At 74.0% G+C, this 55,652-nt stretch carries 56 protein-coding genes and 2 tRNA genes (2 of these 58 cut by a window edge); 18 read left to right on the top strand and 40 right to left on the bottom strand.

Going from position 1 to position 55,652, the window contains the following annotated elements; genetic code table 11:
- Positions 1-635 carry the 3' end of an FAD-dependent oxidoreductase gene (locus tag F593_RS0107755; protein ID WP_022928188.1) on the top strand. Its footprint begins 781 nt before the window's first position, so only the last 635 of its 1,416 coding nucleotides appear in the window; its start codon lies off the left edge, out of view; the stop codon is at positions 633-635.
- Between the two features lie 96 nt (positions 636-731).
- Here F593_RS0107755 and F593_RS0107750 read toward each other — a convergent pair whose 3' ends face one another.
- The 3 genes from F593_RS0107750 to F593_RS23395 all read right to left on the bottom strand — a co-directional run bounded on the left by F593_RS0107750 (position 732) and on the right by F593_RS23395 (position 2,812).
- The gene (locus F593_RS0107750; RefSeq protein WP_022928187.1) at positions 732-1,355 is read right to left on the bottom strand and encodes a VOC family protein; all 624 of its coding nucleotides are present in this window, start codon (positions 1,353-1,355) and stop codon (positions 732-734) included.
- Positions 1,352-2,305, bottom strand: coding sequence for a VOC family protein (locus tag F593_RS23400; protein WP_022928186.1), 954 nt, complete (start codon positions 2,303-2,305; stop codon positions 1,352-1,354). Before F593_RS23400 ends, F593_RS0107750 begins: the two co-directional genes overlap by 4 nt.
- A 153-nt stretch (positions 2,306-2,458) precedes the next feature.
- Entirely contained in the window at positions 2,459-2,812 is a 354-nt protein-coding gene (locus F593_RS23395) for a helix-turn-helix transcriptional regulator (RefSeq protein ID WP_022928185.1), read from the bottom strand.
- Positions 2,813-2,959: 147 nt separating this feature from the next.
- On the opposite strand from F593_RS23395, the gene F593_RS0107735 reads away from it, so the two are divergent.
- On the top strand, positions 2,960-4,189 hold the full coding sequence (locus tag F593_RS0107735; RefSeq protein ID WP_084629730.1) for an ice-binding family protein: 1,230 nt from the start codon (positions 2,960-2,962) through the stop codon (positions 4,187-4,189).
- Positions 4,186-4,839, top strand: a complete 654-nt coding sequence (locus tag F593_RS27950) for a L,D-transpeptidase (RefSeq protein ID WP_051160458.1) — start codon at positions 4,186-4,188, stop codon at positions 4,837-4,839. The genes F593_RS0107735 and F593_RS27950 overlap by 4 nt, the downstream gene beginning before the upstream one ends.
- Before the next feature lie 94 nt (positions 4,840-4,933).
- On the opposite strand, the gene F593_RS0107725 is transcribed toward F593_RS27950, so the two are convergent.
- The gene (locus F593_RS0107725) at positions 4,934-7,147 is read right to left on the bottom strand and encodes an NADP-dependent isocitrate dehydrogenase (protein ID WP_022928184.1); all 2,214 of its coding nucleotides are present in this window, start codon (positions 7,145-7,147) and stop codon (positions 4,934-4,936) included.
- A 207-nt stretch (positions 7,148-7,354) separates the two neighbouring features.
- Here F593_RS0107725 and F593_RS0107720 point away from each other — a divergent pair, with 207 nt between their 5' ends.
- Both F593_RS0107720 and F593_RS27945 read left to right on the top strand, forming a co-directional pair.
- Positions 7,355-7,909: a flavodoxin domain-containing protein gene (locus F593_RS0107720; protein ID WP_022928183.1), complete on the top strand. Its 555-nt coding sequence runs from the start codon at positions 7,355-7,357 to the stop codon at positions 7,907-7,909.
- A 309-nt stretch (positions 7,910-8,218) separates the two neighbouring features.
- Positions 8,219-8,914, top strand: a complete 696-nt coding sequence (locus tag F593_RS27945) for a universal stress protein (RefSeq protein ID WP_022928182.1) — start codon at positions 8,219-8,221, stop codon at positions 8,912-8,914.
- A gap of 9 nt (positions 8,915-8,923) precedes the next feature.
- Here F593_RS27945 and F593_RS0107710 read toward each other — a convergent pair whose 3' ends face one another.
- Complete coding sequence (locus tag F593_RS0107710) at positions 8,924-9,604, bottom strand: response regulator transcription factor (RefSeq protein WP_022928181.1); 681 nt, start codon at positions 9,602-9,604, stop codon at positions 8,924-8,926.
- A gap of 200 nt (positions 9,605-9,804) precedes the next feature.
- On the opposite strand from F593_RS0107710, the gene F593_RS27940 reads away from it, so the two are divergent.
- A complete protein-coding gene (locus F593_RS27940; protein WP_211216159.1) occupies positions 9,805-10,647 on the top strand; it encodes a universal stress protein in 843 nt (280 codons plus the stop codon).
- Between the two features lie 39 nt (positions 10,648-10,686).
- Here F593_RS27940 and F593_RS0107700 read toward each other — a convergent pair whose 3' ends face one another.
- The 6 genes from F593_RS0107700 to F593_RS0107675 form a co-directional block, all read right to left on the bottom strand.
- Positions 10,687-11,619, bottom strand: a complete 933-nt coding sequence (locus F593_RS0107700; protein WP_022928179.1) for a universal stress protein — start codon at positions 11,617-11,619, stop codon at positions 10,687-10,689.
- A 33-nt stretch (positions 11,620-11,652) separates the two neighbouring features.
- Entirely contained in the window at positions 11,653-13,425 is a 1,773-nt protein-coding gene (gene cydC, locus F593_RS23375) for a thiol reductant ABC exporter subunit CydC (protein WP_051160457.1), read from the bottom strand.
- A complete protein-coding gene (cydD, locus tag F593_RS23370; RefSeq protein ID WP_051160456.1) occupies positions 13,422-15,143 on the bottom strand; it encodes a thiol reductant ABC exporter subunit CydD in 1,722 nt (573 codons plus the stop codon). The genes cydC and cydD overlap by 4 nt, the downstream gene beginning before the upstream one ends.
- A complete protein-coding gene (gene cydB, locus F593_RS0107685) occupies positions 15,143-16,198 on the bottom strand; it encodes a cytochrome d ubiquinol oxidase subunit II (RefSeq protein WP_022928178.1) in 1,056 nt (351 codons plus the stop codon). Before cydB ends, cydD begins: the two co-directional genes overlap by 1 nt.
- 24 nt (positions 16,199-16,222) lie before the next feature.
- Positions 16,223-17,713 (bottom strand): cytochrome ubiquinol oxidase subunit I, encoded by a 1,491-nt coding sequence (locus F593_RS23365; RefSeq protein ID WP_022928177.1) that lies wholly within the window; start codon positions 17,711-17,713, stop codon positions 16,223-16,225.
- A gap of 279 nt (positions 17,714-17,992) precedes the next feature.
- Positions 17,993-18,799, bottom strand: coding sequence for an SDR family oxidoreductase (locus F593_RS0107675; RefSeq protein WP_022928176.1), 807 nt, complete (start codon positions 18,797-18,799; stop codon positions 17,993-17,995).
- A 134-nt stretch (positions 18,800-18,933) separates the two neighbouring features.
- On the opposite strand from F593_RS0107675, the gene F593_RS0107670 reads away from it, so the two are divergent.
- Complete coding sequence (locus F593_RS0107670; protein ID WP_022928175.1) at positions 18,934-19,881, top strand: AraC family transcriptional regulator; 948 nt, start codon at positions 18,934-18,936, stop codon at positions 19,879-19,881.
- Between the two features lie 124 nt (positions 19,882-20,005).
- Here the strand turns inward: F593_RS0107670 and F593_RS29820 are convergent, their stop codons facing one another.
- The 12 genes from F593_RS29820 to F593_RS23340 all read right to left on the bottom strand — a co-directional run bounded on the left by F593_RS29820 (position 20,006) and on the right by F593_RS23340 (position 33,631).
- Positions 20,006-20,176 carry a hypothetical protein gene (locus tag F593_RS29820; protein WP_022928174.1) on the bottom strand — a complete coding sequence of 57 codons (171 nt, stop codon included), beginning with the start codon at positions 20,174-20,176 and terminating at the stop codon, positions 20,006-20,008.
- A 64-nt stretch (positions 20,177-20,240) separates the two neighbouring features.
- Complete coding sequence (locus tag F593_RS0107660) at positions 20,241-21,233, bottom strand: D-ribose ABC transporter substrate-binding protein (RefSeq protein ID WP_022928173.1); 993 nt, start codon at positions 21,231-21,233, stop codon at positions 20,241-20,243.
- Between the two features lie 44 nt (positions 21,234-21,277).
- Positions 21,278-22,414, bottom strand: a complete 1,137-nt coding sequence (locus tag F593_RS23360; RefSeq protein WP_022928172.1) for an ABC transporter permease — start codon at positions 22,412-22,414, stop codon at positions 21,278-21,280.
- Complete coding sequence (locus F593_RS0107650; protein ID WP_022928171.1) at positions 22,411-23,940, bottom strand: sugar ABC transporter ATP-binding protein; 1,530 nt, start codon at positions 23,938-23,940, stop codon at positions 22,411-22,413. The genes F593_RS23360 and F593_RS0107650 overlap by 4 nt, the downstream gene beginning before the upstream one ends.
- The gene (locus F593_RS0107645) at positions 23,937-24,608 is read right to left on the bottom strand and encodes a DUF2291 family protein (RefSeq protein WP_022928170.1); all 672 of its coding nucleotides are present in this window, start codon (positions 24,606-24,608) and stop codon (positions 23,937-23,939) included. Before F593_RS0107645 ends, F593_RS0107650 begins: the two co-directional genes overlap by 4 nt.
- The gene (locus tag F593_RS23355) at positions 24,605-25,573 is read right to left on the bottom strand and encodes a sugar-binding transcriptional regulator (protein ID WP_211216158.1); all 969 of its coding nucleotides are present in this window, start codon (positions 25,571-25,573) and stop codon (positions 24,605-24,607) included. The genes F593_RS0107645 and F593_RS23355 overlap by 4 nt, the downstream gene beginning before the upstream one ends.
- A 23-nt stretch (positions 25,574-25,596) precedes the next feature.
- On the bottom strand, positions 25,597-27,108 hold the full coding sequence (locus F593_RS23350) for an FGGY family carbohydrate kinase (RefSeq protein WP_022928168.1): 1,512 nt from the start codon (positions 27,106-27,108) through the stop codon (positions 25,597-25,599).
- Positions 27,105-28,052 carry a transketolase family protein gene (locus tag F593_RS0107630; RefSeq protein ID WP_022928167.1) on the bottom strand — a complete coding sequence of 316 codons (948 nt, stop codon included), beginning with the start codon at positions 28,050-28,052 and terminating at the stop codon, positions 27,105-27,107. Before F593_RS0107630 ends, F593_RS23350 begins: the two co-directional genes overlap by 4 nt.
- Positions 28,049-28,882: a transketolase gene (locus F593_RS0107625; protein WP_022928166.1), complete on the bottom strand. Its 834-nt coding sequence runs from the start codon at positions 28,880-28,882 to the stop codon at positions 28,049-28,051. The genes F593_RS0107630 and F593_RS0107625 overlap by 4 nt, the downstream gene beginning before the upstream one ends.
- The gene (locus F593_RS0107620; RefSeq protein WP_022928165.1) at positions 28,879-29,862 is read right to left on the bottom strand and encodes a sugar phosphate isomerase/epimerase family protein; all 984 of its coding nucleotides are present in this window, start codon (positions 29,860-29,862) and stop codon (positions 28,879-28,881) included. The genes F593_RS0107625 and F593_RS0107620 overlap by 4 nt, the downstream gene beginning before the upstream one ends.
- Positions 29,863-30,060: 198 nt before the next feature.
- A complete protein-coding gene (locus F593_RS23345) occupies positions 30,061-32,031 on the bottom strand; it encodes a DUF1593 domain-containing protein (protein ID WP_022928164.1) in 1,971 nt (656 codons plus the stop codon).
- Positions 32,032-32,083: 52 nt separating this feature from the next.
- Complete coding sequence (locus F593_RS23340; RefSeq protein WP_022928163.1) at positions 32,084-33,631, bottom strand: DUF1593 domain-containing protein; 1,548 nt, start codon at positions 33,629-33,631, stop codon at positions 32,084-32,086.
- A gap of 303 nt (positions 33,632-33,934) precedes the next feature.
- Between F593_RS23340 and F593_RS27935 the strand changes: the two genes are divergently transcribed.
- Positions 33,935-36,580: a DUF1593 domain-containing protein gene (locus F593_RS27935; RefSeq protein ID WP_169449171.1), complete on the top strand. Its 2,646-nt coding sequence runs from the start codon at positions 33,935-33,937 to the stop codon at positions 36,578-36,580.
- Positions 36,581-36,633: 53 nt separating this feature from the next.
- On the opposite strand, the gene F593_RS31275 is transcribed toward F593_RS27935, so the two are convergent.
- From F593_RS31275 to F593_RS0107590, 3 genes are all read right to left on the bottom strand, one after another.
- Positions 36,634-36,807: a hypothetical protein gene (locus tag F593_RS31275; RefSeq protein ID WP_022928161.1), complete on the bottom strand. Its 174-nt coding sequence runs from the start codon at positions 36,805-36,807 to the stop codon at positions 36,634-36,636.
- A 74-nt stretch (positions 36,808-36,881) separates the two neighbouring features.
- A tRNA-Thr gene (locus F593_RS0107595) sits at positions 36,882-36,953 on the bottom strand.
- Between the two features lie 83 nt (positions 36,954-37,036).
- Entirely contained in the window at positions 37,037-37,486 is a 450-nt protein-coding gene (locus F593_RS0107590; protein ID WP_169449170.1) for a winged helix-turn-helix transcriptional regulator, read from the bottom strand.
- Positions 37,487-37,623: 137 nt separating this feature from the next.
- Between F593_RS0107590 and F593_RS0107585 the strand changes: the two genes are divergently transcribed.
- Positions 37,624-38,493 (top strand): NmrA family NAD(P)-binding protein, encoded by an 870-nt coding sequence (locus tag F593_RS0107585; RefSeq protein ID WP_022928159.1) that lies wholly within the window; start codon positions 37,624-37,626, stop codon positions 38,491-38,493.
- 76 nt (positions 38,494-38,569) lie between these two features.
- Here F593_RS0107585 and folE read toward each other — a convergent pair whose 3' ends face one another.
- Entirely contained in the window at positions 38,570-39,193 is a 624-nt protein-coding gene (gene folE, locus F593_RS23330; RefSeq protein WP_022928158.1) for a GTP cyclohydrolase I FolE, read from the bottom strand.
- A 133-nt stretch (positions 39,194-39,326) separates the two neighbouring features.
- Here folE and F593_RS0107575 point away from each other — a divergent pair, with 133 nt between their 5' ends.
- The gene (locus F593_RS0107575) at positions 39,327-39,776 is read left to right on the top strand and encodes a type II toxin-antitoxin system RatA family toxin (RefSeq protein ID WP_022928157.1); all 450 of its coding nucleotides are present in this window, start codon (positions 39,327-39,329) and stop codon (positions 39,774-39,776) included.
- 183 nt (positions 39,777-39,959) lie between these two features.
- Here F593_RS0107575 and F593_RS30570 read toward each other — a convergent pair whose 3' ends face one another.
- From F593_RS30570 to F593_RS0107560, 3 genes are read right to left on the bottom strand one after another with little or no spacing between them, the layout of a single operon-like run.
- Positions 39,960-40,538: an FKBP-type peptidyl-prolyl cis-trans isomerase gene (locus F593_RS30570; protein ID WP_022928156.1), complete on the bottom strand. Its 579-nt coding sequence runs from the start codon at positions 40,536-40,538 to the stop codon at positions 39,960-39,962.
- A 35-nt stretch (positions 40,539-40,573) separates the two neighbouring features.
- Positions 40,574-41,038, bottom strand: coding sequence for a DUF3037 domain-containing protein (locus tag F593_RS0107565; protein WP_022928155.1), 465 nt, complete (start codon positions 41,036-41,038; stop codon positions 40,574-40,576).
- Positions 41,022-41,789 carry a HipA family kinase gene (locus F593_RS0107560; RefSeq protein WP_022928154.1) on the bottom strand — a complete coding sequence of 256 codons (768 nt, stop codon included), beginning with the start codon at positions 41,787-41,789 and terminating at the stop codon, positions 41,022-41,024. Before F593_RS0107560 ends, F593_RS0107565 begins: the two co-directional genes overlap by 17 nt.
- 105 nt (positions 41,790-41,894) lie before the next feature.
- On the opposite strand from F593_RS0107560, the gene yczE reads away from it, so the two are divergent.
- Positions 41,895-42,548, top strand: coding sequence for a membrane protein YczE (yczE, locus tag F593_RS0107555; RefSeq protein ID WP_022928153.1), 654 nt, complete (start codon positions 41,895-41,897; stop codon positions 42,546-42,548).
- 107 nt (positions 42,549-42,655) lie between these two features.
- Here the strand turns inward: yczE and F593_RS0107550 are convergent.
- The 6 genes from F593_RS0107550 to F593_RS23315 all read right to left on the bottom strand — a co-directional run bounded on the left by F593_RS0107550 (position 42,656) and on the right by F593_RS23315 (position 47,683).
- Positions 42,656-42,737: transfer RNA gene (locus F593_RS0107550), tRNA-Tyr, on the bottom strand.
- Positions 42,738-42,865: 128 nt separating this feature from the next.
- Positions 42,866-44,020, bottom strand: coding sequence for an RNA polymerase sigma factor RpoD (gene rpoD, locus F593_RS0107545; protein ID WP_022928152.1), 1,155 nt, complete (start codon positions 44,018-44,020; stop codon positions 42,866-42,868).
- A gap of 435 nt (positions 44,021-44,455) precedes the next feature.
- Complete coding sequence (gene pgsA / locus F593_RS0107540) at positions 44,456-45,001, bottom strand: CDP-diacylglycerol--glycerol-3-phosphate 3-phosphatidyltransferase (RefSeq protein WP_022928151.1); 546 nt, start codon at positions 44,999-45,001, stop codon at positions 44,456-44,458.
- Positions 45,002-45,045: 44 nt separating this feature from the next.
- On the bottom strand, positions 45,046-46,083 hold the full coding sequence (locus tag F593_RS23325; RefSeq protein ID WP_022928150.1) for an EamA family transporter: 1,038 nt from the start codon (positions 46,081-46,083) through the stop codon (positions 45,046-45,048).
- Positions 46,080-46,895, bottom strand: coding sequence for an ABC transporter permease (locus F593_RS23320; protein ID WP_022928149.1), 816 nt, complete (start codon positions 46,893-46,895; stop codon positions 46,080-46,082). The genes F593_RS23325 and F593_RS23320 overlap by 4 nt, the downstream gene beginning before the upstream one ends.
- Positions 46,892-47,683, bottom strand: a complete 792-nt coding sequence (locus F593_RS23315; protein ID WP_022928148.1) for an ABC transporter ATP-binding protein — start codon at positions 47,681-47,683, stop codon at positions 46,892-46,894. The genes F593_RS23320 and F593_RS23315 overlap by 4 nt, the downstream gene beginning before the upstream one ends.
- Positions 47,684-47,893: 210 nt before the next feature.
- On the opposite strand from F593_RS23315, the gene F593_RS0107520 reads away from it, so the two are divergent.
- Positions 47,894-48,520, top strand: coding sequence for an ATP-dependent Clp protease proteolytic subunit (locus tag F593_RS0107520; protein WP_022928147.1), 627 nt, complete (start codon positions 47,894-47,896; stop codon positions 48,518-48,520).
- A gap of 179 nt (positions 48,521-48,699) precedes the next feature.
- On the opposite strand, the gene F593_RS0107515 is transcribed toward F593_RS0107520, so the two are convergent.
- Positions 48,700-49,560 (bottom strand): fumarylacetoacetate hydrolase family protein, encoded by an 861-nt coding sequence (locus F593_RS0107515; RefSeq protein ID WP_022928146.1) that lies wholly within the window; start codon positions 49,558-49,560, stop codon positions 48,700-48,702.
- A 127-nt stretch (positions 49,561-49,687) separates the two neighbouring features.
- Here F593_RS0107515 and F593_RS0107510 point away from each other — a divergent pair, with 127 nt between their 5' ends.
- Entirely contained in the window at positions 49,688-50,230 is a 543-nt protein-coding gene (locus tag F593_RS0107510; protein ID WP_022928145.1) for a YqgE/AlgH family protein, read from the top strand.
- Here F593_RS0107510 and F593_RS0107505 read toward each other — a convergent pair.
- Entirely contained in the window at positions 50,223-50,552 is a 330-nt protein-coding gene (locus F593_RS0107505) for a hypothetical protein (protein ID WP_022928144.1), read from the bottom strand. The two genes, F593_RS0107510 and F593_RS0107505, sit on opposite strands and share 8 nt — an antisense overlap.
- A 43-nt stretch (positions 50,553-50,595) precedes the next feature.
- Between F593_RS0107505 and F593_RS0107500 the strand changes: the two genes are divergently transcribed.
- From F593_RS0107500 to F593_RS0107490, 3 genes are all read left to right on the top strand, one after another.
- Positions 50,596-51,063 (top strand): hypothetical protein, encoded by a 468-nt coding sequence (locus F593_RS0107500; RefSeq protein ID WP_022928143.1) that lies wholly within the window; start codon positions 50,596-50,598, stop codon positions 51,061-51,063.
- A gap of 79 nt (positions 51,064-51,142) precedes the next feature.
- On the top strand, positions 51,143-51,667 hold the full coding sequence (locus F593_RS0107495; RefSeq protein ID WP_022928142.1) for a hypothetical protein: 525 nt from the start codon (positions 51,143-51,145) through the stop codon (positions 51,665-51,667).
- The gene (locus tag F593_RS0107490) at positions 51,664-52,179 is read left to right on the top strand and encodes a hypothetical protein (protein WP_022928141.1); all 516 of its coding nucleotides are present in this window, start codon (positions 51,664-51,666) and stop codon (positions 52,177-52,179) included. The genes F593_RS0107495 and F593_RS0107490 overlap by 4 nt, the downstream gene beginning before the upstream one ends.
- A 25-nt stretch (positions 52,180-52,204) precedes the next feature.
- On the opposite strand, the gene F593_RS0107485 is transcribed toward F593_RS0107490, so the two are convergent.
- Positions 52,205-53,362, bottom strand: a complete 1,158-nt coding sequence (locus F593_RS0107485) for a UDP-N-acetylmuramate dehydrogenase (protein ID WP_022928140.1) — start codon at positions 53,360-53,362, stop codon at positions 52,205-52,207.
- Positions 53,363-53,477: 115 nt separating this feature from the next.
- Here F593_RS0107485 and F593_RS0107480 point away from each other — a divergent pair, with 115 nt between their 5' ends.
- Positions 53,478-54,008, top strand: a complete 531-nt coding sequence (locus F593_RS0107480) for a hypothetical protein (RefSeq protein WP_022928139.1) — start codon at positions 53,478-53,480, stop codon at positions 54,006-54,008.
- A gap of 54 nt (positions 54,009-54,062) precedes the next feature.
- On the opposite strand, the gene F593_RS0107475 is transcribed toward F593_RS0107480, so the two are convergent.
- Entirely contained in the window at positions 54,063-55,307 is a 1,245-nt protein-coding gene (locus F593_RS0107475) for an acyl-CoA dehydrogenase family protein (protein ID WP_028721515.1), read from the bottom strand.
- Positions 55,308-55,474: 167 nt separating this feature from the next.
- On the opposite strand from F593_RS0107475, the gene F593_RS0107470 reads away from it, so the two are divergent.
- On the top strand, positions 55,475-55,652 hold the 5' end (the start) of the coding sequence (locus F593_RS0107470) for a TetR/AcrR family transcriptional regulator (protein WP_022928137.1). It continues 515 nt past the right edge of the window; the window shows 178 of its 693 coding nt (coding positions 1-178); its start codon is at positions 55,475-55,477; its stop codon lies beyond the right edge, outside the window.

The following is a 55,652-nucleotide window of genomic DNA, read 5'->3' as shown; positions in this document are numbered from 1 at the left end:
CGGAGTACTCCACGCGCACGCCCGAGGGCAAGCGCCGGCGCGTCGTCCTGCGGTTCCTCCTCTCCCCCGTGAAGATCGTCGGCGAGGACCGCGTGGAGGGCATCGAGGTCGTCCGCAACAAGCTCGTCGCCGACGACGACGGCTGGCTCACCGCACGGCCGACGAACGAGACCGAGGTCATCCCCTGCGACCTCGTCCTGCGCTCCATCGGCTACCGCGGCCGCCCGCTGCCCGACGTGCCGTTCGACGACGAGCGGGCGACGATCAACAACCTCGACGGCCGCGTCATGGACCCCGAGACGGCCGAGCCGATCCCCGGCGTCTACACGGCGGGCTGGATCAAGCGCGGCCCGTCCGGCGTCATCGGCACGAACAAGAAGTGCGCCACCGACACCGTGACGATGCTGCTGCAGGACGTCGCCGAGGGCCTGCTGCCGACGCCGGCCAAGCGCGACGAGGACGTCGCCGCACTCGTGGCCGAGCGGCGCCCCGAGCACGTGGACTTCGCCGCCTGGAAGCGGATCGACGAGCACGAGCAGGCGCTCGGCGAGCCGCAGGGCCGCCCGCGCGTGAAGCTCGTCTCCGTCGACGAGATGCTCGAGGTCGCGAACGCGACGGCGGCCGCCGCGGACTGACCCGCGGGACGCGCGCCCGCCGGGAGAGCCGGGCGGGCGCGAGGGGTGGACCGGCCGCCGAAGCGCTTCCGGCCGCCGCCCCGGTCCTCCGCCCGCTCAGGTCGCCGGGCGGTCGAGCTCGCTCAGGAGCTCCTCCAGGTCGATGTCGGGCCCGAAGGCGCCCTCGAGGTGCCCCGCGCCGTCGAGCGGCCACCCCTCGACCGGGCGGTCCCACATCAGCTCGAGGTCGTTGCCGTCGGAATCGGAGAGGTAGATCGCCTCGTGCGTGCCGTGGTCGGACCACTGCCGCAGCGGCCAGTCCGCGGCGCGCAGGCGGCGGACGGCGTCCGCCAGCCCGCGGCGGGTCGGGTAGGCGATCGCCACGTGGTGGAGCCCCGTGACGCCGTCCGGCTGCGGTCCGCCGCCCCGGGACTTCCAGGTGTTGAAGCCCAGGTGGTGGTGGTAGCCGCCGGCGGAGAGGAAGAGCATGTCCCCCGTGGTCCCCCAGCCCGGCACGTCGCGCGCCTCGCTCACCACGTCGAAGCCGAGGACGTCGACGTAGAACGCCTTGACCCGGTCGATGTCGGCGGTGCGCAGGTGCACGTGGCCGATGCGGGCACCGGGGTCGATCGGGTCGGCCGCGCGGGTGCGCGGGGTGATGCCGCCCTGGGCGCCGGGGGCCGCTCGCTCGTCCGGGGCCGCCGGCTCGTCCGGGGCCGCCCGCTCGTCCGGGGCGCTCATGCGTCCCGCCCCTCGCGCACCGTGAGCAGCAGGGCGTTGCCCGACGGGTCCGCCACCCGGTACGCCCCCTCGCGGTCCTCGGCCCGGCGCACGTCGTGGCCCGCGGCGGTCAGGCGCTCCACGGCAGCGCCGAGCGCCTCGCGGCCCGGCAGCCCGAACGTGAAGAAGCGCAGGCCCGCCGTGTCGGCCGGCGGCCGCTGCGCGTTGCGACCGTGCCAGACGTTGAAGGCGACGAGGTGGGGCGTCCAGCCGTCGACGGTCGTGTCGGCCATGCCGATGCCGCGGGCGAACATGTGGGGGTCGAGCCCGAGGCCGTCGGCGTAGAACGCCATCGCCTCGTCGAGGTCGTTCACGTGCAGGTGGATGTGGCCGACCGTCGTGCCGGCGGGCATCGGGCGGTCGACGTCGCGGTCCTCGGGAAGGTGCGCGAACACCGCTTCGAGATCGAGCGGATCGCGGCCGGAGCGGCGGATCCCGTCCGCGTCGATCACCGCGTAGTCGCTCTCGGAGTAGTCCAGGCGGCCCACGCGCTCCGGGGTCTCGAGGGCGATCTCGATGCCGTTGCCGTCCGGGTCGTCCAGGTACGTCGTCTTCGTGAACCAGTGGTCCGTCGGCGCGTTGGGCCAGCGGCGGGTGAACAGCCGGCCCAGGACGCGGGCGAACTCCTCGTCCGTCTGGACGTGGATGGCCAGGTGGTAGAGGCCGGTCCGGCGAGCGGCGACCGGACCGGCCGCCCCCGGGTGCAGGACGACGAGCTCCCGCCCGCCGGCCCCCATCCGCAGCTCGTGCGCGTCCGGGTCCAGCAGCTCGAGGCCCAGGACGCCCTGCCAGAACGCGAGCGCCCGGGCACGGTCCGTGACCGCGAGGTGGACGGCGCCGAGGCCGGGCCGGCCGGCAGGCAGGCCGGGCAGCGGGCGCTCGGTGGGCGGGTGGGTGTCGGTCTGACTCACGGCTGCTCCTCGCGCCCGCTCGGTGCTCGTCGGGCCACCGGACGCGGGCCGCTCGACCCCTCGAGCGTAGCGCGGACTAGTTGCGTGCGCAAGTACCACACCCCGGGTCCGCGGGCCGGGATCCGCGGCGTCGGCGGCCACGGCGCCCGCCGCTCACCCTCCGTCGCGCCCCTCGTCCTCGAGTACGTCCACGACTCCCAGCACCGAGAGGAGCGCCCCCACGCGGCCGTCGCGGACCATCGCGTCCGGCAGCGGCTCGTGCGGGTTGACCGTGTAGCGGTTGCGCCGGCCGACGCGCTCGCGGACGAGGTAGCCGGCGCCCTCGAGCTCGGTGACGATCCGGTGCGCCGCGCGCTCCGTGATGCCGACGCGCTCCCCGACCTCGCGCAGCCGGGCGTCGGGATCTGCAGCCACGGCGAGGAGCACCTGCGCGTGGTTCGTCAGGAAGCCCCACGTGGGTTCGCCGGGCGCGGCACCCCCCGGGGACGCTTCGGTGTCACCACTCATGCAGTCGTCCAGTTCTCGGTTTCATGCTTTGGAAAGCATGCTATACCGGACATGCTTCTCGGGTCGACAACTTCGGCGATGCGGTCGGCACTCCCCCACCTCGACGCGCCGCAGCGGCGCGTCCGCCCGGACCCCGGAGGTCCCCGCATGCGCCCCACCCGCACCACCTCGCCCGCCCCGCGGCGTGCCCGACGCCGCGTCGCCGGCTCGGCGCTGGCGGTCTCGGCCGCCGCGATGCTGCTGACGGCATCACCCGCCCTCGCCGCCCAGGCCCCCGTCGGGCTGGGCACGGCCGACCCGTTCGCCGTCCTCGCCGGGTCGGCGGTCACGAACACGGGGCCCTCGACGATCAACGGAAACGTCGGCGTCAGCCCGGGCACGGCCATCACCGGCGGTCCGGAGGCGACGATCAACGGGACGGTGCACGCCGCCGACGCGGTCGCGGGCCAGGCCCAGACCGACCTCGGCACCGCCTACTCGGATGCCGCCGGGCGCACCCCGCCCGTGGCGGTCCCGAGCGAGCTCGGAGGACTCCTCCTCACCCCCGGGGTGTACCGCGCGCCGGCCGATCTCGCCCTGACCGGCGCGCTCACGCTCGACGCCCAGGGCGACCCGAACGCCGTCTTCGTCTTCCAGACCGCGTCGGCCCTCACCACGGCGACGGCCAGCCGCGTCGTGCTGGTCAACGGCGCCCAGGCGTGCAACGTGACGTGGCAGGTCGGCAGCTCCGCCACGCTCGGCACCGGGTCCGTCTTCGTCGGGAACCTGCTCGCGCAGACCTCCATCTCGTTGGGCAGCGGCGTGAACGTGAGCGGCCGGCTCCTGGCCCGCACCGGCGGGGTGACCCTGATCAACGACACGGTCTCGGCCGCCCGCTGCGCACCCGGCACCGGACCCGGATCCTCCGCGGGCGCGGGTGGCGGCGACGGCGGCGGGACGGGCCCCGGCGGCGGCGGGACGGGCGACGGCGCGGCCGACGGGAGCGCCCCGGCACCCGCTGCCGGGCCGGCCGTCCCCCCGGGCCGGGGCTCCGCGATCCTGACCACCACGCCGCGGACCACCTCCTCCCGCATCGCGCGCTACGGCACCAGCCGCTGCGTCGGCGGCCGGTTCTCCGTCGTCGTCACCGGACGCTCCATCCGTCGGGTGGTCTTCTTCCTGGACGACCGGACGATTCGCACCCGCACGCGCGCCCCGTTCCGGGCGAGCATCGTGACGGCGGGCGGCGTGCATCGCGTGACCGCCCGGGTCTTCTACGCCGACGGCACGCGGGCCGCCTCGCTGCGCCTGCGGTTCCGCTCCTGCGCCCCCGTGCGCGCGGCCGTGCCGGACTCCCCGTCCCGTCGGCCGCGCACCCCGCCGGGCTTCGCGGGGTGATCGTCGCCCCCGCGATCCCGCCCTCGCAGGAGACCGTCGCCGTCGTCGCCGCGCACGTCGCGCGGGCGCGCCCGGCCCGGGGCTCCCGGGCCGTTGTGCGGGTGACCGCCCGCCGTCCGATCACGGAGGCCCGCACCGTGCTGCCCGTGCTGGCCCACGCGGTCGACGCCCGGGGTGCGCCGTGGCTGCGGGTGCGGCTGCCCGGCCGGACCCTCGGCGCTCCCGCCACGGCCCGGACGGGATGGATCGTCGCCGCACGCACCCGCCCGGGCAGGACGGGCTGGCACGTCGTCGTCGACGTGGACGCGCGGCGGGTCTCGGCCTACCGCGCCGGACGGCGGGTGCGCCACTGGACCGCCACCGTCGGCGACCGGGCGACCCCGACGCCGCGGGGCGCGTACTTCGTCGAGGAGAACGTCCGCCTCGACGGCGGCCGCACCGCGGGGCCGTTCGCGTTGGCGACGAGCGCCCGCTCCGCGGTCCTGCAGGAGTTCGCGAGCGGGCCGGGACAGATCGCCCTGCACGGCCGGGACGGCATCGGCGGCCCGCTCGGGGTCGCCGCCTCGCACGGCTGCGTCCGGCTGTCGGACGGCGCGGTGCGGTGGCTCGCCGGGCGCCTCCCGCCCGGCGTGCCGGTCACGATCCGCTGAGCCGCGGACCGCGCGGTGGGGCGGGGCCGCCACGGGCGGGCCCCACCGCGCCTTCGGGAGGCCCGTCGGCGCAATGCCGACGAACCCCCGAGCTTCAGACGGCGTCGATCGCCGCGTTGAGCGTGGCGCTTGGGCGCATCGCGGCCGTCGCCTTCTCGCGGTCGACGAAGAAGTAGCCGCCGAGGTCGACGGGCTGCCCCTGCACGGCGGCCAGCTCGGACACGATGGCCTCCTCGTCGGCGGCCAAGCGCTCGGCGATCGGGCCGAAGGCCTGTGCCAGCTCTGCGTCGTCCGTCTGCTTCGCCAGCTCCTGCGCCCAGTACAGAGCGAGGAAGAAGTGGCTCCCCCGGTTGTCGAGCTCGCCGGCGCGACGAGACGGCGACTTGCCGTTCTCGAGCAGCGTGCCCGTCGCGGCGTCGAGCGTGCGGCCCAGGATGCCCGCGCGCGGGTTGTCCGTCTTGTCCGCCAAGAACTCGAGGGAGACCGCCAGGGCGAGGAACTCGCCGAGGGAGTCCCAGCGCAGGTGGTTCTCCTTCACGAGCTGCTGGACGTGCTTCGGGGCCGAGCCGCCGGCGCCCGTCTCGAAGAGGCCACCGCCCTGCATGAGCGGGACGATCGAGAGCATCTTCGCGCTCGTGCCGAGCTCGAGGATCGGGAAGAGGTCCGTCAGGTAGTCGCGCAGCACGTTGCCGGTGACGGAGATCGTGTCCTCGCCGCGGCGAGCGCGGTCGAGCGTGTAGCGCGTCGCGTCGGCGACGTTCTTGATCTCGATCGTCAGGCCGTCCGTGTCGAGCTCACCCAGGTACCGGTGGACCTTCGTGAGGACCTCGGCGTCGTGGGCGCGCGTCTCGTCGAGCCAGAAGACCGCCGGGGCGCCGGTGGCGCGGGCGCGGTCGACGGCCAGGCGGACCCAGTCCTGGACCGGGGCGTCCTTCGTCTGGCAGCCGCGCCAGAGGTCGCCCGCGGCGACCTCGTGCTGGAGCAGCGTCGTGCCGGAGGAGTCGACGACGCGGACGGTGCCCGCCGCGGCGATCTCGAACGTCTTGTCGTGCGAGCCATACTCCTCGGCCTTCTGCGCCATCAGGCCGACGTTCGGGGTCGTGCCCATCGTCGTCGGGTCGAAGGCGCCGTGCTCGCGGCAGAAGTCGATCGTCTCGGCGTAGAGCGGGGCGTAGCTCGAGTCCGGGACGACGTACTTCGCGTCCTGGAGCTCGCCCGCGGCGTTCCACATCTGGCCCGATGTGCGGATCGCCGCCGGCATGGAGGCGTCGATGATGACGTCGCTGGGGACGTGCAGGTTCGTGATGCCGCGGTCCGAGTCGACCATGGCGACGGACGGGGCGTCCTCGTAGGTCTTCGTGATCGCGGCCTCGATCGCGGAGCGCTTGTCCTGCGGCAGCTTCTCCAGCGCCGTGAGGACGGACGCGAGGCCGTCGTTGGGGTCGGCGCCGACGGAGGCGAGGTCGTCCCCGTACTGCGCGAACACGCCGGAGAAGAACTGGCGGACGGCGTGGCCGAAGATGATCGGGTCGGAGACCTTCATCATCGTCGCCTTCATGTGCAGCGAGAAGAGAACGCCCTGCTCCTTGGCGTCCTGGATCTGGGCGCGCAGGAACGCGTCGAGGGCCTCGCGGCGCATGACGGCGCCGTCGAAGATCTCGCCCGCCTTGACCGGCGTGGACTGCTTCAGCACGGTGACGGTGCCGTCGGCGGCGACGTGCTCGATGCGCAGGTCGTCGTCCTGCCCGAGCGTCACGGACGTCTCGGAGTGGCGGAAGTCGCCGTCGTCCATCGTGGAGACGTGGGACTTGGAGTCCTTGGACCAGGCGCCCATGGAGTGCGGGTGCTTCTGGGCGAAGCTCTTGACCGAGGCGGGGGCGCGGCGGTCGGAGTTGCCCTCGCGCAGGACGGGGTTCACGGCGCTGCCCTTGACGGCGTCGTACGCGGCGCGCGCCTGGCGCTCCTCGTCCGTCGACGGGTTCTCGGGGTAGTCCGGGACGGCGAGGCCAGCGTCCTGCAGCTCCTTGATCGCGGCCTTGAGCTGCGGGATCGAGGCGCTGATGTTCGGCAGCTTGATGATGTTCGCGTCGGGCGTCTTGGCGAGGTCGCCGAGCTCGGCCAGCGCGTCGGGGACGCGGCGGTCCTCCGGCAGCAGGTCGGGGAACTGGGCCAGGATGCGGCCGGCGAGCGAGATGTCGCGCGTCTCGACCTCGACACCCGCCTTCCCGGCGAACGCCTCCACGATCGGGAGGAGGGAGTGCGTCGCGAGCGCGGGCGCCTCGTCGGTGTAGGTGTAGATGAGCTTCATGGGGGCTGTCGGCCTGCCTCGGACTCGAAGGTCGTGGGTGCGCGGCGAATGCCGTCCGCCGCAGTCGGACACGCTATCTCCTGGGCGGCGGGGGCCGCCGCGTGCACGGGCTCCGTAGTCCCCCGGCCGCGGACCCGCCCGTCGTGCGGATGTGGCGGGCCGCTCCCCGCGGGAAGGTGGGCGGACCCACCGAGCCCCGGAGACCCCATGACCGCTCCCACCTGCCTCCTCGTCTTCGCCAGCACCCACGGCCACGTACGCCGCATCGCCGAGGCGGTCGCCGACCGGCTCCGCGGCGCCGGTGTCGTCGTCGACGTGCGCGACGTGGAGGACGCCCCGGCGTCGACCGCCGGCTACGACCTCGTCGTCCTCGGCGGATCGATCCACGCCGAGCGCCACCAGGCCCCGCTCGTCGCGTGGATGCGCCGGCACGCCGAGGGCCTCGCCGGCCGCCGCGTCGCCCTCTTCTCCGTCTCGCTCGCCGCGCTGGACCCGACGCCGGACGGCCGGGCGAAGGTCGGGGGCTGGGTCGACGCGCTGCTGGAGGCCACCGGCGTCCGCCCGGACGCGAGGGCGTGCATCGCCGGGGCGCTCCCGTACCGCGACTACGCGCTCCCGACGCGGTGGCTCATGCGGCGGATCGCCAGGAAGCAGGGGCTGCCGACGGACACCTCCCGCAACCACGACCTGACGGACTGGGCCGCCGTGCAGCGCTTCGCCGACGAGGCCGCGGCACTCGTGGCGGTCCGCACGCCGGCCTGACGGACCCCACCGGCGGGGTCCGGTGCGCGAGCCGGCGCGGCCGAGCGCGTGCCGGCGCGAGCCGAGCGCGTGCCGGCGCGGGGCGAGCGCGTGCCGGCGCGGGGCGAGCGCGTGCCGGACGGGGCGAGCGCGTGCCGGACGGGGCGAGCGCGTGCCGGACGGGCGGGCACGCGCGGGCGCGCGGCAAAGCCCGGAATGGCGTTGCGGACTTCTACGGACGGGGCCCGCGGGGCACCCGGATGATGCACCGGCCGACCTGACCTACCGTGGAGTACCCCCCGTTCCCCGACCCCCGAGAGGAGCACCAACGTGCAGGACCACATCGTCGTGGGCTACGACGGCAACGCCGGAGGCGCGGACGCCCTGGCCCTCGCGGGCGTGCTCGCGGACGTCGCCCGGGTGCCCACCCACATCACGGTGGTCGCGGCCTATCCGCACGATCCGGCCGCCCCGGCCCTGCGTGCGCTCCCCGACGGATACGAGGGTGCGCTGCGCGCCGACGCCGAGCGCCGCCTGGAGGGCGCGCGCCGGTTCCTGGGCGATCGCCCCGAGGTGGATGCGGTGGTCCGCCGCGGCGTCACGGTCAGCGCCGCCCTGCAGCGGGTCGCCGCCGAGACCGGCGCCGGGGTCCTGGTGGTCGGCCGCAGCCACACCGGCCCCGTGGGCCGCACGTTCGTGGGCAGCGTCACCGAGCAGGTCCTCGGCGGCGCCCCGTGCGCCGTGGCCGTCGCCCCGCGCGGCTACGCCGACGAGGATCGGAGCCGGCCGGAGATCGCCGTCGCCGGCCTCGATCGCGAGGGCCGCGTGCGCGCCGGCGACGCCGCGACCGTCCTCGCCGCCGTGGCGCACGCCGGGCTCAGCGCCGTGGGGACCGACCGTCCCGCGCGCCGGGTCGGCGTGGCGCTGCCCGACGCCGACCCCGTGCGCCACGCCGCGCTGCCGGTGCTCGTGCTCCCCGCCGCGCTGCCGCGCGCCGGGACGACGCGTCGTGCCGGCGCGGCCTGAGCCGCCGCCTCAGGCGCTGCTGCGCCCGGAGCCGATGAGGTCGTGCTGGAGCGCGTAGGCGACGAGCTCGGCGCGCGTCGTGCGCCGCAGCTTCTGCTGGATGTGCGCGCGGTGCGACTCGACCGTGCGGACGGAGAGGAACAGCTGGGCGCCGATCTCGGTGTTCGTGTGGCCCAGGGCGATGAGCCGCAGGACCTCGAGCTCGCGCGCCGAGAGGTCGTCCGGCGGGCCGGAGCGCTCCGGGGCCGCCGCGATCTTGGCGCCGAGCGACGGATGCAGGTAGGTGCCGCCGGTCAGCGCCAGGCGGATCGCCTGCACCAGCTCGGTGCTCGCCGCCTCCTTGAGCACGTAGCCGAGCGCTCCCGCCCGCAGCGCCTCGCGGGCGAAGGCGGGGTCCTCCTGCATCGTGAGCACGACGACGGCGGTGCCGGGCGAGGCCGCGAGCATCTGCGGGATCGCGGGCAGGCTCGAACCGCCGGGCATGTTCAGGTCGAGCACGAGGACGTCGGGCTTGTGCCCGAGCACCATCCGCGTCGCGGACTCCACGTCGGCGGCCTCGGCCACGATCTCCATGTCGGGCTCGCCCTCGAGGACGAGCCGGAGCCCGCTGCGGACGACCTCGTGGTCGTCGGCGAGCGCGATCCGCACGCTCGCGGGGGCGGTGGGGGCGTCGGCCTCGGCGCTCGGCATCCCCCGGCACGGTACCCGGGTCGCCCCTGTCGGGGCACCGGGGCCGCCCTCACGGCGGTCCGGGGAAACTACGGAGCGCCGCCGAGCGCTCGGTAGTTCCCCGCACGAGGTCTGCGGATGCGGCCGATTGGTGCCGTGGGCCCCGCGTTCTACCGTCGATGGGACGCCCGCACACCGCGGGAACGAACGCGGAGAACCCCATGTACCACCGGATCCTCGTCGGGTTCGACGGCTCGGCCCAGGCGGTGGCCGCGCTCCGCCTCGCCCGGGCCCTGGGCGAGCCCGACGCCACCATCGTCGTCGCCCACGTCACGCCGTCCGGTCGGGGCGACGAGGCCGCCCGCGTCGCCGCCGACCCCGTCCTGCGGTCCGCCCGCGAGCTCCTCGCCGGGCGCCCGGACGTGGAGCTCGTGGCGCCGGCGGGCCGGGTGGCCCCCGCGCTGCACCGCACCGCACAGGAGACGATGTGCGACCTGATCGTCGTCGGCGCCAGCCGCCGACGCGGCGCGGGCCGGGTGATCCTGGGCAGCGACGCCGAGGCGAGCCTGCACGGGGCGCCGTGCGCGGTCGCGGTGGCCACCCCGGACGCCGACGGGCCGATCGGCCGGATCGGCGTCGCGTTCGACGGCACCGCCGCAGGGCGTGAGGCCGTGCTCAGCGCCGGCGTCGTGGCGCACGACCTCGGAGCCGACCTGACCGTGCTCGGGGTCGTCGACACACGCCACCCGCACCCCGGGTTCGGCGAGGTCGGCGGCCCCGGCGACGTCCGGGCCCGTGCCCGCGACCTGCTCACGGACGTCGTCGCGGCCGTCCAGGGCGTTCCCGGCGTCGCCCGCCAGCTCCACGAGGGCGATCCGGTCCACGAGATCCTGAGCCTGGGTCGGGCGTCCGACCTGCTCGTGGTCGGCTCGCGTCGGAACGGCCCGCTGTTGCGCCTGCTGCTCGGCAGCGTGTCGTCCCGCGTGGTCCGCCGGGCCGCCTGCCCGGTGCTCGTGCTGCCGGCGGGGGCGGTCGTCCCCGGCCGCGTGACCGCCGCGGCCTGAGGGGGCGCCCCGGCGCGATCCGGAGGGACCCGGTGGGCCTCAGGCCCCGGCGGCCGCCCCCGGCGTCTGGCCGGCAGAGGTCTCGTCGTCGTCCTCGCCCGGCACGTGCGCCGCGCCGCGCGGGAGGACGAGCAGCGGACACGGCGGCTCGCGGACCAGCCGGGCGCTCACGCTGCCCAGGATCACGCGCCGCAGCGGCCCGTGGCCGCGCGAGCCCAGGACGAGCAGGCCCGCGTCGCCGGCCGCCTGCCCCAACGCGCGGGACGGCTCGCCCTCGAGGATGCTCACCCGCACGTCGTCCACGCCGGTGACGCGCTCCCGGGCGCGGTCGAGGTCCTGCCGCACGAACTCGCGCACGTCGTTGCCCGCGCCGGGGCCCATGTAGCCGCTGTACCAGACCGCCGACTGCTCGACGACGCCCAGGATGCGCAGGGGCGCGCCGCTCTTGCGGGCGATGCGCCCCGCGACCTCGAGCGCCCGGGAGGACTCGTCCGAGCCGTTGACCGCCACCGCGATCGTGCGGGCGGGGTGCGGCGCGCCCTCCGCGTAGCCGACCGGGGCGATCGCCACGGCGCAGGGGGCGCCGCGCAGGGTCTGCTCCGTGACGCTGCCGTCGAGGATCCGGCCCGCGCCCTTGCGGTGGCTGACGCCGGTGACGATCGCCTGGGCGCCCAGCTCGTCGGCCAGCCGGTGCAGGCCGTCGGCGGGCGAGACGCCGCAGGCGGCCGTGAACGACGTGCGCTCGCGCGTGCCGTACCGCTCCCGGGCCCATCCCAGGTCGGCCTCGGCGGTCTCGCGCAGCGCCTTGCGCCAGCCCGAGGGCGGCTCCGTCTCGACCGGCGGGTTGTAGAGGTAGACCCGGGCGACGGTGAGCTCCGTGTCCGGGGACAGGTCGGCGAGGGCGACGGCGAGCGCGAGCGCGTCGCGCCCTCCCGGCGTGTCGACGTATCCGGCGATGATGCGCTGCGTCATGGTGCGGCTCCTCGTGCGGTGACCCCCACGACGCTACGCCGTTTCGGCGACGCCGTCATCCGGAGCCCACCCGACGCCTATGCGTGGTTCGCCGCAGCCGCCGGCGCGCGCGCGGAGCAGGACGGTGCGGTCCGCGAGCGCCGCCTCCTCGTCGCGGTGGGCGACGAGCAGCGCGCCGCGGCCCGGGGCGGCGTCCATGACGGCGCGCAGCACGGCGACGGCGTCGGCCGGCGGCAGGTGGCTGGCGGGCTCGTCGAGCAGCACGAGCCGGTGGCCGCGGGCGAGGACGCCACGGGCCAGGCCGACCCGTTGGCGTTCGCCGCCCGAGCAGCGCGCGCCGCGCTCCCCCAGGGGCGTGTCGAGCCCGTCCTGCAGGCCGGCGAGCCACGGGCCGGCGCCGACGGCGACGAGCGCCGCCTCGAGCTCGTCGTCCGCGGCGTCGGGCCGGGCGAGCAGCAGGTTGGCCCGCAGCGTGGCGTCGAACAGGTAGGGGTCCTGCGGGAGGTGCAGGACGGTGCGGCGCAGCGCCTCGCCGTCGACCGCGCGCAGGTCGGCGCCGCCGACGCGGGCGTGGCCCGTCCACTCCTGCGGCGCCACGAACCCGACGAGCAGGTCGGCGATCGTGCTCTTGCCCACGCCGCTGGGCCCGCGCAGCGCGACGCGCTCGCCCGCGGCGACGTGCAGGTCGACCCCCGAGAGGACGGTGCGGCCGCCGCGCACGACGGCGACGCCCCGCAGATCGACGGTGCCGTCGGTCGGGACCGCGCCGGTCTCGGAGACCGGCGCGTCCTCCGCGGCGCCCGACAGCTCCTCCACGCGGCGCACCGCGTCCGCACTCGAGTGCAGCTCGCGGGCGGCCTGCGGCAGGCCGACCAGGGCCTCCCCCACGCCGAGCGCCAGGAGCGCGAGCAGGCCCACGGTCGTCGGGCCGATGGCGCCGTCGGCGCGGGCGGCGAGCGAGACAGCGAGCACGCCGACGACGCCGAGGCCCGCGACCGCGACGGTCATCCCGTTGACCACGGCGTCGCGGGTCGCCTCGCGCAGGTCCAGGTCGGTGAGGGCGTCGCCCGAACGCGCCACGGCCGCGGCGTGGCGGTCCGCCGCGCCGCTCATGACGATCTCGGGCGCCGCGTCGAGCGTCGTGGCGACATCGCGCACGACGACGCCGCGGAGCTGCGCGAGCCCCCGCGCGGTGCCGCGGCCGAGCCGCTGGGCGACGGCGGGCACGACGACGCCGAGCAGCAGCGCCACGAGCAGCACGATCGCGCCCGCGGCGGGCAGGGCGATCGCGGCGACCAGGACGGCGGCCACGGCGACGGCGAGCCCGGCGGCGAGCGGCGCGAGCGAGCGCAGGAACGCGTCCTGCACGCGGTCGACGTCGGCGACGACCCCGTCGAGCATCTCGGCGCTCGACCGCCCCCCGACGGTGCCGGGCACGCGCGGGATCAGCGCCGCGAAGGTCGAGGCGCGCAGGCGGGCCAGGGTGCCCAGCACGGCGTCGTGGCCGACGAGCCGCTCGCCGTAGCGGGTGACGGCGCGGAGGATGCCGAAGCCGCGCACGCAGACGATCGCGACCGTCAGCGAGAGCACGGGCGGCTGCTCCGCGGCGCGGGCGATGAGGTAGCCCGAGAGCGCGAGGAGGGCGGTGCCGGCCAGGCTCGAGAGCGCGCCGAGGCCGGCGGCGGTCGCCAGGCGACGCCGCTCCTCGCGCGTGGCCAGGCGCAGCGCGCGGCGGACGGCGGCGACGGCCCCCTCCGGGGCGGCGGTGCGCTCCGCGGCGGTGCGGTCGGGGGCGACGGTGCTCATGCGCGGGCTCCGGTCGGGAAGGTGGTGTCGGCGCTCGCGCGCCCGTCGTGCAGCACGACGACGGCGTCGGCGAGCGCGAGCGGCGCGTCGTCGTGGGTGGAGATGACGGCGGTGCGGCCGGACAGCAGGCGGCGCAGCGCCTCGACGACCTCGGCGGCGGTGACCGCGTCGAGGTTGGCGGTGGGCTCGTCGACGAGGACGAGGCGCGGGTCGCGGACGATCGCGCGGGCGATCGCGACGCGGCGCCGCTCGCCGGCGGAGAGCGGCAGGCCGCCGTCGCCGACGCGGGCGTCGAGGCCGTCGGGGAGCGCGCGGAGCAGCGCGTCCAGGCCGACCTCGGCCAGCGCGCGCGTCACCGCGTCGTCGTCGGCGGCGGCGCCGAGCAGGACGTTGTCGCGCAGCGTGCCCGGCAGCAGGACGGGGTGCTGCGGGATCCACGCCACCCCGGCGCGCCAGGCGGCGAGGTCGGCGCCCTGCAGGTCCACGTCGCCGCAGGTCACGGCACCCGTGTCCGGGGAGCGGAGGCCGGCGAGCAGCCGCAGCGCCGTGGTCTTGCCCGAGCCCGACGGGCCGAGCAGGGCGAGCGTGCGCCCGGGCGCGACCTCGAGGTCCAGGCCGTCGAGGGCGGGCCGCTCGCGGTCGGTGGTGGCGGTCGCCACGTCGTGCAGCACGACCGCGGCGACGCCGGGGTCGGGGCGCGGGCCGCCGGGGACGCCGTCGGGCACGAGGCCGTCGCGCTCGAGGGCGGCGGTGAGCTCCCGCAGGACGGGCTCGGCGTCGGCGGCGGCGTGGTACTCCTGGCCGAGCCGGCGCAGGGGCGCGAAGACCTCGGGTGCGAGGACGAGCGCGGCGATGGCCGGACCGAACTCCATGTGGCCGCCGGCCAGGCGGATGCCGCACGCGACGGCGACGAGCGCGGTGCCGAGCATCGCCACGAACTCGAGGACGAACCCGGAGAGGAACGCGGCGCGCAGCACGGCCATCGTGCCCCCGCGGTAGCGCTCGCCGGCCACGCGGATCTGCTCGACCTGCACCCCCTCGCGCCCGAACGCGCGGAGCACGGGCAGGCCGCGCAGCACGTCGAGCAGGTGCCCGTCCAGCAGGCCGAGCGCGGCGTTGCGCTCGTCGGCGGCGTCGCGGGCCTGGAACCCGACGAGGATGAGGAAGACCACCGCGATCGGCACGGCGAAGGCGAGCAGGCCGGCGGACAGCGGGTCGAAGACGACGACGGCGGCCAGCGCGAGCACGGGCCCGATGGCGCCGACGACGCGCTGGGGCACGTAGCGCCCGGCGTAGGCGGCGACGGCCTCGGCGCCGTGGACGGAGGTGGCCGCGAGAGCGCCCGGCCGGGCGGTGCCGGAGGACGCCGAGGCGAGCGTGGTCTGCACGATGCGCCGGCGCAGGCCGGCGACGGCGCGGTGGCCCGTGCGGCGGCCGTCGATCTCGGCCAGCGCACCGAAGGTGGCGCGCAGGAGCACCGCGACGGTGAGCCCGGCGAGGGTGAGCACCGCCGCGCCGGTGTCCGGCACGCCCTCCACCCCGAGCGCGATCGCGTGGGCGAGCAGGAGCGCCTGCGCCAGGGTGCACGCCGTGGCGGCGCTGCCGAGCGCCGCGGTCCGGCGGGTGAGCGGCCGCAGCTCCGGCGCGAGCGCCCCGAGGTCGGGGCGCCCGCGGCGGGGTCGCCCGCCGTCGGGGCGCGGGGCGCGGCGCAGGCGCATCAGGACTCGGTGGCGGCGCGCTGCTTCAGCGCGTCGAGCGGGGACTGCGCCTTCTCGAACGCGTCGGAGGCGACACGCTCGCGGAACACCCAGTACGACCAGCCTTCGTAGAGGAACACGACGGGGGCGATGATGACCGCCACCCACGTCATGACCTTGAGCGAGTAGGGCGAGGACGCGGCGTTCGCGATCGTCAGGGTGCCCGCCGGGTCGCCCGTGGACGGCAGGACGTTCGGCCACAGCTGGGCGAACATCAGGATCGCGGCGCCCAGGGTCGTGACGACGGTGCCCGTGAAGGCCAGCCGCTCGGCGCCGCGCAGGAGGGATGCGCCGCTGCAGAGCAGACCCGCGACGGCGAGGACCACGCCGAGCACGCCGACGATCGAGGGATCCTCGCCCTGGCCCAGGAGGGTCCAGAGGCCGAAGGCCGCCGTCAGGAGCGTCGCGACGATCCAGATTCGGACGGCGAAGTGCCGCGCGCGGTCCCGCAGCACGCCGGTCGTGCGGATGCCGATGAACGTCGCGCCGTGCAGCAGGAACAGCGCGAGCACCGTGACGACGGCGAGCAGCGCGTACGGGCTGAGGAGGTCCAGCAGGCTGCCGGTGTAGTCCGAGTTGGCGTCCATCTCGATGCCGCGGACGACGTTGGCCAGCGCGGCCGCCACCATCGCCGGGGCGAGGACGGAGCAGACGACGAGCACGCGGTCCCAGCGGGCCGTCCAGACCTCGTCGTTCTCGTGCTTGCGGCGGTACTCGATCGCGAGCACGCGCAGGATGAGCGCGACGAGGAGGACGAGCAGCGGGAGGTACAGGGCGCTGAACATCGACGCGTACCAGTTGGGGAACGCCGCGAAGGTGGCGCCGCCGGCGACGAGCAGCCAGACCTCGTTGCCGTCCCAGACGGGACCGAAGGTGCGGACCATCGCGTCGCGCTCACCGGGCGTCTTCGCGAGGACGGGGAGCAGCATGCCGACGCCGAAGTCGAAGCCCTCCAGGACGAGGTAGCCGGCCCAGAAGACGGCGATCAGGAGGAACCAGAGGGTGGGGAGATCCATGAGCTTAAGGGGGCGTCCGGGAGGTCAGTACGAGAGGGCGGGCGTGGAGTGGGGCACGACGGCGCCCTCCTCGGTGGAGTCGCCGTCGGGCGCGTCGGGGTCCTGGCCGGACGCGCCGGCGGAGGGGTCGGGCCCCTTCACCGCCAGGCGGGCGAAGAGCGTGAACTCGATCGCGCTGATGATCAGGTAGAGGACGACGAAGACCGACAGCGAGATGACCATCGTCTCGACGCCGAGCTTCGAGACGGCGTCCTCCGTCTTCAGCAGGCCGGTGACGACCCACGGCTGGCGGCCGACCTCGGTGAAGATCCAGCCGAACGCGTGGCCGAGGAAGCCGGCGGCGAGCGTGAAGAGGGCGAGGCGGCGGAACCAGGTCTTGGGCGCGATCGCCTCGATGCCGCCCTCGACGCGGCGCATGATGAGCAGGCCGGCGGCGGCGAACGCGGCCATCCAGATGCCGAAGCCCATCATCAGGCGGAAGGACCAGTAGGTCAGGCCGATGATCGGGTAGTACTCGGCCGTCTCCGGGTCGCGGCCGCGGTCGAGCTCGTACTGGCGGTACTTCTCGCGGCTCTCCTCCTGCAGGTCGTTGATGCCGCGGACGGTGCCGTTGGGGTCGTTCGTGGCGAGGAACGACGTGAGGTAGGGGACGTGGAGCTCGAAGGTCGTGCGGTCCGGCTTCTTGTCGAGCGGGGCGATCGTCATGAGCGAGAAGCCGGCGCCCTTCTCCGTCTCGTAGAGCGCCTCGGCGGCGGCCATCTTCATGGGCTGCTTCTCCGTCATGTACTGCCCGAAGAAGTGGCCGACGCCCATCGTGATGACCGCGGTGACGAGCATGGTGCGCAGGCCCCAGGCGGTCGAGCGGCGGAAGAACGACGTCTCGTGGCCCGGCCGGCGGCTGAGGTGCCAGATCGACACGCCGACGACGAGGCCCGACGCGGTCAGGATCGCCGCGGGGATGGTGTGCAGGAACGCGTAGATCGCGGTCGGGCTGGAGAGCACGGCCCAGATCGACGTCAGGACGGCGTTGCCGGACTCCTGGTCGACCCGGAAGCCGACCGGGTTCTGCATCCACGCGTTCGCGGCGAGGATGAAGTACGCCGAGAGGTTCGTGCCGATGAAGACGAGCCAGATCGACGCGAGGTGGATCTTCTTCGGCAGGTGGTCCCAGCCGAAGATCCACAGGCCGAGGAACGTCGACTCGAGGAAGAAGGCGGCGAGGCCCTCCATCGCGAGCGGCGCGCCGAAGACGTCGCCGACGTAGCGCGAGTACGCGCTCCACGCCATGCCGAACTGGAACTCCTGGACGATGCCGGTCGCGATGCCGATCGCGAAGTTGACGAGCAGCAGCTTGCCCCAGAACTTCGTCATCCGCTTGTACTCGTCGTTGCCTGTACGGACCCACTGGGTCTGCATCGCGGCGACGAGCCCGGACAGCCCGATGGTCAGCGGGACGAAGATGAAGTGGATGACCGTCGTGAAGGCGAATTGCCAGCGGGCGAGCTCGAGCAGCATGGGCGTCCGTGCGGGAAAGAAAGGCAGAAGGCGGGCCCGGAGGACCCGCCCATGCAACCTACGAACGCCCGCCCCGGCGGCCATCGGGGCGTTGCCGCCTCGCCCGTGCGGCCATGCCACCCCCGGGGTGCGGGGGACTACGGTGCGTGGTGCGGGGGGCCCGCCGACCGGTGCGGCGGGCGTGCGACCGGTCACTCCCGGCCGCCGACGACCGGTGAGGCGTCGCTCGGGCGCCGCTGCCGGGGCCGTTCCTGGGGGCCGCCGCCGGGCGGCCGCCCGCTACCGGTACTGCGCCAGCGCGACCGCGTCGGGGCCGGCGGGCCACCGCAGCTGCCCCGTCCCGTCGTTCGCCGCGCGCCACACGGCGTCCGCCACGTCCGCGGGTGTCGTGACGACGGTGGGCGCCCGGAAGTCGGCCATGACGCGCTCCGCGAACGCCGCGTAGGGCTCGGGGATCAGCCCCTCCATCTGCGCCTGCCCGTTCGCCCCGAAGTTCGTCGACGGGCCGTACCCGGGCTGCACGAGCTTGGCGCGCACGCCGAACTCCTCCAGCTCGAGGGCGAGCGAGGCCGTGAAGCCCTCGATCGCCGTCTTGCTCGCCGTGTAGACGGCGACGAGGGGCATGCGCGCCAGCGTCACGCTAGAGGTCACGTTCACCACCGTGCCCGAGCGTCGCTCGCGGAACCCGGGCAGCACGGCCTGCGTCGTCGCCATGACGCCGAACGCGTTGGTCTCGAAGACGTCGCGGGCCAGGGCCAGGGGCGTCGCCTCGAAGGCCCCGATCGCGCCGACGCCCGCGTTGTTGACGAGCACGTCGATCGGCCCCGCCGCGGCCACCGCGGCGGTGATCGACGCGGGCTCCGTCACGTCGAGCGGGAGCACCCGCATCCGGTCGCCCTCGGGCAGGATCCCGGGCCGCGGCGTCCGCATCGTCGCCACGACGTGCCAGCCCTGGGCGTGGAAGCGACGCGCCGTCTCCAGGCCGTAGCCCGAGGAGCAGCCCGTGATGAGCACGGTCGGCGGGACCGCGGATTCGGCGTCGGCCGGGGCCGTCGTCGTGGTGGTGGGGAACTCGTTCGTCGTCATGCCTCCAGAGAACCAGCGGACGGGGTCCCTGCGGTAGAACGGAGCTGCCCGATGGATGCACGATCCTGCTTCGAGCAGTAGTGAATGTCGCCAATCTGCCCTTGATGACGGCGCAGGACCTGTACGATCGTCGCGTGCCGTCGGCCCCTCCCCCACCCGACCCCGCATGCGCCGCGCTGCTCGACGAGCTGCGGACGCTCATCGCCCGGCACGCGCGGTCGGACGACACCACGGCCATCGACCGCGTGCTGCTCTCGGCCGCCGGGCGCCCCGGGGAGCCCGAGGCGTCGACCACCGGGACGGTGATGGCGATGATCGCGCGCGGCCGCAAGCGCCTCGCGCTCGGCGACACCGTCCACGAGTACGGCCCCGGCCAGTACCTCGTCGCCTCGGTCGACCTGCCGATCACGGGGCACTACACGCACGCGACGGACGACGAGCCGGCCCTCGGCTTCGGGCTGGTCCTGCGCCCGGCGGCCATCGCGACGCTGCTGCTGGACGCGGAGGCCGCCCGGACCGCACCCCGCCGCAAGCGCCCCGAACCCGTGGCCCTCGGCCTCGGCGTGGCCGACGCCCCGCCCGAGCTCCTCGACGCCGTCGTGCGCATGGTGCGCCTTCTCGACGCTCCGGAGGAGGACCGCGCGGTGCTCGCCCCGATGATCGAGCGGGAGATCCTCTGGCGCCTGCTCTCCGGCCCGTTGGGCGCGACGATGCGGCAGGCCGCGACGACCGACAGCAGCCTCGTACACGTGAGCCGGGCCGTCCGCCGCATCACGGAGCACCCCGACCGCCCGTTCCGCGTGGACGAGCTCGCCCGCTCGTGCGGGATGAGCACCTCGGCGTTCCATCGGAGCTTCCGCGCCGTGACGGCCCTCGGGCCCGTGCAGTTCCAGAAGCAGATCCGCCTGCAGCGAGCGCGCCTGCTGCTGCTCTCGGGCGTCGACGACGTCTCGACCGTCGGCTACCGCGTGGGCTACGACAGCGCCTCGCAGTTCAGTCGCGAGTACCGCCGGCAGTTCGGAGCACCGCCGGGGCAGGACGCGCGGCGCCTCCGAGCGCTCCAGGGCGCTGCGGTGGCCTGAGCCCCAGAACGACGAAGGCCCCCGCATCGCGGAGGCCTTCTGCCGGGGCCCTCTCGGGGATTCGAAACCCCAGACCCCTTCCTCACGAGGAATCGGTGGCGTTGCGGGGGTTCGCGCTGCGGGCTCACCCGCGCTCGCGGGACCGGAGCCCCGCGAGCAGCAGCACGACGCCGATCACCGCGAGGGCGGCCGCGACGCCGGCGTCGCCGTTGGTCACCCGCATCGACGCGAGGACGAACGTCACGGCCGCGACCGTGAAGTAGAAGCGGTCGCGGGTCAGGGGAGCGTCGCTCATCGTGCGCCCCCCGGCGGGGCCGGCGCGCAGCGATGTGCGCCGGCCCCGTGCTGTTCCGGGCGCATCACTGCTCGAGGGCGAAGACGCCGAGGCCGCCGACGTTCTCCTCGTTGATGAGGACGCAGTCGATGGCCTGCTTCTCGGGCTTGCCCGTCTTGCCCGTCTTGATGAACTGGTCGGCCTGCTCGACCGCCATCTCCGCGATCAGCGCGGCGGGCTGCAGCACGGTCGCGACCATCTCGCCCTTCTCGACCGCCTGTCCGGCGTCGGGCGAGCCGTCGAAGCCGGCGACCTTGATCTTGTCCGTCAGCCCCGCCTTCTTGATCGCGGCCACCGCGCCGAGGGCCATCGTGTCGTTGCCGGCGATCACGCCGTCGATGTCGCGGTTGCGCTGGAGGATGGTCTCCATCTTGGTGAAGGCCTCCTGCTGGTCCCAGTTCGCCGACTGCTCGGCGACCTTCTTCATCTCCGGAACCTGCGAGATGACGTCGTTGTAGCCCTTGGAGCGCACGCCGGCGTTCGTGTCGGACTCCTTGCCCAGCAGCTCGACGTACTTGCCCTTGCCGCCCATGGCCTTCACGAACTCCTGGGCGCCGAGCTGCGCGCCCTGGGAGTTGTTGGCCACGATCTGGGCCGTCGCGATGCCCGTGGCGTTGATCTCCCGGTCGACGAGGAACACCGGGATCCCGGCCTCCTTGGCCTTCCGGACCGGCCCGATCGTGGCGTCGGCGCCCGCGTTGTCGAGGATGATCGCCTTCGCCTTGCGCGAGATGGCGGCGTCGATCAGCTCGCTCTGCTTGTTCGGGTCGTCCTCGTGCGAGGCGGCGCTGGTCTCGTAGCCGAGCTCCTTCGCCTTCGCCACGGCCGCGTCCGCCTCAGCCTTGAAGAACGGGTTGTCGACCGGCGGCGTGATGACGGCGATCAGCCCGCCGGCCTCCTTGGCCGCGGTGGTCTTGGACTCGGATGACGAGCCCTCGTCGCTCGAGCCGCAGCCCGTCAGTGCTACAGCGGCGGTCGCCAGGACCAGCCCGACCCGCGCCGTGTTGAAGTACTTCATGGTCTCTCCTCCGGTGGAACTGAGATTCGGGGTGATGGGGACGGTCAGGCGCTCGCGGGCGCCGGACCGGAAGGGGTCACGGACTTGGCGGCGGCCATCTGCGCCGCCCGGCCCTGGATGCGCTGCTGGCTCTGATCGAGGATCACGGCGAGGATGATCACGCTGCCCTTGATGACGATCTGCCAGAACGTGGAGACGCCGAGGATCACGAGGCCGTCGGCCAGGAACCCGATGACGAACGCACCGATCAGCGCGCCGCGGACGTTGCCGCGGCCGCCCATCAGCGACGTGCCTCCGATGACGACGGCGGCGATCGCGTTGAGCTCGAACGTCTCGCCCGCCTGCGGGGCCGCGGACGTGAGCTCCGAGGCGATGATGAGCCCGGCCATGGCGGCGCAGACCCCGGAGATCATGTAGACGCGCGTCTTGGCCTTGCGGACCGGCACGCCGGCCAGCTCGGCCGCGCGCTCGTTGCCGCCGATGGCGTAGATCCACCGGCCGAAGGCGGTCTTGCGCGTGAGCACGATGGCCGCGACGGCGAACAGGACCATGATCAGGATCGACACCGGGATCCCGAGGATCTCGCCGCCGCCGAGCCAGTCGAACCCGGTGTTGCCGAGCTGCTCGCTGCCCCCGAGGTTCGGGTAGGTCTTGCCGTCCGAGATCAGCAGCGCCACGCCACGGGCGACATACAGCATCCCGAGCGTCGCGATGAACGGCGCGACGTTGAACCGGCTGACGAGCGTGCCGTTGATCCACCCGACGCCGGCGCCGACCATCAGGGCGAGCACCACGACGGCCCACACCGGTGGGTAGATCACGACGTTCAGGACGTCGACGCGCAGCCCCTCGAGCAGCACCCCGGCGACCACGCCGGCGAGCCCGACGATCGAGCCGACCGAGAGGTCGATCCCGCCCTTCAGGATCACCATCAGCATGCCGATGGCCAGCAGCGCGTTGATCGCCACGTGCCTCGTCATCGTGATGAGGTTGTCCCACGTGAAGTAGGCGTCCGACAGCAGCGAGAAGACGACGATCAGGACGAAGAGGGCGATGAACGCTCGCAGCTCCAGGACCAGGTTGATGACCTTCAGCCGTCGCCCCTCGGAGGTCGATGGCAGGTCACGGACCGCCTCCGAACCGGTCGGCGGTCCCGCCGTCGTGGACGTGTCGTTGCTCATCGCTCCGTCTCCCCCGATGCCACCATGACTTCCTCTCTGGTCGCCGTGCCGCGACGGAACTCGCGAACGATCCGGCCTTTTGCCATGACCAAGATGCGGTCCGGCACGTTCAACGCCTCGCTGACCTCGGAGGTCGCGAAGAGCACCACCAGGCCGCGCTTGGCCTGTGCGGCCATGAGCTCGAAGATCTCGGCCTTCGCCCCGACGTCGATCCCGCGCGTCGGCTCGTCGAGCAACAGGACCCGCGGGTTCGTCAGGAGCGCCTTGCTCAGGACGACCTTCTGCTGGTTGCCGCCGCTCAGCGAGCCGATGGGCGCCTTCGGGCCGGCCGCGCGGACCGTCACGTCCTTCATCGTCCGCTCCACGGCTTCGCGCTCGGCGTCGCGCGAGACCAGGAGCCGGCGCACGTAGTTGCCCAGGCTGGCCAGCGACATGTTCTCCCCGACCGACATGGTCTGCACGAGCCCGTCCCGCTGGCGATCCTCGGGGACGAGCGTCAGGCCGAGGTCGATGCGGTCCCCGATGGAACCGGGTGGCACCTGCTCGCCGTCGAGCCGGATCTCGCCGGACGCGGCCTGAAGCCGGCCGGCGAGGGTCTCGAGCAGCTCCGTGCGGCCCGCGCCCATGAGCCCGTAGAGCGCGACCACCTCGCCGGCGTGCAGCCGCAGCGAGACACCGTCGACCGCCCGGCGCACGGCGCTGCCCGGGTCGGCGACGACGAGGTCGTCGACCGCCAGGACCTCGGCGCCCGTCTCGGGCTCCGCCGCCGTGTACAGCTCGTCCTGGCTGCGCCCGACCATCCGCTCGACGACCCAGCCCGCGTCGACCTCGTCGGCCTCCGCCTCGGCCACGAGCCCTCCGTCGCGGAGGACCACGACGTGGTCGGCGATCTCGAGCGCCTCCTCCATGTGGTGCGAGATGTAGATGATCGCGACCCCCTGGGCCGTCAGCTCCCGGATCACGCGGAAGAGCACCTCGACCTCCGGCGCGCTCAGCGCGGACGTCGGCTCGTCCATGATCAGGACCCGCGCCTCCTGCAGCAGCGCCTTGGCGATCTCCACGAGCTGCTGCTGCCCGAGGCGGAGGACACCGACCGGGGTCTTCGGGTCGAGCGGCTCCTCGAGCCGTTCGAGGAGCTCGCGGGTGCGGGCGTGCTGCGCCCGCTGGTCCACCGTGAACCCGTTGCGGGAGCGCTCGCGGCCCATGTACAGGTTGTCCGCGATGCTCAGGTTGGGGAACAGGCTGAGCTCCTGGTGGATGATCGACACGCCGCGGTCGGCGGCGTCCCGCGGCCCGGAGAGCACGACGGGCTCCCCGAACAGCTCGAGCGTCCCGGTCGTCGGGCGCTCGATCCCCGCCAGGATCTTCATGAGCGTCGACTTGCCGGCACCGTTCTCGCCGAAGAGGACCGTCACGCGGCCCGGCATGACCGCGAAGTCGACGCCGCGCAGCGCGTGGGTCGCCCCGAACACCTTGTTGATCGCCCGCGCCCGCATGACCGGCGTGGCGGAGGTGACGGCGCTCATCCGGTCACCTCGAGCTCGATCGGCGTGACCGTGACCGACGTCGGGGCCAGGAACGTGAACGCCCCGGTGAACGAGACCGTCTTGCCCTCGGCCGCGGCGGCGTCGAAGCCGGCGAGCGTCTTCGTCTTGACCTGGGTGTTCAGCGCGGTCGCCGCGTCGGCGTAGTCGACCTGGTTCACGAACTGGTTGAACGTGATGATCCCGGAGGCGTCGCGCAGCGCCGTGCCGTTGATCGCCGGGCCGATCTGGACCGAGACCGTGGCGTCGCCGGCGCCGTCGACCTCGACCGGCATCAGGCCGCTCTCGGCCTTGCCGGCCGTGCCCTCGGCGGTGACGACGAAGTTGTACGGGCTCTGGCCCTCGCGGTGGCCGTAGCGCTCACCCGCCGCGTCCGGGTCCTTCTCGAGCGCGGGGAGCAGCTCGGTCAACGGGACCACCTTCTTCCGCAGGGCGGGGACGACCTTCGCGTCGTAGTTCTGCTCGCCGTAGGCCTTCGGGTCGAACGCCGCGCGGCCGCCGGCGTCGAGCTTCTCGTCCGGGTCCTTGTACGTGGTGTCCAGGACCATCGCGACGGCGATCAGGGCGGCGAGGCCCCACAGCACCGCGCGGAGCGGCAGGCGACGCCGCTGCGTCGTTTCGCGGTCGCCCGCGTCGATACCGGTGCTCATGAGGTGACCTCCTGTGGCACGTCCGCCGGTAGGCCGGACCAGTCGCCGGCGAGCCGCTCGGCGGTGTAGCGGTCCGTGATGAGGACGTTGATGTAGCGGCCGCGCAGCGCGGCCTTGATCGCGGCGAACTTGCGCGGGCCGCCGGCGAGGCCGACGCACCGGCGCGGGGCCTTGAGCTGCTCGAGCTCCATCCCGATCACGCGATCGTCGACCGAGGAGACCACGGGCACTCCCTCCTCGTCGTAGAAGCGGAGGCAGATGTCCCCCACGGCCCCGAGCTCCTGCAGCTCGCGCTGCTCCTCGGGGCCCACGACGTTGCCCGAGGCCGCGAGGAGCTTCGACGGCTCGAGGGCGCCGATCCCGACGAGCGCGAGCGTGACCTCGCGCATCCACCCCATCGCGTTGCCCACGAAGGGGTCGTCCAGCATCGCCAGCCGGCTCGCGGCCGACCCGGCGACACCCGGGGCGGGGAGGAACCGTGCGTCCCCTCCGACCATCTCGGCCAGCCGCCGCGTCAGGTGCGTCGCGTGCTTCTCGACGGCCGGGTTGCCCATGCCGCCGAGCAGCTGCACGACGCCCTGCGCCGCGGGTCGCGGCTGCGGGTGCATGTTGTCGACCATCGACAGCAGCGTCTCGCTCCACGACGAGATGCCGATCAGCTCGTCCGCCTGCACCGTCGTCTCGACGTACGCGGCCGCCGCGGCACCGATGGTGCGCAGCACCGCCTGATCGTCATCGGAGTAGACGTCGACGACGATCACCTCGCGCAGGCCGTACATGGCCTGCACCCGCTCCTCGAGCTCGGGGTAGAACCCCTGCGGCACCGCGACGGTGGTGCGGACGATGCCCTCCTTCTCGGCCTGTCGGAGCAGCCGCGACACGCGCGACTGCGACAGGTCGAGCCGGTCGGCGATCTCCGCCTGACGCAGTCCCTGCTCGTGGTAGAGCTGCGCGACGCGGGTCATGAGTCTCAACATCGGCGTGGGTGTCATCGGGAACCGGCCTCCAGGCCGCGGTGTGCGGGATCGTGCCCTCGGGTCCGGGCGCGCGCGACGGCGGTGCGCCACGCGGCCCGGCGGGACGTCCGTCCGGTGTCGTCCGTGCGGGGGCGGTACGTCGTCCCGTCGCGCGGGAGGGCGGCGAGCGCGTCGGTGCTCCACAGTCCCGCCGCGACACCGCCCAGGTGCGCGGCCCCGAGCGCGGACATCTCGGCGACGGTGCTCGCCACGACGGGGTGTCCGGCGAGGTCGGCCTGCAGCTGCATGAGCAGGGCTTCGGCGGACGCGCCGCCGTCCGCGTGGAGCACGTCGAGGGGACGTCCCGTCGCGGCGGCCATGGCGTCGAGGACGTCGCAGACCTGGTGCGCCACGGCTTCGAGGCCGGCCAGCGCGAGCTGCCCCCGGCTCGTCCCGCGGGTCAGGCCCGCGATCAGGCCGACGGCGTCGCGATCCCAGTAGGGGGCTCCGAGGCCCGCGAACGCCGGCACGAAGTGGACGCCCCCGGAGGTCGGCACGCCGGCGGCCAGCGCGCTGAGCCCCGGACCGTCGCCGACGCCGAGCGTCACGGCCATCCAGTCCAGTGCTGCGCCGGACGCGATGATGTTGCCCTCGAGCGCCCACGTCGGCCGGTCGGTCAGCCACGCGAGCGTCTGGGCGACGTCGCCGGACGTCTCGCGCAGCTCGGTGACGGGGGTCATGACGGAGGATCCGGTGCCGAACGTCGCCTTGCCCGTGCCCTCGCGGAAGGCGCCGTGGGCGTAGAGCGCGGCGTGGGAATCGGCGAGGATCGCGACGATCGGCAGGCCGGCCGGCAGGCGGCCGGCGCCTGCGGTCACGCCGAAGCCCGCGTCGGAGCGTCGGATCTCGGGGAGCACGGCTGCCGGCACGCCGAAGAGGTGCAGCAGCTCGTCGTCCCACGCGACGGTGCGCAGGTCCATGAGCTGGGTGCGGGAGGCGTTGCCCGCCTCGCACGCGAAGACGGCGCCGCCGGTCAGCTTCCACACGAGCCAGGCGTCGACGGTCCCGGCGCACAGCTCGCCGCGGGCGGCCGCGGCGAGCCCGTCCGGTGCCTGTTCGAGCAGCCAGCGCAGCTTCGTCGCCGAGAACATCGGGTCCACGGCGAGGCCGCTGCGGGTGCGGATCGTCTCGGCGTGGCCGTCCTCGACGAGCGTGTCGCACACGGGGGCGGTCCGCCCGTCCTGCCAGCCGATCAGCGGCCCGACCGGCGCGCCGTCGGAGCGGCGCCAGGCGACGGCGGACTCGCGCTGGTTGCTGATCGCGACGGCCACCGGGGAGACGCCCGGTGCCGCGTCGAGGCACCGCTCCACGGCGCGCTCGACGCTGCCCCACAGCTCCTCCGGGTCCTGCTGGACCCATCCCGGCCGGGGGTACGACGCGCCGAGCGGGGCCGAGCCCCGCCCGACGACGTTCCCCGCCGGATCGACGAGGATGGCCTTGGTGCCCGACGTGCCCTGATCGATCGCGAGGATCGCGGTGCTCACGCGGCGACCCTCGCCTGCACCAGGTCCCGCGCGGCGCCGGCCATCCCCTCGGCGGTGAGCCCGAACCGCGTCAGGAGCGCGTCCGTCGACCCGGTAGGGGCGAAGACGCCCGGGACGCCGAGGATCCGCATCGGCGTGGGGTGCTCCGTCGACAGCAGCTCGGCGACCGCGCCACCGAGCCCGCCGTGCACCGTCGCCTCCTCGGCGGTGACGATGCCCCCGGTCTCGGTCGCGGCCGCCAGGAGCGCGTCCCGGTCGAGGGGGCGGATCGTGGGCACGTTGAGCACCCGCGCGGAGATGCCCTCCTCGGCCAGGCGGTCCGCGGCCTCGAGCGCCCGCGACACGAGCACGCCGCACGTCACGAGGGTGACGTCCGAACCGTCGCGCAGGCGGGTCGCGACCCCGGGCTCGAACACGTAGTCGTCGTCGTGGACCGCCGGCACGGGCATCCGGCTGATGCGGATGAACACCGGCCCCACCGTGCTCGCGGCCCAGCGGATGACCTGCTCGGTCTCGATGGGGTCCGCCGGCACGACGACCGTCAGGTTCGCGATGGCACGCATCCAGGCGAGGTCCTCGATGGAGTGGTGCGTCGGCCCCAGCTCGCCGTACGCCAGGCCCGGGCTCTGGCCGCAGAGCTTGACGTTCGTGTTCGAGTAGGCGACGTCGGCCTTGATCTGCTCCAGCGCCCGCCCCGTGAGGAACGGGGAGGCGGCCGAGACGAACGGCACCTTGCCGCCGTTGGCCAGCCCCGCACCGACGCCCACCATGTTCTGCTCGGCGATGCCGACGTTGATCAGGCGATCGGGGTAGGCCTTGCCGAAGGCCCCGAGCTTGCTCGAGCCGGTGGAGTCGTTGACGACGGCGACGATGCGCTCGTCGTCCGCGGCCAGCTCGACGAGGGTCCGCTGGAACGCCTCGCGGCAGTCGTAGAGGTCGCTCATGCGCTCAGCTCCGTCAGGGCCTGCTCGACCTGTTCGGGGGTGGGGACCTTGTGGTGCCACTCGACGCGGTCCTCCATGAAGGAGACGCCCCGACCCTTCTTCGTGTTGGCGATGATCGCGCTGGGCTTGCCCGGCACGAACGGCACCGCGGCGAAGGTGTCGAGCAGCTCGTCGACGGAGTTCCCGTCGATCTCGCGCACGGCCCACCCGAAGGCGGCGAGCTTGTCGTCGAGCGGGTCCAGCCCGTTCGTGTCCTCCGTCCGCGCGCCCTGCTGCAGGCGGTTGCGGTCGACGATCACGACGAGGTTGTCGAGGTCGTAGTGGGCCGCCGACATGAACGCCTCCCAGTTCGAGCCCTCCTGCAGCTCGCCGTCGCCCGTGAGCACGTACGTGCGCCACGACGCCCCGTCGAGCTTGGCGGCCAGCGCGCAGCCGACCGCGACCGGCATGCCGTGACCGAGGGGACCGGTGTTGGTCTCCACGCCCGCGACCTTGTTGCGGTCGGGGTGCCCGTTGAGCGGCGAGCCCTCGGCCATGTACTCGTCCAGCAGCGCCTCGGGGATGAACCCGCGCTGCGCGAGCGCCGTGTAGAGGACGCCCGAGGCGTGGCCCTTGCTCTGGATGTACCGGTCGCGCCCGGGGGCCTCGGGGTTCTCGGGGTCCACGTTGAGGACCGAGAAGTAGAGGGTCGTGACGATGTCGGCGGCCGACAGGTCGCCGCCCGGGTGGCCGAGGCCGGCGGCCTGGACCATCTGCAGGTTGCGCCCGCGGATGGAGGCGGCCCGGGAGCGGAGCTCGTCCGCGGTGGGCGAGTTCGTGGTCGTGCTCATGACGTCACCCGGACGTCGCCGAGCAGCAGGTCGCGGATGAGGCGCTGGGCCGCGAGCGGATCCTGGCGCTCCTGGATGGTGTGCAGCGTGTCGACGTCGAGCCGGTCGAGCGTGCGGTCGATCGCCTTCATGGTCTCGATGCTCGTCTTCGCCGCCTCGACCGGGTTCTCGCGGAAGGGGAACTGGTCGAGCAGGATCGGCTTGTCCCACCCGATCTTGCGCACCCCCAGGAAGAACTCCAGCGTCTCGACCAGGTGCACGGAACCGACGACCATGTCGTCGTCCCACTCGCGCCAGTTGTCGTTGACCTCGATCGTGAAGAGCTTGTCGTGGTCGTGGACCAGCTGGAGCACGTCGGCCGGCGTCTCCTTGGCGAACAGCGAGTGGCCGAGGTCCACGACGACCCCGATGTCGTCGCGCCCCGTCTGCGCGATGCCGAGCAGCGTGCGGGCCGCGCTCGAGAACGACATGTGGTTGCGCGGCTCCTTCGCCTTGTACTCGATCGCCACGCGGACGTCGGAGTCCATCGCCGCGACGGTCGACACCCCCTCGAGCTCGAGCCGCCAGAGCTGGCCGTAGTCGGACTGGAACGGGTAGTCGAAGCCGTCCTGGCCCGGCCACAGCTTCACGGTGTCGGATCCGAGCTGCTTGGCGACGTCGACCGCCTGCTCGCAGAGCTCGAGCGCCTGCTTGCGGACCGCCGGGTCGGGGTTCGTGAACGCCCCGCCCGTGAACGCCCGGGTGTAGATGTGCGGCGTGATGCACCAGGTGCTCAGGCCGTGGGCGTCGAGGGCCCGCTGGACCTCCGCCACCGTGATGTCCGGATCGGAGAACGGATAGTTGATGTCGAGGACCTCGAGGTCGCCGACCTCGCCCGCCCGCTCGATGGCCTCGATCGTCGAGACCGGCGGACCGTACGCGTCCGTCGCGTACCGATCGATGAACTGGCCGAAAAGCCACAGTCCTGAGCCGAACCGCATGGCACCCACTCCTTCACTCGCCGCGTTGCATATCTATTCAGTCCCGAATGCTCCTGCATGGGTGGTCTATCCGACCAGGGAAGCCGCTGTCAAGGCCGATGTTAAAAAGGCCGGCCGGGTACGCATCTGGTACGGCTCGAGCGCCGGAAGCTGCGGGGCCCGGCGCGGCGGTCGACGCCGCGCCGGGCCCCACGACCGTCAGCGCCGGAGCCGCAGACGCGCCTGCGCGCGCCGGAGCACGCCGTCGGAGCCGCGCGTGGACACGACCGCCGTCACGCGCAGCGCCCCCTTGCCGAGGCGCCGGTAGGCGCTGCGGGTGATCCGGAGCTTCACCGTCGCCGGGCGGCCGGCGGCGACGGAGAGGCTGCGTCGGGCGATGACCCTCCCACCGGCCCGGAGCTGCACGACGCCGCGACAGCGCGACCGCGTGCTCGGCCCGCAGGTGATCCGCAGCCTGACCAGGCGCCGACGGTCCACCCGCAGGCCGGAGCCCACGATCCGCACGCGGCGGTCGATGGCGACGGCGGGCGGTGCGCCGGGCCCGACCGGGCCCGCCGGGGGCCCGCCGGGCGTACCGGGCACCGTCGGGGTCGTCGGCGGACCCGAGGTGGCCGGCTCCCGCACGGTCGTGATGACCCGCACGTAGCGCGTCATGGGGAACGACGCCCGGTCCCGGACCTCCAGGATGGTGTGGATCGTCTGCCCCGGCCGGGCGTCGCCGGGCACCACGAAGCTGGTGGCGAGCGCGTCGGGATCGGCGATCGCCACGTTCCCGGGGTACGTGCCGGCCTCGCGGTACTGCCACCAGGTCGTCGCGTACGCGTCGCCGTCCGGATCGGAGACCGCTCCGGCCAGCCGCACCGTCTGCCCCGGGGAGGCCTCGAGGTCGACCTTGCCGTCGGCGGTGGTCACCACGGGCGGGTGGTTCGCGTCGCTGGGGGTGGCCGTCTGCCACTGGCTGCGGGCCGCTACCTCCTCCTGGAGCGCCTGGATCCATCGCGCCTGGGGCCACGCGGGCGCGTACTGCGGGTCGAACGGGTTCTCGTCCCGGACCCGCGTCGGGTCCTTCGGATCGGTGGTGGCGGTGGGGTCGGCGATGTACGCAGGCTCGTCGGTCCAGCGGTTCTGCCGGGCCTCGACGAAGCGCCCGCCCCAGCCGCCGAACGCGGGGCTCTCCCAGCTCCGCAGACCGTTGGGCAGCAGCGTGAAGTACGCGGGCGAGTCGCCCTCGGACAGGAACTCGTCCGGCGTCTCCGCCGGGAACATGTGGGCGTCGGAGGCCTGCGGGTAGCTCGACATGAGCGGCCCGACCTTGATCCGGCTCATGAAGGGGCCCTTGTTGAAGGCGTCCTCGATCGGGCGAGGCACGTACGGCCCACCCGTTCGCGGCCCGTACCGCCAGGCCCCGTACGCCACGGCCAGGAACTGCGAGCGGTTCACGATCACCGTCACGTCGGGCCAGTTCGGACCGATGTACTCCCGGTAGGTCGCGTCCTGGTCCAGGACGATGTAGACCCGGGCCTTCGCCGAGACGCGCTTGCGGACGGCCTCCCACTGCGGGGTGCCCTCGTACTCGTCCTCGATCGAGCGCAGCGCCGCGGCGATCGTGTTGGTCCCACCCCATGCCTGCAGGAACACCGGTCGCGGGTCGTCGTCCAGGAGGACCTGCTTGATGAAGTCCGAGCCCTCGGTGTCCTTCGCGTACTCGCCGACGTTCGTGATGTTCCCGACCTTGATCAGGCGGTTCATGTGCTCGACCGTCGGGTACCGCGGGTCGTGCCAGCGCAGGTTGTCGACCACGGCCTTGTAGCCCCCGCCGGCCCCGAACGGGCTGCCGGTGCCGTTGATGATCCCCGAGTACACCTCGGTCCCGGCCCAGTCGCGCTCGGCGATCGGCGGATCCGCCGTGGGGTCACCCGCCCAGTGGAAGCGCGAGCTCGAGTAGACGATCGCCTCCACGCTGTCGCGCATGTCGTTCATGTGCAGCAGCAGCCGGTGGAACGACGCGACGTCGTCCTCCTCGGCGTTGCTGGTGATGATCGTGCGGAACGGCGCCTCGGCCGCTCCTGCCGCCCGCGCGTCCGCGGCGAGCCCCCACAGGCCGACCGCCGTCGCGATGAGCGCCAGCCAGACGACGCCTCGGCGTCGCAGACCGCGCAGTGACCCCACAACAGGATGGTGCTCCATCAGATCTCTCCTCGATGTCGTTCGTGGTCGGGCGCTATCGCACGGTGGCGACGACGCGCTGGTAGCTCGTCATGGACGGTGTCCCCGTGTCGCGCACCTCGAGGATCAGGTGGATCGTCTGCCCCGCGGTCGCGTCCCGCGGCACCGTGAACGTCGTCACCGGCAGCGCGGCGGGGCCGGCGGCACGCAGGTCGACGCGCCCCGGGTAGGTGCCGGCCTCCGGGTAGTGCCACCACGACGACGTCACCCGCTGGCGGTCGGGATCGGTCGCGAGGCCGGCCAGCACCACGCGCTGTCCCGGCCGCACCCGGACGTCGCGCCGACCGAGCACGCGGGCGGCCGGCTCGTGGTTGGCGGAGCGCCGGTCGGGGGTGACCGTCCACCGCAGACGCGCCGCGAAGTCGTGCTGGATGGCGCGCCACCAGCGGAGGGCGTGGAAGTCCGCCGGCTTGGTGCCGGTGCTCAGATCCGCGTCGCCCGCCTCGCCGGTCGCCGAGCTGTAGAGGTACGGGTTCGTCGGGTTCCGCACCTGCCGGCCGCCCCAACCACCGTTGCCCGGCCGCTCCCAGCTGCGCAGGCCGTTGTCGATCAGCAGGGCGAAGTTCGACGAGTCGCCCTCGGAGATGAACGACCCCGGGGGCTGCAGGCCGATCCACACGTCGTACCCCCGGGCGATCAGGTTCTCCCGCGAGTTCTCCGGCTTCGTGCTGTCGAATCCGAAGAAGTCCTCGGCGTCGAAGCCGTCGGCCATGAACCGCCCGTCGCCCCACACGCGGTACAGCGCCCCGAGCGGCCCGACGGAGGTGACGTTCGCGCGGGTCCACGCCGGAGCGATGAGCTCGCTGTCGGCCGCGCCGATGACGCGGCGCGCGCCGTAGCCCCAGATGCTCGTCGCGACCTCGCGGTTCTCGAGCTGCGGCCACGCCGGCTTGATGTACGTCTCGTACGTGTCGTCCTGCGCGCCGTAGCGGGTGATGACCGCCTTGCGCGAGACCTTCTCGCGGATCGCGTCCCACTGCGGCGTTCCGGCGTAGCGCTCCTCGATGTCCTTCAACGCCCGCGCGATCGTGTTGGTCCCGCCCCACGCCTGCAGGAACACCTGACCGGGCCGCCGGTCGAGCAGGGCGTCGGCGATCAGCTTCGAGCCCGGGGTCGACGCGGCCATGTCGCCCTCGAGCGCGATGTTGCCGACGCGATACGTCGCCCGCAGCTCGTCCGCGGTGGGGAAGTCCCGGTCGTGCCGGCGCAGGTTCTCGTCGACCTGGTCGTACGCGTCGAGCGCATCCTCGACGTGCGACTGGCCGGCCTTCCACCGGTGTGGCGGCGTCACGCCGTCGCCGGCCCAGTGGTACTCGCTGCTGCCGTAGACGAGACCCTCGATCTGGATCTCGTTGCTGTAGAGCAGCATCCGGATCAACGAGTTGAGGTCGTCGAGCTCCGGGTCGGTGGTGACGATCGTCCGCGGCTTCGCGTCCCCGTGGACCCCCGGCCAGCCGCTCGCGGACGCGGCGGTCGTGGACGCCCCCGCGAAGCAGGCAGCAGTGACGAGCGCCGCGGCGGCGGCGCGCTTGAACAGCGGCATGGTGACCCTCCCAGGTCGTTCCTGCGGTGCCGCTGCATGAATATTCAACTCCGAATGCAGCGGATGGCCAGGTCTACCCGACGTGTGAACGGGTTGTCAAGGGCTCCGCGTACACCGGCCACGGGGCCGTACTTGACCCAGAGCACACATCCTGCATATGTTGGATGCAGAGCCATTCGCACCTGACTGGATATTCAGCACGACGACTGGCTGACGTCTCAGCGGTCGGACAGGAGAGAGATGCCGGAAAGCCGAGGGTCCTCGAAGTGGCACGCACTGCTCGCCAGATGCGCGTCAGGGCTGGTGCTATTGCTGCTGCTCACCGCGGCGCTGCTGGCCCTGGGCTCGCGCCCGGCGCTGGCGGCGCAGGACGCGCCGCGGGTGGTCATCACGACCGACGGCGAGGGCGACGACATCGCGTCGATGCACCGCTTCCTCCTCTACGCCAACGAGTTCGAGGTCGAGGGCATCGTGAGCTCCGCCTCGCAGTGGCACTGGGCGGGCGATCCGGACGCCACCCCGCCGATCCCCGCCAACAGCTGGCACGGGACCGACTGGATCCCCGAGCTCATCGACCGCGGCTACCGGGAGGCCCACCCGCGGCTGCTGCAGCACGACCGACACTACCCGCGTCCGGAGGCGCTGCTGCGCGTCATCAAGCAGGGCAACATCGCGCGCGGCGCCGAGATGGCCCGGAACACGGAGGGCTCGGAGTGGATCAAGGAGATCCTGCTCGACCGCGAGCCCGGTCCGGTCTACCTGCAGGCGTGGGGCGGGACCAACACGATCGCGGCGGCGCTGCGGTCGATCCGCGACGAGTACGCCGGCACCCCGCAGTGGGACGAGATCTACCGCGAGGTCTCCGACAAGGCCGTCGTCTACATCATCCAGGACCAGGACAGCACCTACCGGAACTACCTCGCGAAGGCCTGGCCGGACGTCCGCACGATCATCAACCGCGACCAGTTCGAGGCGTTCGCCTACAGCTGGCCCGGCTACAACGCCCCCGCCGGCCGCAGGCTCCTGCAGAAGGACTGGGTGTCGGCGAACCTCCTGCGCGGTCCGCTGATGAGCGACTACCCGGTCATCGGCAACGGCTTCACCAGCCTCTGCCGTCCCGCGGCGATGTGCCAGGACGGCGACTGGTTCTCCGAGGGCGACACGCCGGCGTTCCTGCACACCATCCCCACGGGGCTGCGCCAGCTCGAGGACCCGGCCAACGGCGGCTGGGGCGGCCGCTTCCTGAAGGTCGGGGACCGGCTCTGGATCGACGACCCGCGCTACTTCGGCATCGATCGCTACCGCGCCGTCGACCGCACGCCGGAGCCCATCGAGACCGCGACGCTCGCCGCCGCGGCGAAGGCCGGGGACACCGACGCCAAGTTCACCTGGGTCGACGTGGCCGGGCACACCGGTTCGATCCCGTTCCGCGCCGGCGACCGGGTCACGGTCGGCACGGGCGCCGCCGCCGAGACCAGGACCATGGTCCGCACCGGCACGGGGTCCTCCGCACCGATGCGGCTGCCCGAGCCCGCCGCGGCCGGCAGCACGAACGTGCCGTACATCGCGTCGGGCCGCAGCGCCGTGGAGCTCGGCAAGGGCGCGCCGCTGACGATCGGCACGGGTGAGAACCGCGAGACGGTGACCATCACCGACGTCGGCTCGCCGCGACTCGAGACGACGGCCGCCGCCCCGGCCGCGGCCGGCGACACCGTCCTGAGGGTCGCCCGGACGGGGAACTTCTGCATCGAGTTCGCCAACTGCCTGACCCCTGCGACCGTGAGGAGCGGCGACGTCCTGACGATCGGTACCGGCGCGGACCAGTTCACCGCGACGGTGGCCTCCGTCGGCACGCCCTTCGCCTCGGGCAGCGGGCTCACGCTCACCGCGCCGCTCCCGGCGGCCGTGGCCGGCGGCACCGCCGTGCTCTCGCGCGGCACCGGCTTGACGGTCACGCCCGCACTCACGGCCGCGCACGCCGCCAACGAGACCATGACGTCGCCCGGCTCCGGCCTGGAGCTCGACGAGCCGCTGCGCGGGGTGCACGCGATCGGCGCGCCGGTGACGAGCGATCACAGCCCGCACTGGCCGCAGTCCCGCTGGACCGAGGCGATCCAGAACGACCTCGCGGCGCGCACCGCGTGGACGGTCGATCCCCTCGAGGCGACGAACCACGCGCCGCGGGTGGACGGCCCGCTGAACGTCGAGGCCGCACCCGGCCAGACCGTCCGGCTCGCCGGCACGGCCACGGACCCGGACGGTGACGACCTCGTCGCCCGGTGGTGGCAGTACCGGGAGGCCGGCACCTACGACGGCGACGTGACGGTGGCGGGCGCGTCCTCCCTCGACGCGTCCTACGTCGTTCCGGAGAACGCGAAGCCCGGCGACACGATCCACACGATCCTCGAGGTCCGCGACGACCGCGCGCCGTACATGACCGGCTACCACCGCGTCATCACGACGGTAGGCGAGAAGCCCGCGGGCGGCGGCCCGACGCCCCCGCCCGTCCCGAACCCGCAGCCCCCGGTCCCGGGGCCCGGCCCGAAGCCGGTCACCCCGGCCAAGCCGTCGTACGGCCGAACGGTCGCCGCGCTGCGCGCGCAGCGCAACGCGGCCGCCGCGACCCTGCGCCGCCTCGGACTGGGCAGGCTCCTGGGCAGGGGCGCTCGCCGCACGGTGACGGTGGACCAGGCGGGCACCTACACCGAGCAGGTGCTCCTGCGGGTGCGTCGCAACGGCAAGCCGGTGCGCACGGTCGTGGTCGCGCGAGGGACGCGCCGGTTCGCCGCGGCGGGGCGGGCCACCATCACGCTCAAGCCCACCGCGGCCGGGCGCCGCGCCCTGCGCGGCCAGCGTCGGGCGACGCTCACCGTCCGCGTCACCTTCCGCCGCGCGTCCGGCGGCAAGGCGCTCGTGACGAGCCGTACCGTCCGGGTGTCGCGCCGGTAGAGCGGCCGCACGAGCGAGAGCGAGGGGATGTGCCGCGGGGCCGGCCGAGGCCCCTACCGGTACTGCGCCATGGCGATGGCGTCAGGGCCGGCGGGGAACCGGAGCTGGCCCGTCTCGTCGTCCGCCGCGCGCCACACGGCATCCACCACGTCCGCACCTCGCAGTTCAGCCGCGAGTACCGGCGGCAGTTCGGCCTGCCGCCCGGGCAGGATGCGCGGCGACTCCATGCCCTTCAGGGCGCCGCTGCGGACGGATCGCCCCCAACGACGAAGGCCTCCGCGTTGCGGAGGCCTTCTGCCAGAGCCCTCTTGGGGATTCGAACCCCAGACCCCTTCCTTACCATGGAAGTGCTCTACCACTGAGCTAAGAGGGCGGGACGCAGAAGGGTAGCGAAGAGTCGCCGAGCGCGCACGCTGCCGCCGCGGCGCCACGCCGACGGCCTCGCCCGGCGGCGGCTCAGGCCCCGCCGCGACCGGCGTCGTAGGCCGCCTGCGCGGCCTCGACCTCGCCCATGGAGTCCTCGAGCAGCTCGACCAGGCCGCCCAGCCGCTCCGCGGTGCGCTCGCCCAACGGGGTCAGGCGGTACTCCACGCGCGGCGGGATCGAGGCCTGCACGTCGCGCAGCACGAACCCGTCGCGCTCGAGGGCTTGCAGGGTCTGGGCGAGCATCTTCTCGCTCACCCCGTCGATGCGGCGGCGCAGCGCGTTGAAGCGCACGGGACCGGCGGCGAGCCCCACGAGGGCGAGGACGCCCCAGCGGCCCGTCACGTGCTGGAGGACCGTACGGGACGTGCAGCCGCGGGCGAAGACGTCGACGACGAACGCCTGCTCGGCCCCGCCGACCGGGACGTCGCCGGCGACCTCCGCGGACTCGGGTTCCACGGCACTCTCGGGACTCGTGCTCACCCCTGCAGCGTAGCGCGCCCGTACGACGCCAACCGACCGCACTTTCCGTTCCGGATGCGCTTTCGAAAAGTTTGTGTAGAGTCGGTCGTCGGACGACGCCCCAGGGGCGCCGCGAACCACCACCACGGAGCACCCCCATGACCATCACCGTCACCGGCGCCACGGGCCACCTCGGCCGCCTCGCCGTCCTGAACCTCCTCGACCGCGGCGTGGCCCCGGGCGAGATCGTCGCGGCCGTCCGCACCCCTGCCAACGCCGCCGACCTGGCCGAGCGCGGGGTGCAGGTCCGCGAGGCGGACTACAAGCGCCCCGACACGCTGCGCACGGCGCTCGCCGGCACCGACCGCCTGCTCCTCGTCTCGTCGAACGTCGTCGGCGAGCGGGCGTCCGACCACGCCGCCGTGGTCGACGCCGCGGTGCAGGCCGGCGTCTCGCTCCTCGCCTACACGAGCATCCTCAACGCGGACGCGACGGCGATGAAGCTCGCCGGCGAGCACCAGGAGACGGAGGCGCACATCCGCGCCTCCGGCCTGCCCTTCGTGTTCCTGCGCAACGGCTGGTACACGGAGAACTACACCGCGTCCCTCGCCCCCACGCTCGAGCACGGCGCGCTCCTCGGGGCCGCCTCGGACGGCAAGGTCGCCCCGGCCGCCCGCGCCGACTACGCCGCCGCGGCGGGCGCCGTCCTGACGGGCGAGGGCCACGAGGGCCGCGCCTACGAGCTGGCCGGCGACCGCGAGGTCACGCTGCGCGAGCTGGCGGCCATCGTCGCGGACCTCGCCGGCAAGCCGGTCGCCTACCGGCAGCTCCCCGAGGCCGAGTTCGACGGCGTGCTCGCCGGCGCCGGGGTCCCGGCCGCGATGGCCACGATCCTGGCCGACTCCGACCGGGGTATCGACCGCGGCGAGCTGCGCAACGACTCCGGCGACCTCGCGCGCCTCATCGGCCGCCCGACGACGCCGATCGAGGACACGTTCCGCGCGGCGCTGCAGGCCGTCACCGCCTGACCCCGGCCCGGCGGCGCCCCGAGGCGAGGCGTCGCTGCCCGGGCCCGATCACGCGAGGGCCGGGCGTCGTCGCGCCTCAGCGCACGAGGTCGAGGAACTCGGCGCGCGTGCGGGCGTCCGTCCGCAGCGTGCCGCGCAGGGCCGAGGTCTTCGTGCGGGTGCCGGACTTCTTGACCCCGCGCATGACCATGCAGAGGTGCTCGGCCTCGAGCACCACGCCGACGCCCTTGGGCTGCAGCGTCTCGGTCAGCCAATCGGCGATCTGCGCGGTCAGGCGCTCCTGCACCTGCAGGTCGCGCGAGTAGGTGTCGACGATGCGCGCGAGCTTGGAGAGCCCGACGATCCGCTCGCCCGGCAGGTACGCGACGTGCGCGATGCCGTGGAAGGGCAGCAGGTGGTGCTCGCAGAGCGACCAGAACGGGATGTCCTTCACGACGACGAGCTCGTCGTAGGCGGCATCGTTGACGAACGTCGTGGCCTCGAAGGGCTCGGGCTGCAGCATCTCGGCCCACGCCTTGGCCACCCGCTTGGGCGTGTCGGCGGTGCCCGGGGCGTCGGGGGCCTGACCCAGCGCGGCCAGCAGGTCGCGGGTCGCGGCCTCGACGCCGGCCACGTCGACCTTCCGGGCGACCCGCGCCGGGCGCTCGGCGCCGTGGCCCGTCTCGTCGCGGTCGGTCACCGTCGGCAGGTCCTCACTCATCGCCGGTGAGCGTAGCGGGCACGGAGCCGCGCCCCCGGCGGGAGCGGAGCGACCTTCTCGGGTACCGTGCCGCGCAGGTGCTCGCCCCGGCCGCAGCGGCCGGGGCCGGCGAACCCCGACGGAAGGGCAGCACGTGTCAGGACTTGGTGGATCCGCGAGCGGCGAGATCGACGCCCCGATCGAAAGGGTGTGGGCGACGCTGACCGACATCGAGACGATCGACCAGTGGCAGGACGGCATCGTCTCCGTGACCGCGAAGGAGCGCGACGCGGAGGGCCAGGTCGTCCTCGCCGACGTCACGGCCGACGCGAAGGTCAAGGAGCTCACGGTGACCACCCGCTTCGCCCGGCAGGCGCCGACGCGCCTGTCCTGGAAGGTGGAGAAGGGCGACGTGAAGAAGCTCGACGGCTCCTGGACCCTCGAGGACCTCGGCAACGGCCGCACGCGCGCGACCTACGAGATCGAGGTCGATCCGGGCCGCATGCTGGCGATGCTCGTCCGCGGGCCCGTCGAGGACAAGATCCGCGAGCGCCTCGTGAGCAAGCGGCCGGCCGAGCTGGCCGCACGGGTCGCGAAGGGCTGACCCGCCTCGGGCGGCCGGGGCGCCCCTCGAGGGTGCCCCCGTCGCCGCGCCCGACCCCGGCCGAGATCGGGCACCGGCGCGGGTCCGGTGCCGCCGGGGCCCAGCCCGGCTGCGGCTCGCTGCCGCCTCGGCTGGCCCCGGGGAGCTGATCGACCCCGGGGGCCGATCAGCCCTCGGGGTCGATCACCCCTGGGGCTTCGGGGTCGCCTTCACCAGGTCGATGACGAAGACGAGCGTCGCGCCGGGCGGCACGGAGCCGTTCGGCGTGCCCTGGTCGCCGTAGCCCTGCTCGGCGGGGACGACGAGCACGCGGCGGCCGCCCGGCTTCATGCCCGGGACGCCGTTGATCCAGCCGTCGATCAGGCCGCCCTTCTCGAGCGGGAACGCCACGTTGTTCGGCGTGCTGTCCCACGAGCTCTCGACCTTCTCGCCGCCCCAGACGGCCAGGGTGTAGCGCACGTCGACGGTGTCGCCGAGCTTCGCGGCCTCGCCGTCGCCGACCACGACGTCCTTCTGCACGAGGTCGGCCGGAGCCTCGCCCTTCGTGGCGGGGATCGTGGGGGCCTTCGAGACGTCCTTCCCCACCGCGGCGGCGAGGGCGTCGACGCTGGCCGACGACGCGCCGCCGCCCGCGGACTCCGTCGCGGCGGACTCGGCGCCGCCGTCCTTCACGTCCTTCGCCGTCCGCTCCTCGCCGCAGCCCGCGCCGGCCAGCGCGAGCAGCACGAGGGGGACGGGGATGAGCCTGCGCGGGGAGAGCATCCGGGCAGGGTATCCCGGAGACCCGCGCCGCCGCCTCACCGCGGCGGGGCGACGAGGCGCGCCACGAGCCGCCCCAGCGCGGCGACGGGGTCCTCGCAGATCCCGGTGTGGACCGGCGAGGGCTGCACGATCGTGTTCGAGGGGGCCGCGAGCCAGCCGAAGCGGTCCGAGCGCGGCATCGCCGCGATCGCGCCCGCGTCCGCCTCGCCGCGGGCGACCCGCGCGAGACCGTGGAGGTGGTCGCCCAGCGCGTCGAGGTCCAGCGCCGGGTCCAGGGACCGCAGGCGCTCCTCGTCGACGTGCAGCCCGAGGTCCAGGAAGCGGTGGCGCCGGGCGTGCAGGACGACGCCGACGTTCAGCCCCTCGCCGCGCTCGACGGACGGGACCACGCGCAGCACGGCGTACTGGAAGATCTCGGGGGTGCCGTGGGTCTCCGTGGACGGGCCGCGCTCGGCGCGCGCCTCGGGGTCGGCGCCCCGGGCGTCACGCGGTGCGGGCACGCTCGGCCTCCTCCACCCAGGCGCGCGGCCCGGTGATGCGGGCCAGGAGGTCCTGGACGACGAGCTCGGGCCCGCCCTCCCCCAGCCACTGCTCGGGCACCTCGGAGACGATGGCCCGCAGCAGGTCCTCCGTCACGTGCCGGGCCAGCCGCGCGTCCGCGGCCTCGATCGAGCTCGCCCGCGGCAGCAGCACGTGGTCGCGGATCGCGGCGAAGCGCCCCTTCGCGCGGGCGGGGTCGAGGCCCGCGTGCTGGCGGTAGAGGGACGCGCCGTTGTCGATGAGCCACAGCCGGCCGTGCCAGGTCAGGAGGTTCGGGTTGCGCGGCGTGCGGTCGACGTTCTCGACGAAGGCGTCGAGCCACACGATCGCCGCGGCGAGGTCGGCCGGCGGCTGCGGTCCGGCGGCCGGCGTGTAGGGCAGCGCGCGCGGCAGGAAGTCCAGGCCGACGTTCAGCCCGGCGCTGGCGGCGACGTGTTCCTGGATCTCGGGGTCCGGTTCGGCCTGCGAGAGCTCGATCGGGAGCTCCACGAACGCGAGCTCCGGGAGCAGCAGGTCCAGGTGCGGCTCCTCCATCGCCAGGGTGCGGACGAGCTCGCCGACGACGATCTCCGCCACGAGCACCTTCGTGCCCTGCGCGGCGCCGGAGAGCTTGACGACGTAGAGCCCGTCGTCGTCCGCCTCGACCAGGGCGGGGACGGATCCGCCCTCGCGCAGCGGCGCGACGTAGCGGGTGGCGTGGACCGTGCGCACCGGCGCAGCGTATCCGGCGGGCCCCTCCGGCGACCGCGCCGAGGACAGGCCACCCGTGCGCAACCGGCTCTGGTCGCCCTGGGCGCGGAATGCGATCGTGGCCGGATGCTTCCGCGGCGCCTGGCGCAGCTCTTCGCCGGCCTGATCCTCTACGGCCTCTCCCTCGCGGTGATGTACCGCGCGGCCGTCGGCCTCGACCCGTGGGACGTCTTCCACCAGGGCGCTGCGGACCGCATCGGCTGGAGCTTCGGCACGGTGACGATCGCCACCGGTGTCGTCGTCCTCCTGCTCTGGATCCCGCTGCGGGAGCGGCCGGGCGTCGGCACCGTCGCCAACGTGGTCGTCGTCGGCCTGGCGGCGGACGCGGGGCTGGCGCTCATGCCCGAGCTGCACGACCTGGCGCTGCGGATTCCCGTCTTCGCGGCGGGGCTGGTCCTCAACGGCGTGGCCGGCGGCGCGTACATCGGCGCCCGGCTGGGCCCGGGCCCGCGCGACGGGCTGATGACCGGGCTGGCGCGCCGCACGGGCGGACGCATCGGGCCGATCCGCACCGGCATCGAGCTGACGGTGCTCGCGGGCGGCTGGCTGCTCGGCGGCGACGTCGGGCCGGGGACGGTCGTCTACGCGGTGACGATCGGGCCGCTCGTGGCGTTCTTCCTGCCGCTGATGACCGTGCCGGAGACCCCGCAGGGCGGGGCACCGCCGCCCCCGGGATCCGGCCCGGCGCGGGAGCCCGCCCCGACCGCCGTGCCGTCCTGAGGCCTGACCCGGCAGCGCCCCGAACGGGCGGCGCGGCAGGTGCCCGAACGATCGGCGCGACGCCCCCCGGAACGACAAAGGCCCCGCGGTGCGGGGCCTTCGGCAGGTGGGGGGAACAGGATTCGAACCTGTGTAGGCAGAGCCAACGGGTTTACAGCCCGTCTCCTTTAACCACTCGGACATCCCCCCGAGCGATGCTGGATCCTAGCGAGGCGGCGCGAATCGTGCCGCCTCGCCCACGGGTGCCCCGAGCCGTGCCGACGTCCTCCGCGAGGCGCCGACCGAAGCTCGGGGTGGGGCCCGGTCCCCTGGCCCGCTCAGACGGTGTCGCGGAGGCGCTGCGACTCCGGCAGCGACTCGAGCTTCTTGAGCGTGTGGCTCTCGATCTGACGGATGCGCTCGCGGGTGACGTCGAACGCGCGGCCGACCTCCTCGAGCGTCGAGGGCTGGTCGCCGGAGAGGCCGAAGCGCATCTCGATGACCTCGCGCTCGCGCTTGGGCAGCGTCGAGAGGGCCCGGCGGACGTGCTCCTTGCGCAGCTGCTCGCTCGTCATCTCGAACGGCGACTCGGCGTCCTTGTCCTCGACGAAGTCGCCGAGGGAGGACTCCTCGTCCTCGCCGACGGGCTTCTCGAGCGAGATCGGCTGCTGCGACATGCGCAGGATGTCCCGCACGTCGCGGACCTGCATGTCGACCTCGTCCGCGATCTCCTCCGGCGTGGGCTGCCGGCCGAGGGACTGGACGAGCTGGCGCTCGACGTGCACGACCTTGTTGAGCTTCTCGACCATGTGCACCGGGATGCGGATCGTGCGGCCCTTGTCCGCGATCGCGCGGGTGACGGCCTGGCGGATCCACCACGTCGCGTAGGTGGAGAACTTGTAGCCGCGGCGGTAGTCGAACTTCTCGACCGCGCGAATGAGGCCGAGCGAACCCTCCTGGATCAGGTCGAGGAAGCTCAGGCCACGGCCGAGGTAGGCCTTGGCGATCGAGACGACGAGGCGCAGGTTGGCCTCGATCATCTGCTGCTTGGCCTGCATGTCGCCGCGCTCGATGCGCTTGGCGAGGGTGACCTCCTGGTCGGCCGTCAGCAGCGCCACGCGGCCGATGGACCGCAGGTACATGCGCAGCGAGTCCAGGCTCGGCTCGACGGTCAGGTCGATCTGGGGGCGCTCCTTCGGCGCCGCCCCGGCCTCGCGGTCCTTGCGCGACCCGGCCTGCTCGAGCCGCTCGGCCTCGCGGGCGGTCTTGTCGGTCGCGTCGGCCTCGCCGTGGACCACGTCCACGCCGAGCTCCTCCAGGTGCGCGTGGAACCCGCGGAGCTGCTCCTTGGTGACCTCGGCCTCCTCGAGCGCCGCGGCGATCTGGGCGACGGTCAGGAAGCCTCGCTCCTGACCGTCCGCGATGAGCGTTCGCATCTCGTCGATCTCGGTGATCGGCGTCTCGTCGGCCAGCAGGGCCTCGTTGGTGCTCACGTCGGAACTTCCCCTCGTGCGTTCGATCGCCGCCCGGCTCCCCACCGGTTGGCGACCACGATGAATGACTCACCGTCGACCGTCTGACGTGGCCCCGGGATCGTCTGATCCGCACGGTGCCGACGCGTCGTGTCGTCGTGGTCGCAAGGAATAGCACAAGGTTCGTGACATCTGCGCCGTGAGGGTGATCTCGGTCACAGTCTCCTGGCCGCCCATCTGGCCACGGATCGCGCACGCGTCCGGACGAACGGCCAGGGGCATGCGCGGCACCTCGCGGGCGCCCCGGGACCGGCCGTGAACGCCCGCTGCCGCGGCGCACGGGCGATCGCGGTCGACGCGACGCGCGGCGGCCCGAGCGGTCGGCGCGTCAGGTCATGCCGGGTACGAGGCCGGCGCGTCAGGATGAGGAGCCGGGCGGGGCCGCCCGCCCGTCGTTCAGGTGGCCGCGGGCGGGCGCTGCATGGTGCGCCGGAGGCCCAGGAAGTAGTCCAGGCCGCTCCAGAGGGTGATGGCGACCATCGCCCAGACCGCGACGTCGAGCCAGGTCGGCGTCGGGTCGATGAGGATCAGGAGCAGGATCACGAGCAGCTGGAACGCCGTCTTGACCTTGCCGAGCCAAGCCGCGGCGATGACCTCGCCCTGCTGGGCCGCGAACGCCCGGGTGATCGTCACGGCCAGCTCCCGGCCGATGATGATCACGGCGACCCAGGCCGCCAGGCGGTCGAGCGCGACGAGGGTGATGAGGGCGGAGGCCACCAGCAGCTTGTCCGCGATGGGGTCCATCAGCTTGCCGAAGTTCGTGATCTGCTCCGCGCGGCGGGCGAGCCAGCCGTCCACGAAGTCGGTCACGGACGCGAGCCAGAAGAGGAACGCCGCGACGACGTCGCCCGTGGTCGTCTCCCGCGTGAGTGCCAGCACCATCACCGGCACCAGCAGGATGCGCCCCACGGTGAGGACGTTCGGGAGGTTCACGGGCGGCACGCGCAGCAGTATCCCGGTCGTCGGCCTGTGGTGCCGCCGCGCGCTCAGGCCGGCGGGTCGATGACCGGGCCGCCGGCCGGGTCGGGGCCCGCCGCCGCGACCGCCGCCGCCGGGCCCGACGACGGCGCCGCGCGGGTGACGCCGACGCCGGCGGCGACCACGAGGGCGAGCCCCAGGACGGACAGCGCCGGCAGCCCCTGGCCGAGGACGACGAGGCCCGCCAGCGCGGCCACGCCCGGCTCGAGCGCCATGAGCACGCCGAAGACGCCGGGGGCGACCCGGCGCAGCGCCAGCTGCTCCAGGGAGTACGGCACGACGGACCCGGCGGTCGCAGCGACGAGGCCGATCAGGAGCACGTGGGGGTCGAGCAGGTCGCCCCCGGACTCGACGACGCCCGGGACCAGCGCGATCAGCGCCGCGATGCCGAGCGCGAGCGCCACCGGCTGCAGACCGGGCAGCTCGCGGGCCGCCCGCCCGCCCAGCGGGATGTACGCGCCCCAGCACGCGGCCGCCACGAGCAGCCACGCGACACCGACCGGGTCGGCGTGCGCGTCGCTCCACGGGCGGGTGAGCGCGAGGACGCCGATCGCGGCGACGAGCACCCAGGCGCGGTCGCGGGCCCGGCGGGCGAAGATCGCGCCGACGGTCAGGGGACCGAGGAACTCGATCGCCACCGCGGTGCCCAGGTCGACGCGCTCCAGGCCGAGGTAGAAGGAACCGTTCATCACGCCGAGCGCGATGCCGTACGGGATCACGGCCCGCCAGGCGCTGCGCGACAGCCCCCGCAGCGCCGGCCGCACGAGGACGAACACGACGACGGCGGCGATGGCGTTGCGGATCAGCGTCGCCCCGAGCGCGCCGACCGTGTCGAACATGTGCGTCGCGACGGCGGCCGAGATCTGGATGGACGCGATCGACCCCAGGATCAGGGCGATGTCGGGCGCGGCGGGGCGGCCGGGCGAGACCGCGGGACCACCCGCGCCCCCGGGCACGTCCGCCGCGCCGGCGACGGGCCGGTCCGGCGCGGACCCGCCCGTCGGCGCACCCGGCGCGCCCTCCCCCGCTCCGCCTGCGACGCTCACGGCTTGAGCCGGTGCCCGGTCTTGAAGAGCCAGGCGCACCAGGCGCTCAGCCCCGCCGCGAGCGCGACCAGCACCGCGAGCGCGAGCCACACCGACACGTCGCCCTGGCCGACGAACCCGATCCGGAACGCCTGCACGAGGTAGAAGATCGGGTTGAAGTGGGAGACGAGCTCCCAGGCGGCCGGGAGCCGGTCCACGGAGTAGAAGATCCCGCCGAGGAAGCTCAGGGGCAGGATCACCAGCGACGTCACGAACGCCATGAAGTCCCACGACTTGGCGTAGATCCCGGCGATCACGCCGAGCTGGGCGAACGCCACGAGCACGAGGGCGGTGGCGATCAGCAGCACGAACGGGCGCTCCACCCCGATCCCGGTCATCGCGACCGCGAGGATCAGGAGCAGGATCCCGGTCATCAGGCCGCGCACGACGCCGCCGATGGCCAGACCGATGTTGACCTCCCACCAGCGCAGGGGGCTCGACAGCACGTCGTTGATGAAGCGGTCCGACCGGGCCTGGAAGACCGTGGAGGAGTTGTTGGAGTACGCCGCGGTGAGGATCGCCTGGACGACGAGGCCGGGGACGATGAACTGCTTGTAGGGCACGCCGTCGACGTCGGCGATCCGGTCGCCGAGCGCGACGCCGAAGACGACGATGAACAGCAGCGAGCTCATCACGGGGGCGATGAGCGTCTGCACCCAGAGCTTCAGGAAGCGGACGACCTCGCGCTCGCAGAGCCAGATCAGGCCGCGGCGCTCCTCGGTGAACGGGGCGTTCGGGTCCGGCAGCGCGCCGGTGACGGACGAGACGCTCACGCCGCCACCCGCCGCTCGTCCTCGGCCGCCCGGGCCATCGCCTGCAGGTAGACGCCGGCGATGTCCGCCGCGCCGTACTGCGCCCGCAGCCCCTCCGCGGAGTCGCGGGCGATGATCCGCCCGCCGCGGATGAGCGCGATCTCCTCGCAGAGCGCCTCCGCCTCCTCGAGGTAGTGCGTCGTCAGCAGGATCGTCGTGCCCGCCTCGTGCAGGCGCCGCGTGTACTCCCACAGCTCCGAGCGCAGCTCGACGTCGACGCCGGCCGTGGGCTCGTCGAGGATCAAGAGGCGCGGCTCGTGCATGAGCGCGCGGGCGAACAGCAGGCGCCGGCGCATGCCGCCGGAGAGCGCCGTCGGGCGGACCTTCGCCTTCGCGGAGAGGTCGAAGACGTCCATGAGCTCCTTCGCGCGACGCCGGGCGTGGGCGCGGCCCATCCCGAAGAAGCCCGCGTGGTAGATCAGGACCTCGTCCACGTTGAGGAAGCGGTCGAGGTTGATGTCCTGCTCCGCGAGGCCGACGAGGCGGCGGGCCTCGCGGGCGTCGTGGCGGTGGCCGAAGACCTCGATCTCGCCGGCCGTGGGCCGCACGAGGTTCGAGATCGCGCCGATCAGGGTCGTCTTGCCCGCGCCGTTGGGGCCCAGCAGACCGAAGAACGCGCCGTCCGGCACCTCGAGATCGAGGCCCTGGACGGCGGTGAAGCCGCCGGCGTACGTCTTCGTGAAGCCCCGGACGGACAGCGCAGGGGTCCCGTGACCGGCGCGTGAGGGAGAGGTAGTTGCATCACGCACAGCCGTCCACTGTACGCCCGGGCTTTCGCGGGGGCCTTGAGGGCGACAGATCCGGCGGCTGCCGCGCCCGGGGGGCGCCGGGCCGTGCGGGGTGCTCGTCTCCGGATGCTCCGGACGACGACCCGCGAGGCCACCCCCGACCACGCCGGGCGCGGGCCCGCAAGACCCCTGGGCGGCGGGGCCGCCGCGCCGTACCGCTAGGCTGCTCGCATGCCTCTGGTTCCGGTCGTCGTCGAGCGCACCGCGCGCGGCGAGCGCGAGTACGACATCTTCAGCCGCCTCCTGAACGAGCGGATCATCTTCCTCGGGACGGGGATCGACGACCAGGTGGCGAACCTGATCGTCGCGCAGCTCCTGCACCTGGCCTCGGACGACGAGGACAAGGACATCTCGATCTACGTCAACTCGCCGGGTGGCTCGGTGACCGCCGGCCTGGCGATCCTCGACACGATGAACTTCGTCAAGCCCGACGTGCGCACGATCTGCGTCGGCATCGCGATGTCCGCCGGCTCGCTGATCCTCGCGGGCGGCGCGAAGGGCAAGCGCTCCTCGCTGCCGAACTCGCGCATCCTCACGCACCAGCCGTCCGTGACGGGCTTCGAGGGCCAGGCGTCGGACATCGAGATCCACGCCCGCGAGCTGCTGAAGACCCGCGACCGCCTGAACGACATCTACGTCGGCCTGACGGGTCAGCCGCGCGAGATCATCGACCGCGACATGGAGCGCGACCGCTTCTTCTCGCCGATCCAGGCCAAGGAGTACGGCCTGATCGACACGGTCCTCGGCCCGGAGCTCCCGGACCTCAAGAAGCCGAACGACGGCTTCTCCGTCCAGTAGCCCGGTCCGGCCCCGCGCCGGACGCAGCAGCACCCGACGGGCCGGCATTCGCCGGCCCGTCGTCGTTCCGTACCCATGACCCAGGCGTCGCCCCTGCGGTGCGCCGGCCGGGTGCCGGCGGTCGCGGTCGGCGGTGCTGGGTGGGAGCGAGTCGACGAACATCGAAGCAGCGGAGGCCGCTACCGCTGCCGGCGCCCGGCCCCGTCTTCGATCGGGTGCTCGATGACGCCGAGGTGCTCGATCTCCATCCGCACGACGTTCCCCGGCTGCAGGTAGACGCCCGTGCCCGAGCCGTCGGGGCGCGGGGTCGCCTTGCCGACGCCGTGCGGGGTGCCCGTGAGGATCAGGTCGCCGGGGCGCAGCGTCGTCGTCGCGCCGATGTGGTCCAGGAGCTCGCGGACGCCGAAGATCAGGTCGCCCGTCGTGGCGTCCTGGCGCAGCTGCCCGTCGACCCAGGAGCGCAGGCGGAGCGTCGGCGTCTCCCCCGCGGCGGCGCCGTCGGGGCCGACCACCTCGTCGGCCGTGGTGATCCACGGGCCGAACGGCACGAACGTGTCGGCGCCCTTCGCGCGCGCCCACTGGCCCTCCGACGCCTGCAGGTCGCGGGCGCTGACGTCGTTCGCGACGCAGTAGCCCGCCGCGCCGATCGTGCCGTCGGGCAGCCGGCCGGCGACGATCGCCAGCTCGACCTCGTAGTCCAGCTGCTCCGTGACCGTCGGCTTGCGCACCGGTCCGGACGGGCCCGTCGCGGCGGCCGGGGGCATCGCGAAGACGATCGGCGTGGTGGGCACGGCGTTGCCGAGCTCGGCGGCGTGGGCGGCGTAGTTGCGGCCGATGCCGAAGAGCCCGCTGGGCTCGTGGGGCATGAGCAGCTCGACCTCGGCCAGCCCGTACGCCGCGCCGCCGGCCGGCGTGCGATCGCCCGAGGTCAGTCGGCCGAGCACCGTGCTGCCGTCGGCGAACGCCACGACCTGCTCGCCGCGGACCTCGCCGTGGAGGGGGCCGTCGACGGCGGGGTGGGAGAAGCGGGCCAGGCGCATCGCCCCAGCGTACGACGGGCGCGGGCCGACCCCGGGTGCAGCGGGGGCCGGCGCGCGACGGCGGCGGGCGGACCGGATCAGCCGTCCCCATCGCGTCGCGGGGACAGACCTGCCAGCATCCGTGGGGATGGCGCGTCGGCTCTCCGGGCAGCTCCTGGTTGCCTCCCCCACGATCGGTGATGCGAACTTCGCGCGCACCGTGGTCCTCATCGTCGACCACGACCGCGACGGTGCCCTGGGGATCGTCCTCAACCGCCCCACCGAGACCGCGGTCGAGGCCGTCGTCCCGGACATCGCCCCGATGTTCGCCCCCGACGACGTCGTCCACGACGGCGGGCCCGTGCAGCCGGACTCGCTGCTGACGGTGGCGGAGTTCCGGGACCCGGCCGACGCCGCGCTCCTGGTGCTGGGACGCATCGGCATGGTCCGCGGCGACGAGGACCCGCGCTGCCCCGACGTCGACCGGGCCCGCGCCTACGCGGGCTACGCCGGCTGGGCCCCCGAGCAGCTCGACGCCGAGCTCGAGGCCGCGGACTGGCTCGTCGTCCCCGCGCAGCCCGACGACCTGTTCGTGCCCGACGCCTCGCGGCTCTGGCACCTCGCCCTCGAGCGGATGGGCGGGCCCTATGCGCTCCTCGCCCACGCGCCCGAGGACCCGTCGGTCAACTGACGGGCGGGACCGGCGGGGCGCCGGTCTCCGGGTCGGCCTCCTGCTCCGGGTCCTCGACCGGTGCGCCATCGGTGACGGCGCGCGGCTTCGGCACGCGGGCCGCCGCCGCGTCGCGGCGGGCGCGCAGCGGGCCGGCGATCGCGCCGAGCGTCGTGCGCTCCTTCGCCCCCAGCTCGCGGTAGACCTCGCGCAGGTCCTCCAGCAGGCGGTCGACGTCGTCCAGGGCGGTGCGGGCCGAGGTCCACGCCTCGTCGGCGACGGCCTCCTCGGCCCGGCCCACGGCCTCGGAGACCGCGGCGAGCTGCTCGAGCGGAACGTCCATGCCCCGCAGCGTACGCGGGGGCCGACGCTCTAGCCTCCCGGGCATGGTGCCGCGCGTCACCCGTCCCTGGATCCTGCTCGCCTGCGTGCTCGCCCTCGGCGGCTGCGGCGAGGGCGACCCGACCGCCTTCGCGTCCGCCACCCAGCGGACGTGCCTCGAGGTCGGGAAGGCGAGCTCCGCGCTGCAGGACGACCTCGTGCGGCGCGACGGACCGTCCGCGGGCCGGGCGATGGCGGACGCGGTCGACGCCTACGTCGTGCGCGTCAAGGCGGCCACCGACCGTCTCGCCGCGGTCCGGCCCCCCGCGGCCGACGCGCCCTTCGAGCACGGGACCGTCGCCGCGCTGCGCGCCCATGTCGCCACGATGGAACGCGCGGCGTCGGCCGCCCGCCGCGGGACGCTCTCCGGCCCCCTGGCCGCCGAGCTGCGGACGGGCGCGGCGACGCACGTGCCGGAGGTTCCCGAGGCCGTGCTCGCCGACGCGCCGGCCTGCCGCACCGCCGCCCGCTGACGGGCCCACGGCGCCGCGCCGCCGTGGGCGCCGCGTGCGGGGGCGCGTGGCCCCGGCCCCCCGCCCTACGATGGCGGGGATGCCGCGACGCCTCCCGACCCCGCCCCGTGCCGCCCTCGCGCTCGGCCTCGTCGCCGCCCTGGCCGCCACGGGCTGCGGCGCGAATCCCGAGGAGGAGTACGCGGAGGGCTGGAACGGCGTCTGCCGCGACGTCGCGTCCGCCCTCAGCGCGTTCCGCACGGACGTCTCGAGCGCCGCGACGACCTCGCCCGACGCCGGTGACGAGGCCGTCGCCACCGGCCTGCGCACCGAGGCGGTCGTGGCCGACCTGGCCGTTCCGGCCCGCAAGCTCGCCCGGGCGTTGCGTGCACCCCTGCGCGACGCCGAGGCGCTCGAGCCGCCGGCGGTCTGGCGCACCTGGCACGCGACGGCCACCCGCGACCTCGCCGCCCGCGAGCGCACCGTCGCCGACGGGGTGCGGCGCCTGCAGTCCGGCGACGCCGAGGCGCTCCCGCTCCTCGCCCTCGGGGGCGTCGGCCCGGCCTCCACGAGCGCTCCGGGTGCCCTGCGCGACCAGGCCCCGGACTGCACCGTCCAGCGGTGACGCGACGCCGCGCCCTCCTCGGGGGCGCCGTGGCGGCGGCCGTGGTCGTCGTCCTCGTCCTCGTGCTCGCCCTCGGTGGCGGCGACGACCGGGAGGACGGTGCGGCGACGTACGCGGCCGCGTGGCAGGACGCCTGCGCCGCGCTGCGCGACGACGCCGCGCGGACGGCGGGGGCCATCCGGTCGAGCACCGCCGCGGACGCCGACCGCTCCCCCGAGGCGTTGCGGGCCGCGGCGGCCCGGGTCGCCGGGCCGTACCTCGACCGCACCGCCGGACACCTGCGCGACGTGGCCGCGGCCCGGCCCCCGCAGGAGTGGCGCCGCTACCACGACGCGGTGGCCCCGACCCTGCGGGCCGCGCAGGCCCGGGCGACGGCGACGGCCGCCCGCGTGCGCCGCGGCGACGTGGCCGCGCTCTCCGCCCTCGACCTGGGGGATCTGACCGGCGCGGCCTCCTCGGCGCCCGCCGACCTGCGGCGACGCACCCCGGCCTGCACGGCCGCGGGCACCTGAGGCGCGGCCTAGCGCCCCGGCGCGCTCACCAGCGGGCGCCGACGAACACCGGCTCGGGGTGCAGCGCGACGCCGAACGCGTCCTGCACGCCGGCCGCCACCTCGTAGGCGAGCGCCAGGAGATCCGCCGCCGTGCCGCCGCGCGAGGTCAGCGCGAGCGTGTGCTTCGAGGAGATCGCCGCGCCGGGCCGGGCGTGCCCGCGGGTGAACCCGGCGCGTTCGATGAGCCACGCCGCCGACGTCTTCGTGCGGCCGTCGGGCTCGGGGAACGCCGGCGGGTCGACGTCGTCCCCCAGGCGCTCGTGCACGCGGTGCTCCAGGGCGGCGAACGCCGCGGGGTCGAGCAGCGGGTTCGTGAAGAACGAGCCGGCGGAGCGCGTGTCGGGGTCCTCCGGGTCGAGCACCATGCCCTTGCCGCGGCGGAGCGCGAGGACGGCGTCGCGCAGCTCGTCCGCCGGCACGCGCTGGCCCGGCTCGGCGCCCAGGGTCCGCGCCAGCTCGCCGTAGCGGACGGGGGCCGCGAGCCGCGTGGGCTCGAGCGCGAAGGTGACGTCGAGGATGACGTGGTCGGCCCGGCCCTTGAAGGCGCTCTGGCGGTAGCTGAACCCGCACGCCTCCGCCGGCAGCGTGACGATCTCGCCCGTCCGGCGGTCGAGGGCGCGGACGGCGACGACGGTGTCGGCGACCTCCTGGCCGTACGCGCCGACGTTCTGGATCGGCGTGGCGCCCGTCGCGCCCGGGATGCCGGACAGCGCCTCGAACCCGGCGAGCCCGTCGGCGACGGCGCGGGCGACGACCGCGTCCCACGGCTCGCCCGCCGCGATCGTGCGGAGCACGCGCCCGGAGCGCCCTTCGGCGCCGGGCTCCTCGCGGTCGGTGGTCCCGTGGGTGCGGACGGCGACGACGTCGCCGCGGACCCCGTCGTCGCCCACCACGAGGTTCGAGCCGCCCCCCAGCACGAGCAGGGGTCGCCCGGCGGCGTCGGCGTCGCGGACGGCGCGCACGAGGGCGGACTCGTCCTGGGCGACGAGGAGCCGCTCCGCGGGGCCGCCGACGCCGATCGTGGTGACGTCCGCCAGCGGCACCTCGACGCCGGGACGCACCGCCGGCAGGCTCGGCACGGGCGGGGCGGGCGACGCGCCGGTGGCGGGCCCGGCGACGGTCGGCTGCTGCTCCTGGGGCACGCCTCCCAGCGTACGGTCCCGGGCCGGGCGACGGCCCGCCGGCGCGGGACGCACGGGCGGACCGGGCGCCCGGTGACGTCGCGCGTCCCGTCGCGGGCCGTTACGGTCCCCGGCCATGTCCCTCCGCCGCTCCCGTCTCGCCTCCCCCGTCCTGTTGGCGGTCGCCGGCCTCGCCCTCGCCGGTTGCGGCGGGGGCGGTGGCGGCGACGAGGGCGCGTACGTCAAGACCTACGAGGGCGCCTGCAAGTCCATCGCGAACGCGACGACGGAGTTCGCCGGCTCGGCGGGCAAGCTGCAGACGGAGATCCGCTCGAACCCGGAGAAGGCCATGGGCACGTTCCGGGACGGCTTCGGCAAGGTGCTCGACACCTTCGGCGACCAGATGCAGGTGCTCGCCGACGCCGAGGCGCCGAAGCAGTGGGAGGACTTCCAGAAGTCGGTGTCGGACGCCGCCGACGACACGGAGAAGGGCATCGAGCAGGCGAAGGACCGCCTCGGCGACCTCAAGACGCCGGCCGACATCGCGAAGGTCGGCACCGCCTTCCAGGGCCTGAACATCGGCAAGGGCATGCAGGAGATCCCGAAGGACCTGGCGCAGAAGGCGCCGTCCTGCAGCGGCCTGGGCGGGGCGGCCGCGAAGGCCTAGAAAGGCCCCGCGGGCCCCTCCCCGAGACACGCTCGGGGCGGGGCCCGCACCGGGTTACGGGACGCGGATGCCGGAGATCGTGCGCGCGATGACGAGCTGCTGGATCTCGGAGGTGCCCTCGAAGATCGTCATGATCTTCGAGTCGCGGTGGAAGCGCTCCACCGGGTACTCGCGCGTGTAGCCGTTGCCGCCGAGGATCTGGATGGCCTCCTCGGTGACGCGGACGCCCACCTCGGACGCCTTGTACTTCGCCATGGAGCCCTCGGCGTTCGGGAACTCCGGCTTGCCGCCGCGGAGCGTCGCGCCGCCGAGCCAGGAGGCGCGCTGCACCAGCAGCCGGGCGGCGTCGATCTCGGTCTTCATGTTCGCGAGCTTGAACGCGATGGCCTGGTTCTCGATGATCTTGCGGCCGAACTGCTCGCGCTCCTTGGCGTAGTCCAGCGCGTAGTCGTAGGCGGCGCGGGCGACGCCGAGCGCCATCGCGCCGACGGCGGGACGGGAGGCCTCGAAGGTCGCCATGGAGGCGTTGCCCTTGGAGCGCTTGCCCTCGCGCGCCTTCGCGATGCGGGCGTCGAGCTTGTCCTTGCCGCCGAGGAGGTACGAGCCGGGGACGCGGCAGTCGTCGAGGTTGACGTCGGCGGTGTGGGACGCGCGGATGCCGTGCTTCTTGACCTTCGCGCCCTGCGAGATGCCCTTGGCCTCGGACATCGGGACGATGAACGCGGCGTGGCCGCGGGAGCCGAGGGACGGGTCGACCGTGGCGATGACGACGTGGACGTCGGAGATGCCGCCGTTCGTGGCCCAGGACTTCTGGCCGTTCAGGACCCACTCGCCCGTGGCCTCGTCGTACTTCGCCGTGGTGCGGACGTTCGAGACGTCGGAGCCGGCGTTGGGCTCGGAGGAGCAGAACGCGGCGACCTGGGGCTCGGAGGCGGTGCCGTAGCAGCGGGGCAGCCACTCGGCGATCTGCTCCTGCGTGCCCTGGCCGAAGATCGCGGACACGGCGAGGCCGGTGCCCTGGAGCGCCATGCCGATGCCGGCGTCGCCCCAGAAGATCTCCTCGAGGAAGATCGGGGTGAGCTGGCCCGTCGGGTCGAGGAACATCGACATCGTGGACTCGAGGCCGTAGAGGCCGATCTCCGCGGCCTCCTTCACGATCGGCCAGGGGAACTCCTCCTTCTCGTCCCACTCCGCGCCGGCCGGACGGATCGTGTTCTGCGCGAACTCGCGGACCCAGTCGCGGAGCGTCTCCTGCTCCTCGTTGAGCTGGAGGGAGAAGGTCTGCCACTCCGGCTTCATGCGCTCCTGCGCAAGCTCGCCGGCGATGGTCATGAAGTCGGACGTGGTGCTCATGCGTGAGGGTCCTAGGAGTACGGGGAGGAAGGCGGGGCACGCGGAGCGCATCCCTTACCCGGGATTGTAACCAGGGTTTACAGATCGACGCAACCGTGGGTAGGATGCAGGGCGTGAGCCCGTCGAACGCCCCCCACCCGGACCGCAGGCAGGGCGCCGCGGCCCGGAGGCGGGACCGCGAGCGCGAGATCCTCGAGGCCACGCGCCGCCTGTTCGACGAGCGCGGCGCCCAGGACGTCCAGATCGAGGACGTCGCGCGTGAGGCGCGCCTGAACAAGGCGCTGATCTACC

This window comes from Patulibacter americanus DSM 16676 (genome assembly GCF_000420025.1).
GTDB classification, from domain to species: domain Bacteria; phylum Actinomycetota; class Thermoleophilia; order Solirubrobacterales; family Solirubrobacteraceae; genus Patulibacter; species Patulibacter americanus.
This window is presented reverse-complemented; position numbering and strand designations above follow the sequence as displayed.

Coding starts and splice junctions, on each gene's coding strand:
- F593_RS0107585 (WP_022928159.1), top strand. CDS start 37,624: ATGACCATCACCGTCACCGGCGCCACGGGCCACCTCGGCCGCCTCGCC.
- folE (WP_022928158.1), bottom strand. CDS start 39,193: ATGAGTGAGGACCTGCCGACGGTGACCGACCGCGACGAGACGGGCCAC.
- F593_RS0107660 (WP_022928173.1), bottom strand. CDS start 21,233: ATGAAGTACTTCAACACGGCGCGGGTCGGGCTGGTCCTGGCGACCGCC.
- cydD (WP_051160456.1), bottom strand. CDS start 15,143: ATGCGCCTGCGCCGCGCCCCGCGCCCCGACGGCGGGCGACCCCGCCGC.
- F593_RS0107645 (WP_022928170.1), bottom strand. CDS start 24,608: ATGAGCACCGGTATCGACGCGGGCGACCGCGAAACGACGCAGCGGCGT.
- F593_RS29820 (WP_022928174.1), bottom strand. CDS start 20,176: ATGAGCGACGCTCCCCTGACCCGCGACCGCTTCTACTTCACGGTCGCG.
- F593_RS27940 (WP_211216159.1), top strand. CDS start 9,805: ATGTACCACCGGATCCTCGTCGGGTTCGACGGCTCGGCCCAGGCGGTG.
- F593_RS0107735 (WP_084629730.1), top strand. CDS start 2,960: ATGCGCCCCACCCGCACCACCTCGCCCGCCCCGCGGCGTGCCCGACGC.
- F593_RS0107750 (WP_022928187.1), bottom strand. CDS start 1,355: ATGAGCGCCCCGGACGAGCGGGCGGCCCCGGACGAGCCGGCGGCCCCG.
- F593_RS0107720 (WP_022928183.1), top strand. CDS start 7,355: ATGACCGCTCCCACCTGCCTCCTCGTCTTCGCCAGCACCCACGGCCAC.
- F593_RS0107480 (WP_022928139.1), top strand. CDS start 53,478: ATGTCCCTCCGCCGCTCCCGTCTCGCCTCCCCCGTCCTGTTGGCGGTC.
- F593_RS23340 (WP_022928163.1), bottom strand. CDS start 33,631: ATGCCGCTGTTCAAGCGCGCCGCCGCCGCGGCGCTCGTCACTGCTGCC.
- F593_RS0107620 (WP_022928165.1), bottom strand. CDS start 29,862: ATGCGGTTCGGCTCAGGACTGTGGCTTTTCGGCCAGTTCATCGATCGG.
- F593_RS23365 (WP_022928177.1), bottom strand. CDS start 17,713: ATGCTGCTCGAGCTCGCCCGCTGGCAATTCGCCTTCACGACGGTCATC.
- F593_RS0107710 (WP_022928181.1), bottom strand. CDS start 9,604: ATGCCGAGCGCCGAGGCCGACGCCCCCACCGCCCCCGCGAGCGTGCGG.
- F593_RS23355 (WP_211216158.1), bottom strand. CDS start 25,573: ATGACCCGCGTCGCGCAGCTCTACCACGAGCAGGGACTGCGTCAGGCG.
- F593_RS0107515 (WP_022928146.1), bottom strand. CDS start 49,560: ATGCGCCTGGCCCGCTTCTCCCACCCCGCCGTCGACGGCCCCCTCCAC.
- F593_RS31275 (WP_022928161.1), bottom strand. CDS start 36,807: ATGGAGTCGCCGCGCATCCTGCCCGGGCGGCAGGCCGAACTGCCGCCG.
- F593_RS0107625 (WP_022928166.1), bottom strand. CDS start 28,882: ATGAGCACGACCACGAACTCGCCCACCGCGGACGAGCTCCGCTCCCGG.
- F593_RS0107630 (WP_022928167.1), bottom strand. CDS start 28,052: ATGAGCGACCTCTACGACTGCCGCGAGGCGTTCCAGCGGACCCTCGTC.
- cydB (WP_022928178.1), bottom strand. CDS start 16,198: ATGGATCTCCCCACCCTCTGGTTCCTCCTGATCGCCGTCTTCTGGGCC.
- F593_RS0107510 (WP_022928145.1), top strand. CDS start 49,688: ATGGCGCGTCGGCTCTCCGGGCAGCTCCTGGTTGCCTCCCCCACGATC.
- F593_RS0107650 (WP_022928171.1), bottom strand. CDS start 23,940: ATGAGCGCCGTCACCTCCGCCACGCCGGTCATGCGGGCGCGGGCGATC.
- F593_RS0107505 (WP_022928144.1), bottom strand. CDS start 50,552: ATGGACGTTCCGCTCGAGCAGCTCGCCGCGGTCTCCGAGGCCGTGGGC.
- yczE (WP_022928153.1), top strand. CDS start 41,895: ATGCTTCCGCGGCGCCTGGCGCAGCTCTTCGCCGGCCTGATCCTCTAC.
- F593_RS0107675 (WP_022928176.1), bottom strand. CDS start 18,799: ATGACGACGAACGAGTTCCCCACCACCACGACGACGGCCCCGGCCGAC.
- F593_RS0107475 (WP_028721515.1), bottom strand. CDS start 55,307: ATGAAGCCGGAGTGGCAGACCTTCTCCCTCCAGCTCAACGAGGAGCAG.
- F593_RS0107700 (WP_022928179.1), bottom strand. CDS start 11,619: ATGACGCAGCGCATCATCGCCGGATACGTCGACACGCCGGGAGGGCGC.
- F593_RS0107500 (WP_022928143.1), top strand. CDS start 50,596: ATGGTGCCGCGCGTCACCCGTCCCTGGATCCTGCTCGCCTGCGTGCTC.
- F593_RS30570 (WP_022928156.1), bottom strand. CDS start 40,538: ATGCTCTCCCCGCGCAGGCTCATCCCCGTCCCCCTCGTGCTGCTCGCG.
- F593_RS0107520 (WP_022928147.1), top strand. CDS start 47,894: ATGCCTCTGGTTCCGGTCGTCGTCGAGCGCACCGCGCGCGGCGAGCGC.
- F593_RS23360 (WP_022928172.1), bottom strand. CDS start 22,414: ATGAGCAACGACACGTCCACGACGGCGGGACCGCCGACCGGTTCGGAG.
- F593_RS0107725 (WP_022928184.1), bottom strand. CDS start 7,147: ATGAAGCTCATCTACACCTACACCGACGAGGCGCCCGCGCTCGCGACG.
- cydC (WP_051160457.1), bottom strand. CDS start 13,425: ATGAGCACCGTCGCCCCCGACCGCACCGCCGCGGAGCGCACCGCCGCC.
- F593_RS0107495 (WP_022928142.1), top strand. CDS start 51,143: ATGCCGCGACGCCTCCCGACCCCGCCCCGTGCCGCCCTCGCGCTCGGC.
- F593_RS23395 (WP_022928185.1), bottom strand. CDS start 2,812: ATGAGTGGTGACACCGAAGCGTCCCCGGGGGGTGCCGCGCCCGGCGAA.